The sequence below is a fragment of the Polyangium sorediatum genome (genome assembly GCF_029946465.1).
In the GTDB taxonomy this organism is placed as follows: domain Bacteria; phylum Myxococcota_A; class Polyangia; order Polyangiales; family Polyangiaceae; genus Polyangium; species Polyangium fumosum.
On record NZ_JARZHI010000062.1, the window covers coordinates 1 to 57,671 of the forward strand.

Consider the following 57,671-nt stretch of genomic DNA (forward strand, 5'->3'; position numbering starts at 1 on the left):
GTTCTTCGTCGGCCTGTTTGAAAAACTGCGCACCGCGCAGTTTTTCAACCCTGGGTCCAGCGCCTCGCTGGTCCGGGGTCGAGGGGGCGGACAGCCCCCCGCGGGGTCCGGGGCAGCGCCCCGGCGCCTCACAGCCCGACGACCGAGAGGATCCCGATCCGCCCGAACATCGTGAAGTGGTCGTGGAACTCGCCCGGGTTGCTGGCATCGACGAGCAACCTGTATTCGTCCCGCATCACGCCCACGGTCGCCGTGAGCGCGAGGTCCGGCCTCGGCCAGAGTCGAACCCCTGGCGCGAATTTCCAGCGGAATGCCGAGTTCACCGAAGGGAGGGAGGACCCGATGAAGCCGGATCCGAAGAACTCCACGCGCCGATCGGCCGAGCGGAACGCGGTCCCCTGGAGCTCGATGCCAGGGACCACGGTTCCAAAGTTGACCAGCAACGGGACCTCGGCGGCGATCACGAGCAGGAAACGATACAGGTTGACCCCGAGGCCGAGGCTCGCGTCGAACGGCGCGCGTGGCGACGTCGAGATTCCGGATTGAATGGCAAAGCCGATGTCCGGCGATCCTTGGCGCCGCGGCTCCTTCGGCGCCGCGTCCGCTCCTGCCACGCCGAGGAAACCGGCCTGGAAGAATCCGGTCGCGGGCAATTCGTCGAAGGTGCCGGAGCCCTTCAGGCGGTAATCACCGAGGGCCCCTGCGGCGACGTGAAATCCGAACCGTGGAAGAAGCCAGAAACGTACGCCGAGCCCGGCGTGCCACCGGACACGCACGCCCTGGCCCGATTCCTCCGTCGTCACCGGCGTGGCCGTTCCACCGAGCGGCGAGCCACCGACCCAGTCCGTCTTCGTGCTCCACCGATCCCAGGTCCCCGCGGCGCCCCCCAGCATGCCGATCAGCTCGGTCCGCCCATTCGCGGATCGAACGAGGGCAACCTGGGCTTCGGGGCCGACCAGGAATGTCTTTTCCTTCGTGTGCGCGTGGCCGAACTCCCGCGGCATTTCGAGGTCTTGGTCGAGATAGTACCCGCTCACGCCGAGCACGAGGCGCCCGAACTTGAACCCGACCATTACCTCTTCGCGGAGCACGTCGTCGTCGAGGAGGACGGCCGACAGGTTCGTGCCGAGGACGAAGCCCCACGCGTCCCCCGGCGGTGCCGGGGGCGTCGGCTCGGCCGCACAAAGAGAGGTCGTCACGAAAAAGGCCGCGAGCGCCGCTCCCACCGAGGGGAGCTTCGCGCGGTGAACAAATTGGATAAGCATCGCTGGGTGAGCGTACCAAGCCTTCGCCCGAGGGCGAGGTTTCGTTCCGCCGACAGAAAGCTGCGACCGGGGACGGGGTGATCCGGCGCATCACTCCGTCCCCGGGGCATCGCTCACTCCGCGAATTCGAAGCTCGCCGTCACCTGCGTGGTCACCCGGATCTCCCCGGGCTCGACCGGGAAGTCGAGCACGCCTGCCGCCTGGCCGGCGTACATGGCTTGCTGGCCAAATTCGAAGGATTGCCCGACCTCCGTGGTGATGCTCCGGAGCCCGCGCAGCTCGACGCTCGCGGCGCCGGCCACGACCTTGGCGTTCGCCTCTGCGTCGCGCACCGCGGCCGCGAGCGCCAGGCGGTGCGCCTCCCGCGGCTGACTCAGGAAGAAATCGAGCCCGCCGACGACATTGGCGCCCGCGCCGAGCGCGGCATCGAGGATACGCGGGCCCTGGACACGCAGCGCCTCGATCCCGACGGCGCGCAGGGCGACCGAGAGGCTGCTCTCCGCCTGGTAGCCGATGATCCGCGGCTCCGTGGTCTCCCCGAGCTCCTCCGGTTGGCGCTCCGGAATGGGCGTCACCGTGATTTCCACGGTCCGCACCTGCAAATCCTGAATCCGGAGACCCTCCAGCGCTTGAATGACCGACCGTGTATTCCTCGCGGCCTCCGCGCGCGCTTCGGCCAGCGTGGTGGCCCGGGCCCGGATCGAGATGCTCGTGCGCAGCGAATCGGGCGCCACCATGACCTCCCCGAGCCCGGCGACGGTCACGGTAGGAACCTTGTCCTCCGTATCGGCTGCATCCGAGGGCTCCGCCGAAAACGCGGGCGCGGAGACCACGGACATCATGCAGGTCGCGAGCAACGCGAAGAGTTTCGTCGTATTCGTCATCGATCCCTCCCCTCTCCTGGGGGGAACCTAAGGCGAACGGACGACATCCGCTCGAAGATCACGTCAATCGGTCGATGCGAGGGGCTCCATCCCCCGCGCCCCGAGCGCCACGAAGTAACTGGAGGGGACACCCGAGCAACGGTCGCGCGCGGCGCACGTCCCGCAGCCCGCGCCGAACCTCGCTCCTTCCCGCCCTTTCATTTGATGCGCCGGGGCGATCTTCCGACGGAGAAGTGCGGGCGCCGCGCACGGGGGGACCCCGACGACCGAATGGATGGCGAGAAGGGCCTCGCGCGGGGCCCGTTCGAGGGCGCGGCGGAGCTCGTCGAGCGGCGCGAGCACGTCGAACGCCGGGCCCATGGACTCGTCCGGGATGAACGCCTGGAGCGATATGGAAAGCCTTCGCGCAGCCAGGAACGACAAGGTCTCCGGGAGCGTGCGGAGCGCGCGCCGGCTGAGCACCACCGTGAGCACGAGGGGGACCCGCGCGGCCTTCAGGTTGTCGAGCGCCGCGAGCAGCTCCGCGTGGGCGCCCGGGGCGCCGACCATGGCGTCGTGCTCCGCCGCATCACTCGATTGCAGGGTGGTCGCGATCCATTCGAGCCCAGGCAAGGCCGCGACGCGGCGCGTGAGCTCGGGCGAGGAGAAGCCGAGCGAGGGCCCCTGGAGCCGGAGGCGCGCGTCCGGGCGGCGCTCGAGCGCGGCGAGGATCTCCGGGCGGCGCGGGTGGCGCGTCCAGTCATGCCCCGTGATCGTGAGCGGGACCTTTGGTTCGAGGTCCATGAGCGTGTCGACGAGCGCCGCGAGTGCGCCGGAGCCGACGAGGTCGAGGCCAAGCTCCTGCGCGCGGAGGAGCAACGACGCGAGGTGCCGGCTGGGGAACTGGACCCTACGCCGAGGCTCCTCGCAGAACTCGCACGCCTGGGCGCAAGGGTTCTCGAAGTAAAGCTGCACCTCGTCGAGGGAGCCCGCGCGCTGGATTTCCTCGGCGAGCACGGCCCGAACGGAGCCGGCCACGGTCTTGTGGAAGGGCCATGCCGCGGCAATCCGGAGCGCGAGCTGCTTTTCGCGGAAGAACACGAAACCGCTCACGGCACCACCCTGGGCCGCCGGGGATCGAGCCGAAAGGTGAGGACCTCGAAGGAGGACCCCTGCGTGATCTCCTCGGGGGGAGGCGCGCCGAGGGGCTCCTCGACATGGAACGAGCGCGCCCGATCGTCGCTCCCGCGGCGCACGGCCCCGCGGAAAAACAGGAATCGACCGTCGGGCCAGAGCACGACGTGCGCGGTGTCGCCCTCGCGCAGGCGCGCCGCGAGCGAGGGCGCCGCCGCGCGGAAGGCCGCGGCGAACGCGCGGGCCATAGCAGCGTCGGCCCAGCGGGGCGCGAGCAGCTTGGGCAGCGACGAGCGCAGGATCGAGGGGAGGACCTCCGCGCTCGTCTCCGGGGCGCGCGCCTCTTCTTCGAGGCGGGGCGCGCCGCCGCGGCAGCGGCCGAGGAATGCGTAGATCTCGGCCTTCGTCGCGAAATGGCTGCGGAGCCCGAGCATGGCCGACGGGGAGAAACCCCCGAGCCCGTCGAGTGAAGCGCGCCCTTCGAGCCAGGCGCTCCGCAACATGCCCTCGCTCGCTTCGAGCATCGGCGCGCGCTCCTCCCAGGTGAGGCCGCCCATTTCATCGTACATGAGCGAGTCGGGCGATTTGCGGAAGCGCGTCTCCCCTTCGAGCGAGCGCGGACCCCGGACGCGGATGCCGTACCGCTCCGGCTTCCTGCCAATCGGGGAATCGGCCGTGAGGTAGAAGGAAGAGGGCGCGAGATCGTCGATGGCGAAGGCGTTTTGCCGGACCCAGTCGCGCGTCTCCGCGAGCTCCTCGCGCGTCTCGCCGGGGAAGCAGGAGAGCAGGTTCACGCGGACCATGATTTCGTGGCGGTGCGCTTCGAGGATCATCTGCGTGGCCTGCTCGGGCCGGTGCCCTTTGACCATGGCCTTCAGCACCCGCGCCGAGGCGGACTCCACGCCGATCGTCAGGCCCGCGCAGCCCGCGCGCGCCATGAGCTCGAGATCCCCCGGCTCCGAGGGGCGCACGCGGTACGAATCGGACCAGCGCAGATCGAGGCGCGCCGCGAGCAGGGCGCGCGAGAGATCCGCCGCGAGCAGGTTCACCTGCGTGTCGAAGAAGAGAAACGCCCGCGTCTGCCAGCGCTCCGAAAGCTCCGCGAGCTCCCGCACCACGAGGTCGATCGGCTTGTGCTCCTGCGTGCCGCCCGTCTGGCAGAAGGCGCAGGAGAACTGGCATTCGAATGAGAAGAAATACGGCAGGACGAGCGACGCGCCGAGCTCGCCGCGATACGCCGGGTAGGCAGCCCCATCGACACCGACGACGTCGCGGCGGTACGGGTCGAGATCGTAAATCGAGAAATCGGGCGTGGGCCAGTCCGCGGCGGAGGGGGCCTTGCGCATGCCGCCCCGCACGAGCTCTACGATCTCCGTATTCGGTTCGAGGGGACCTCCGCGCCGGTGCTCCGGGAGGTCCAGCAGCGCGGCGAAGGCGCGGCGGATCTGCGCGGGCGTGCTGGCCTTCGTGACGATGTCGGCGCCGATCGCGCCGCTCTTTTCGAGGAGGGCGTGGAGGTGCTCGACGGCGACGCCGCCCACGATGATCCGCTTTCCCCAGCGGCGCTTCATCTCGCACGTGAGGACCGCGACGAAGGGCACCTGGCTGCCGCGGTCGATGGAGACCGCGACGAGGTCCGCGCCCCGGCCGGGCTCGTCGAGGCGCTCGAAGATCCGGTCCATCACGGCGTCGATGCGCGCGTCGTGTTCACCCGCGAGGTGCCGCTCGACGAGCGTCGGCGCCACGAGCGGCGCGACCTCGAGGTCGAGCGGCGCCTTGAAGAGATCGAGGGCGAGATCCACCGCGCGCCCCACGAGCCCGAGCGAGCGGATGCTCGCCGCGACCACCGCGGGACCGAGCGGCGGAAAACGAAAGACGAGGTGCGCCTCCGGGGCCGAGAAGTCGGGCGGAAGCACGAAGAGCACGTCGCGCGGGCGAGGTACGCTGGCGGTCAAGCTGGTGTCCCGGAGCGAGGTTACCACTTACGTCGCGCCCCGTCTCTCCTCGACGTCGCGCCGCAAGGGCGAGGGCGTCGGAAGCGCGAACGAGCGAATCGGCATGGAGGCCGGGAACGGCTTCTACGGTTTTTTCTTTTTCTTCTCCGGCGGCGGCCTGACGAGTCGGGGATCTTCCGGCATCCAAGGCACGCGCCGGTCGATGGGTTTTGGGGCGCCGGGCGGCAAGGGTTTTTCCCCGGGCCGTTTCACCTCGAACGAGGTGCTCACGACGTTCACCTCGTGCGCGCCGATGTCCGACAGATCCCCGATCGCGCGAATGCCGATCGGGATGCAGAAGGACCGGAGGAAGTCCTCGTCGGGCGCGTCGTCGTCGGGAACGAAGCGCCCCTGGTCGTCCCGGTGGCCGCGCGCCTCGCCCGTCTTCATGGCCTCCCTCGCCCTGGCGGTGGCCTTCAACATCCCCTCGTTCGCGCACATGGGCTTGAGGGTGACCGGCGCCTTGGCGCCCGACGGAAGCTGGATTCTCGACTCGACTTTCACGACGACCGTGACGCCCTGTTTGTCGGTGCCCATTTGCAGCGCCTTGCCGTCGAGGGAAGCGCGCACGGCCTCGACGACGCCCGCCCAGTGGTTCGCGTTGTTGTCGGTGGAGCCGACGAACCGGACGCCTTCGACACGCCCGTCTGCGCTGAGCTTCACCTCGAACGTGGCGCGCGCGTCCTTGACCGCAGAGCCACGCACGGCCGAGGCGACGGTTTGCGCGACGAGGCCGGCGGCAGGGATGTCGATTCCCTTTTCTTTGTCCTGGGTGTGCAATGTGCCGGCGAGGACGCGGGTCGCGGCCTCACGATCGACGGGAGCCGCTTCAATCGTGGTCGCCGCGGGTTGGCTCGCGGACGGCTCCGGGACGGCGCCGGGAACGGACCAGACGGGCGTCCCGAGGCCGGGGAGGCCGGCGCCGGGATTCGCGGGCGGAGGGCCGCCGTATTCGTCGCCGGTGGCATGGGGAGCGGGCGCGGGCGTCGGCGTGGATTCGGGAGCGGGAGCGGGAGCGGGAGCGGGAGCGGGAGCGGGAGCGGGAGCGGGAGCGGGAGCGGGCGCGGGCGCGGGCGCGGGCGCGGGAGCGGGCGCGGGAGCGGGCGCGGGAGCGGCCTCGATATCGATCGTCGTATCCGTCTCGAAGGACGGTGGAGGCGTCGCGGGGGGCGCGATCGGCGATTCGCGGAGCGACAGCCTCAAAAGCAGGACGTGCGCGAGGAGCGCGAGGGCGATCGCCGAAGTCTCACGACGTCGATCGTTCCTCATGGACAGCGCCTAGCATCGGCCTTCGGGCGGGGCGGAATCGAGGCGCAGGCATCCTCGCCGAGATATCGGCGTTCGGTGGGCGCGCGCCGAGCGCCGGGAGGACGGCCGGGTCGGTTGCTTGGTCTCGCTCCCATCACGGTCTCCATGGGCTCCGAACGTCCCAGCATCCGCGTGTCATCGTTGCTTGTCGCTCCTCGAACATTCAAACACCCTCTCAGGGATGTTTCGAGGCCGCCTGCGTCGCCGGCGCGGCGTAGGTTCGCTGGAGCGCGTCGAGCAGGTCGGGGCAGTCGGTCATGCGATCGACGGTCTCGTAGAAGGATTTGCCGACATTCAAGACCACCTCCGCGGGGAACCCGGGCCCCGTCAATTCGACGTTGTGGGCCTTGCGGAGGCAACCGTCGAGCGCTGCCGGATCCCAAGGCTTCGTGACCTCGTCGAGCTCTCCGCGATTCCGTGCCCAGGCGTCGAAGGCATCGAGGTGCTTGCCACAGCCGCGGGCGCAAATCTTTTTGGCGACATCCGTGTGCTGGTAGGTCCATGCCTCAATGCAGTAAAATGGCTCGATGGCGATGAGGCCGCTCATGATACGCGTGAGCTCGTCGCCTTCGACGCCGCGCGCTTGGATTTGCTGGGCGATCTTGCACCGGAACTCGGCGAAGTGTCGTCGCGCGTCGCTGCCCTCGCGGTTCGAGAAAGCTTCGTCGCCGTCGTAATGGAAAAACACGAAGCCGCTCGGGCGACCCTCGTCGTCGCGGATGAGGAGGTGGGTGACGATGGCCCGCATCAGCGCGCGGATCACCTTCTCGTCCTTCTCCTTGGTGCTGCGCCACAGGTTGGCGCACATGGCGCGGCGTCCGTCGCCGCGCTCCTCGTCGAACTGGAGTTTTTCCTTTTGCGTCTGCACCGCCGGGTCGACGATCTTGAGCATCGACTTCGAGAGCGCGACGACCACGGCGTGGGCGTGGTCCGACCCGTCTTCGCTCAAGGCGAGGATGCGGAGGACCGGCATCTCACCAGAGCCCTTTTTGCCGGAGGACCTCGCTGACGGCCTGGATGCCCGTCCGATACGCGACGAAGAAGTCGTCGGCCTCTTCGTCGGTGAAGTTCTGCCAGATCATCTCATCGCCTTCGAGCGAGCAGCGGATGAACCGCGATTTGACGGCTTCGCGGGTCTTGAAGCCCATGTGGTCGACGAGGAGAGGATTTTGACTCGCGAAGAACTTCTGCCGTCCCTCGGTCGCCTCGACGCAGGCGGAGATCCAGTCGTAGTGCAGGCCGTCGACGAGCTCGTCGGCGACGACCGGATTTGAAATGGTGAGATAGTAGAGGAACGAGAGCAGCCGCTTCTGACCGAAGCTCAGGTGTTGCTCGCGGAGTTCCTCACCGTTGTGGCGGCGGAAGAGGAAGGAGGGGCGGCCGAATATGGCAAGGGGGACCTTCTCCGAGGCGTCTCGCTGGAGGAGTTCCAGGTGGAGCGATGCGCTGGAAAGCCCGCACAATTCCACGAACCGACGCAGGAAGGGGAGATCCTGGTGCTCGATCGAAACACGCTCGTCCGAGTACCGTAGCGATTTCACAAACGCGTTGGCGAGTTCGTCGCTCGCGAGCGTCGACTGAATTATCGGAGGGTTCGAGAGGGTCAGGTCCCCATTGGGACTGATGCGCTGAAAGAACGTCAAGATCTCGTCGAAACGTTGGGCGTCACCTGACATCGAAGCGGCTTGCAGGCCAGGCGTGTCCTGTTGCTTCTTTCTGACGACGCTGGCAATCAAGAGCATGAACGCGAAGGGGGCAGAGCCGCCGGCACGACTTAGGTGGGAGCGTCGATGGTACCCATCAATTCCGCGCTCATCGCCCGTCAGTACGTGACTCGCCACTCCGGGCAACGCAATCTCCGCGCGGAATCGACGCTCCACCGAATGGATGACCGTCGACAGGAAGTCGTTGGGGTTGTCCTTGTTCAACGAGTCCTTGCACGTCCACTTCACCTCGACGTCACCGAACGAAAGATCCGCCTCCAGATCGTATTCGACATTGTCGAACGCCTCCAGATCCCCCCGAATCGTCGCCGCGATCAACTCCAGCAGCGTCGTCTTCCCCGTCCCATTCTTCCCGAGCAGGACGTTCCACTCGTCGTCGAACACGAGCTCCGTCGGTCGCACGTTCCGGAACTTGTTGATCTTGAGCCGTCGGAGACGTGGTCCGGGGATTCCGTTCCCGTCGTCGGGGGCCTGTGCCGTCGTCTCCGGGGTCGCGTCGCTCATCGCGCGCAGCATCGCATAGGGCAGGGTGGGGGGCCCATCTCTCGATCGCGCCTCCCTTCCATCGTGGTCTCCATCGCTCCGAACGTTCCAACCCCCTCGCGTGACGGTGGCGCGAGCGTCTCCAGCCGTTCGAACACCCACGCGTGACGGTGACGCGAGCGTCTCCAAACGTCCCAACCCCCCCGCGTCATCGTGACGCGCGCGTCTCCCAACGTCCCGACCCCCTCGCGTGACGGTGACGCGAGCATCTCCAAACGTTCGAACACCCGCGCGTCACGGTGACGCGCGCGTCTCCAAACGTTCCAACACCCTCGCGTCACGGTCGCTCGTCCCCCCTCGAACGTTCAAACACCCTCGCGCGCCCAAAACCTGCGCATGGACGACGGCTCCGAGGCAGAGCGGCATGGCTCCGCGGACGTCCCCCCAATAAAATCCGCGGAAACGTCATGATATAGCGCACAACGTGTTCCGCCCGGACGACCGCGCCGCTGCGCCCCCTCTGCCCCTGCGCCATCGCCTGCCGAACGCGCCGCCCCTCTTCATCGGCCGTGCCGTCGAGAGAAGATACCTCGGCGCCCTGATCCGCCGCGCCCCCGTCACCGTCGTATGGGGGCTCGGCGGGCTCGGCAAAACCTCCCTCGTCCTGCACACCCTGCACGCCGACTTCGCAGACCAGGCGCCGCGGGTCCTCTTCGTCTCCCTGCGGCCCACCGAGCCCCCCGCCGCCGTCGAAGTCGAGCTGCTCCGCGCCGTCGCCGACGCCCACCGCCTCGCCAAGGTCGAGTGGTCCGGCCTGCTCGCCGACCCCGACGGCCTGCTCGCCACCCTGATCGATCTCGCCGACGCCCTCGGCTACTGGGTCGTGCTCGACGACCTCCACCACGCCGACCCGCGCTCCGCCCGCGACGTCCTCGGCGCCCTCGCACGGTATGCGCGGCAGAGCCGCTGGATCGTCACGAGCCGCAGAAACCCGCTCCTGCCGGAGCTCGTCGACCAGACCCTCGCGCTCGCCGGCATGCCGCCCACAGACCTCTACGAGCTGGCCTCCCGCTGCGCCCCCCATCGCGCGGTGCGTGATCTCCACCAGGTCGCCGACGCCTCGGCCGGCTCGCCCTGGCGGCTGCGTCAGCTCCTCACCGGCAGCGACGCCGCGCGCGTGTCCGAGGATCTCTTGCGCGGCGTCCCCCCGGAGGCCACGCCCCTGCTCGAAGCGCTCGCCGCGCTCGAGCTGCCCCTCGCGCCCGCCACCCTCGCGGGCCTCGTGCCCTTGCCCTCGCCCGACACGATCGAGGCCCTCGCGCAGCGCGGCATCCTCGAATGCTCGTCGGAAGGCCTGCGCCTGCACGACGTCGCCCGGCCGCTGATCGAGACCGGCGGTGATCTCCGCGCGCGGAAGGCCGAGGTCGCCCGCGCCCTCGCCGCCGCGGACGACGATCCGCTCTCGGCCCTCGAAGCCCTGCGCCTGCTCCTCTCCCTCGGCCACCTCGACGAGGCCGTCGCCTTGCTCGAATCCCGCTGCGAGCTCGTGCTCGGCGCCGGCCTCGCGCCCCGGCTCGCCCAGCTCCTCGCGCCCGTGGATCTGCCCCGCCTCGCGAGCTTCCGCCTCCGGTGCGCCGTGGAGATCGGAGACCCCGCCGCGCTCGACGCCGCCGCGCTGCCCAGGTCCCCGACGCTCGGCGACCATTTTTTATGGGCCGCGTCCCACGTGCTGCGCGGCCGGCTCGCCGAGGCCGCGGCCATCGCCGCGCGTGTCCGCAGCGCCGCCATGGCCGCCCCGGAGGGCGCAAGCCTCGCGCTTACGGCCGCGATCCTCGAGACCGGTTGTCTCGGCGAGCTCGGGCGCGCCGGCGAGGCGCTCGGGGTCCTCGGCGTGATCCAGGCCGCCGGTCGGGACGGCGCCGCCCTGCTCGGCGTCCACCGCGCCCGCTGGCTCATGCAGGAGGGACGCGCCGCCGAAGCGCTGGAGTGCATCGAGACGATCGTCGCGGCGGGCATCGACGGGGCCGCCCCCACCACGTCCGAGCTGCGCGACGAGCTCATCGTTCTCTTTTGCTACCTGGGCCGTGTCCGCAGGCTGGAGCAGGTGCTCGACACGCTCGCGCTCGGGGCGCAGCGGGGCCCGGCGCTGCTCTTCGGCGCGCGCCGCAGCCTGCTCACCGAGGGGCTGCTCTGCGTGCACGCAGGGCGCCTCGACCCGGCGAGGGAGGTTTTTCGCGAGGTCGAGCGCCTCGCGCGGCGGACGACGTACCTGCGGCCCTTCCTGCTCGCCCTCGACGCCGAGCGCCGGCTGATCACCGGGGAGCTCGAAGGCATGGAGGCGCTGCTCTGCACGCTCCACGACGAGGCCACGCGCGCTGGGCACGCGCTGAACCAGTGCTTCGCGGTGGTGACCGCCTACCGGGTGGCCATCGCGCGCGGAAAACCGCGCGTGGAGCTCGACGCCTCGGCGCTGCGCGCGACGCCCTACTGGGCCACCCTGCTCGCAGCGGCCGCGCGCCTGCACGCCGTCCTGCACGGGCTGCCGCCGCCGGCCGTGCCCGCGATCGCCGAGGACATCGTGCACGGCCGCGTGCTCTCGGCGCTCGGCGCAGCCGCGGAGCGCGCCATCGCCGGGGATCCCGAGGCGGCGCGCGCGCACGCCTCCGCGGCCTACGCCGTCGCGCGGGAGCACGGCCACGTCCCCGGGGAGCTGGAGGCGCTCCGGATGTCGTGTGACGCCCTGCTGCTGGCCGGCGACGCGGCGGAGCTGTCGCACGCAGCAGGCCTCTTGCGCGAGCGGGCCGATGCTGCCGGTTCGCCGCGCTTCTCGGCCGAGGCCCGATGGTTCACGGCGACGCTCGACGGCGCCCCGCACCCGTCCGCGCTCGAGTCGTTCCTCGAACTCGTGGACGTGGCCCCCGTGGCCGCGCGCCGCTCCCGCGCCCTGCTCGACGCGCCCGCAGCGCTCGACCTGCTCGACCGCGTGGTGCTCGACGCCCTCGGCCGGAGGCGGGCCGGTCCGGCGAGCCGTCGCGACGCAGCCTCGCGGGCAGGCTGGGGGCTCGACACGGCCGCGCGGAAGGTGTGGCTGCCCGGCGGCCGGACGGTGGAGCTCGCGGCCCGAGCGATCCTGTATCGAATCCTGCTCGGCATCGCAGAGCGCGGCGGGCGCGCGACGAAGGAGCAAATCGTGCTCTTCGCCTGGGAGCAGCGCGATTACCACCCGCTGCGCGACGACAAGCGGCTGCACGTCGCCATCCGGAAGCTACGCCTGCTCCTCGAAGACGACCCCTCCCGCGCCCTCCGGCTCGTGACGACAGCCGACGGGTACGCCTTCGGCGAGAGCGAGCCCTTCCGGCGCGTCGCCGCGGAGGGGAGCCCCGAGCCCCGTTAACCGGAGCTTACCCGAGGTAAGCGCATCCCCCGACCCATCTGCCCGAGACTGGCCGCCACAAAACGACCGCGCCGCTCGCGCGTGGAGGGAGTGAAGACATGAAGCCAGTTCGCATGATGGTTTGCAGCGCCTCGCTCGTCGCCCTGGTCGCCGCCTGCGTGGCGGAGCCAGTGGACGACATGGGCGAGGAGCAAGCCGCCGAGAGCAGCGACGCGATCAAGTTCCAGGCCGGCGACCCCGACATCACATGGTCCGGCCCAGCCACCTACAGCGCACCGTGGGCGAATTCGTCGTTTGATCCGTACCCCGGAATGTACATCTTCCAATCAGGCTCGCTGGTGCGCGGCACCGTGTACCTCTCCGCGTCCACGGTCTGCCATTTCTCCAGTTATAACGAGACCTCGACACACATCACGTTCCAGACGGCCTTCTGCAGCGGACCCCGCGCAGGTCTCCGCGTGAACCTGACCTGCCTGAAGCAGGCGAACCTGAACCTCCAATGCACGGGCGTCCTCGCCAGCTCCGGAGGCAACTCGAATGTCTCGGCCGTCTTCGCACGAGAGATCGTCTGCGCGCCGGACGGCTGTTACGACGGTCCCTACCCGCCGGTCCCCGCGCCGGATCCCGACTGCGGGGGAGGCAACCCCTGCGGCGGAACCCAATGCTGTCTCCCCGGCGAGCGCTGCGGCGACGGGAAATGCTGGGTCCCCACAGACGAAGTGTCCTCGCGCTGAGGGGCGTCGCGCCGGGGCGCTGCCCCGGTCCCCGCGGGGGGCTGTCCGCCCCCTCGACCCCGGACCAGGCACGGCCTGGACCGAAGGGGAAGAACTGCGCGATGCGCAGTTCTTCCCACGAGCCGGTGGCAAGACCATCGAGGTGGGTTTCAAGTCGGCGACGCGCGCGCTGCCGGTTGAACCCGCAGCGCCACGGCGTTGGTGGGCAGGGTCGCCTGTGGTCTTGACCCTGGCTGTTCGATGAACTGCGCATCGCGCAGTTCATCGACCCCGGGTCCAGCGCCTCGCTGGTCCAGGTCCAGGGGTGGACAACCCCTGGTCGGGGTCCGGGGTGAAACCCCGGCGCGGCGCCCCCGCCTCGTCCCCCTTCTCGGTTTGTCGCGATCGGAGTAGGCTCCGCCGAAGCAATGTTCGACGAAGACAAGCTCCGCGCCTTCGGCCGCCTCGTGGTCAAGCTCCAGCAGCGCGAGGACCTCACCCGGGAGGAGGTGCGCGAAGCCTACCGCCAGATCTGGCGCAACGAGCAGCCCGAGCTCCACCAGGGCGCCTTCATCGCTGCTCTCCGCGCCAAGGGGGAGTCGCAGGCCGAGCTGACCGGCGTCGTCGAGGCCTTCCAGGACGAGTGGCGCCTCTGGTTCCCCCACACCGTCCGCTCGCCAGAGCCTCCCCTCAGCATCGCTGGCGTCGGCATGGACGCCCTCAAGACCGTCAACGTCTCCAGCGGCGCCGCCGTCCTCGCCGCTGCTTGCGGCCTCTACGTCCACAAACCCGGCGCCCCCGCCCTGACCGGCGTCAGCGGCGCTGCGGACATGTTCGCGCACTGGGGGGTCGACCTCGATGCCCCGGGGGAAGCTCAGGTCAAGAGCACCGAGACGTGCCGCCTCGGCTTCACCTCCGTCGTGGGCCGCGCCTTCATGACGAGCGGATTTGCCCGCGTGATCAGCCAGATCCGCATCGGCTCCTCCTTCCACATCGGCGGCCCCCTCGTCCGCCACGTCGGCGAGCGCCACAAGATCGCCGGCGTCCCCGAGCCCCGCCTCGTCCGCATCGTCTGCGAGGTCATGCGGGATCTCGGCTACGAGCGCGCCCTCGTCCCCTGCGCTGAGTCGACGGCCCATCCCGGCCGCTACCTCGACGAGATCGGCAACGTCGGCCCCACGCACGTCGCCGAGCTGCTCCCCGGCGGCGAGATCCGCGAGTACAAGATCCGCCCCGAAGACGCCGGCCTGCGCGAAGCCCCCTTCGAAGCCATCGCCTCCCGCGGCACGGCCGAGGAGAACGCCCGTGTCCTCGCCCGCGCCCTCGCCGGCAAGCTCGAAGGCCCCATCGTCGACGTGCTCCTCCTGAACGCCGCCGCCAGCCTGAAGCTGATGGGCAAGGCAGACTCGCTCACCGCAGGCGTCGATCAAGCACGCCGCGCGATCCAAGAAGGCCGCGCGATCGCGCAGCTCCGCGCGCTGATCGAGGCCCAAAACCCCGAGCCCGCCCGAGGTCGCGCCAAGCTCGAAACTTTCCTCGTGGACTAAAAGTCGTCGGAACCACGTGACGAGGCCCCCGCCGGTGGGTATCCTCGGCGCATTGCGTCGTCCGCCGTGAACGGGGAAGATTTCCGATGACGAACAAGACCACCTATACGAAACACATCGAGATGTCGGCCGACGAGATGGCAAACCTCGCCGTCTGGGATCGCGTCGTCCTCCGCGCCTGGCAGGACCCCGAGTTCCGCCAAAAGCTCATCGACGACCCGAACAAGGTCCTCTCCGATCTCGGCTTCAAAGTCCCCCCCGGCGTCGCCTTCGTGGTCGTAGAAAACACCGCCGAACGCCGCCACATCGTCCTGCCCTCCGCCCCCTCCGGCGATGTCAGCGTCCTGCCGCTCGATACGTCGCCGCTGCACGACTACGACCCCGGGTTCTGAGGCGGTAGCGCCGGGGTTTCACCCCGGACCCCGACCAGGGGTTGTCCACCCCTGGACCCGGACCAGCCAGGGGCTGGACCCAGGCTCGATGAACTGCGCGGTGCGCAGCTCATCGAACGGGCCCGGCCAAGACTGGCAACGACCCTGCCAAACAAGACAGCCGCGCTGTGGGTTCTGCTGGCACCCCGGTTTCTTCGTCGGCCTGTTTGAAAAACTGCGCGTAGCGCAGTTTTTCAACCCTGGGTCCAGCCCCTGGCTGGTCCGGGGTCGAGGGGGCGGACAGCCCCCCGCGGGGTCCGGGGCAGCGCCCCGGCGCGGGGTTATCGCCGCCGCGTGACGAGCTCGATGAGACGCGTCACGTCGGGCACCCCGAGCCCCGTTGCCGGGTCCCAGCCAGGGCCGGCCGAGTAGCCTGACAGTCGGTGGATCACCGCCTTGCCGTGCGCGTTGAGCACGTTCATGGCCACGTCCGTGCTGCCCTCGGAGATTTCGCGGAAGGGTGCTGGGGTTTCCTTCCGGAGCGCGTAGAGCATCGGATTGATGAACCCCACGCGGCCGAGGCCTGCCGCGCGCCGCGCCTGGTTCATGAGCGCCACGATCGCCGCCCAGATCGGCGCCGCCACGCTCGTGCCGCCCGCATAGTCGACCCACTGCCCACACGCGACCGCCTGGTAGCCCTGCATCGTGAGCGGCTGGTTCGGCGCGCGTTGCACCGCCGAACCCGAGGCCATGAGCGCGACGTCGGGGAAGCCGCGGCCATATGGCACGACCGCAGGCTCGCCCTCGCCACGCGCATACCAGCCCTTCAACGTGTCGTTTTGCCATTTCGGCATGGGCACCTCGCGGCTGAACCCCCCGCTCGACGCGAGCCGCACGAAATGAAGCACCCGCCCGAGCCCAGGCGGCGGCGGCCCGCTCCAAGCGATCTCCGTGAGCGGCGCCCGACCCGTGATCATCGTGCCCCCGACCGAGAGCACGCGTTCCTCCACGGCTGGAAACACCCCGTGGGGCCAGGGGGCGTCCCCGACGTACCTCCCGTCCTTGATCGTGCGCGGCACGCCGTCGAACGCGCCCCAATCGCCCGCCGCGCTGATCACCGTGACGCCGATGGCCGCTGCCTGGTCGAGCAGGCCGCTCACGACGCGGCGCCCGTGGACGCGGTAGTAGCTGCGCTCGGGCGTGATCCAGCTCGTCGAGACGATCGTCGGCATGTTCTCGCGGTCGCCGATGACCTTGAGCAGGAACGTCACCCACGGGTCGGCGATCACCAGCGGATCGACGAAGTACACGAGGATCCGCGCGCCCGGCGCCATCGCGCCCACCCACTCGACGGTCATCGCGACCTCGAGCGTGTAGAGCTTGTTCGCGCTCGTCACCTTCGAGGGCCGGGATCCCACGTGGTACGTCTTGATCTCCGGCGGATGCGGGATGCCGTGGGCGTCCCAGAACGCGTGCAGATCGCTCTCGTCGAGCGCGCCGCCGAGCATGAGGAGGGCGATCGTCTCGCCCGATCCGTCGAGCTCGGTCGCCTTGGGGAAGCGGTAGATCGCGCGGACGTCCGCGGGGGTCAGGCCAAAGCCGGGCTCGGGGCGGCTCTCGCGCGCGCCTTCGAGCGTGGGGAACTGCATCGGGTGCTCGGCGCCCGCGTCGGCGACCATGGTGCTGCGCGCGCGGTTGCCGCTCTGCCGGACCTTCACGGACTGCACGTACTGCGCGATCTGCCGCGGGATCGGCCACTCCATCGGCGTGAGCGCGCGCTCGTCCTTCTCCTTGTCGTCGAGCCAGCGCCGGCACTCGGCGCCGAACGTGCGGCCCACGGCCTCCTTCGTGGTCTTCACGAAGATCGTTTGTCCCGACACGCTGCGCACGTCCATGTGCGGCATGCCGTGCTCTTCGAGCCACGCGAGCACGGCGCGGCGCTCGTCCAAGGGGAGCGCCACGAACTTGCGCAGCTCCTCGCGCTCGAGGTGCTGCGCGCGCTTGGTGTCGTCCGGGTGGCTCGCCGCCTCCGCCGCGCGCCGGATCGACTCGCGATCGTGCTCGTGCAGGACGAAGACGAGCGTCAGCTCGTCGCTTGCGTAGGCGCTCAAGCTGACGCCCCCGGCGCGAGCCTGACAAAACCCTTCTTGGCGGCGGCGCGGACGACGGAGAGCGTCGCGGCGCGGATCGCCTCGGGCGAGGCGTAGCCCGTGGGCAAGAGGCGCGGGGCCTCGGCGAGCAGCGACGCGACGTCGTGGTGGCGCCCCATCGCCTCGACGACGGGCCCGAGCGCAGGCGCGATCTTGCTCGGCGCCGCGTGCGTGCGATGCGTGAAGTCGGCGTCGTCGCTCACGAGATCGTAGAAGACGTCGAGCTCTCCCGTCGGTTTGCCCTCGGTCGCCATGGGCTCGGTGCGCAGCGCCAGCCGGAAGCGCGCGAGGTGCTCGATCGCCTGCTTCGGCAGCGCCTCGGGTGGCGGCAAGCCGTCTTCGTAGAAGACGTTGTACACGTCGCCCTGGAGGCCCGTGATGCCCGCGACGAGCGGGATCACCGTGTCGTCCGTGACCGCGCGGAGCGTCGGGAAGAACCCGGCGCTCGCCATGGTGAAGGCCTGCCGATCGTCGACCGCGAGCTTGCCCGAGGCGTTGACGAGCGTCTGCGCCTCCCACCACCACGAGGGCGCTGCGCGGTTGTTGCCGTAGAAGTAACGCGCGAGCCGGAGGAACGAGCCCGCCTCGCCGCGGATGTAGTCGGCGTAGGCGCGCCAAAGCGCGTCCTCGGGCAGGTCTCGCCGCGCGCGGGCCGTGCGGTACGTGTACGCCGCGCGATGGCCGCTCTGCATCGCGAGCGTCACGCCCGACGAGAGGATCGGATCGACGAAGATCGCCGCATCACCGGCCGTGGCCCAGCCCGGGCCCGTGGGGCTCTTCGCCCACGACGACCAGTCGCGGGTCACCGAGATGCGCTTGCCGCCGCCGATGAAGTCGTCGCGGTGCGTCGCGCGCGAGAGCAAGCCGCGGACCTCGGGGCAGCCCTGGATCGTCTCGTGGTAAAACGACTCGGGATCCTGGCTCTGGAGCGCGTCTTTGAAGTGCGCCGTGTTCGTCACGACGCCGACGCTGATGAGGTCCTGCGCGACGGGGATGTACCAGATCCAGCCTTTGTCGACCGAGCAGATGAACACGTTCGTCCGGTCGCGCGTGCCCCGGTAGAGGATCTTCCACTCGGCCCCGGACCAGTAGCCGTAGACCGCGTAGTTGTTCATGTGCGGATCAAAGACGCGGCCCCCGGGCGTGAAGCGCGTGCCTTGCCCGCTCGCGTCGAGCACGAAGGAGGTCTCGATCGTGCCTTCGCGGCCCTGATCATCTTCCCAGTCGACGCCCGTGACGCGGCCGTGTTCGTCCTTGTGGATCGTCTTGCCGCGCGTCCCCTCGCGCACGTCGGCGCCGAAGTCCCGCGCGCGGTTCATGATCATGTGGTCGAACTCGGCGCGCCGGACGTTGAACGCGTTGAAGGTCTCGTCGCGCTCTTCGGGGCGGCGCAGGAGCTTCGAAAAATCCTGGCCGAGCACGTTCAGCACCTCGGCGCCCTCGTGGACGCGGACGTCGCCGAGCTTGAGGTAGTCGGCGTCCCAGGGCGTCCGATCGCGGCCCCACACGAACGTGATGCCCATCTTGCGGATGAACCCCGCGCGTCCGAGATCGTCGTAGATCCCGAGATCGCGGAGCACCGGGTTCAACGCGGGGATGAGGGACTCGCCGATGTGGTAGCGCGGGAAGCGCGCCTTCTCGAGGACCGTGACCGAGAGGTTCGGCTCGTACTTCTTGAGGATGGCGGCGAAGGTGCTGCCCGCAGGACCCCCGCCGAGGACGACCACGTCGCGACGCTCGATGCCCATGATGCGAGGTCGATTATCACGCGGCGCGCACGCCTGGAAGCCTCGCGCCCGATGGGGTATCCGTGGGGCCAAAGGCCGAGGAGGCGTCGTCGATCGTGCAGGGTTCCGACATCACGTGGGCGCGCATCGCGGAAGGAAAGATCGTGGTCGCGACGAGCGCGCGAGCTTTCCTGCACGAGGAAGCGCTGGCCTTCGGAGGGCCGTTCTCGGTGGCGCCGGAGGGGCCGGTGAGCCTTGCAGCGACGCGAAACCTGCTCGACGGCGTGCTCGGCGTCGCGCAACGGGAAGGGCCCGCGCCGCCGCGGCGAGAGCTTACGATCGCAGGCTGGATCCACCGGCTCGCCGGGTACTTTCATACGACCCACGCGACGCCCAGGCTCATGATCGAGGCCCGCGAGCGCTTCGAAGCGGAGGGGCGCACGACGCTCGCGGCGTGGGCGCATGAAAAGTCGCGCGACGAGCAAGGGCACGATGCGCTCGCGCTGCGCGATCTCGCGTCGCTCGGCTACGACGCCCCCGCGCTCGTCGCCGCGCACGTGCCGGAGACCGCGGCGGCGCTCGTCGATTTCTTCACGTCGCTCGTGCGTGGCCCAGGAGATCCCGCGCGGTGCGTAGGCTACGCGTTCGCGCTCGAGCGCCTCGCCGCGACGCGGAGCGTGGCCGAGGTGCGCGCCGTGCAAGCCGTGCTGCCGAGCGGCGTCGACGCCACGCGTTGCCTGCGCGTGCACAGCGCGGCCGGCACCGACGCGGATCACGTCGACGACATCGTCACGCTCGTCGCCGGCCTCTCGCACGGCGAACGTGAGGCGATCGCGAGGGCCGCTTACGAGACCACCCGGATCGGGAGATTTGCGCGCGGGAGTTCGGCTCGCAGCGACGACGATCTCTCCGTGATGTTCGAGCCGTTTCGCGTCAAGCTCGGCGCTTGACACGGGTGGCCCGCGTCGGCTGCGATGCACGGCCGCTCGACAGGAGAGAGAGCGGATGTACCAGAGGCGTCACGTCCCGAGCCCGCGCGCGCTTCCGAAGACCTATCGTTTCCTGCGGCTTCCGCTCGTGATCGACGTCGCGCCGATCGTCGCCGAGATCGAAGCGGCGGACATCACGTGGCTGCCGAGCCAGTGGAAGTGGCACCTCGGCACGTCGTTTTGCATCCTGCGCGGGGGGCAAGAGCGCGGCTGGCCCGGCAGTCGGCTCACGAGCGGCGGCGGCATCGACGCCCCTGCGCTCGCGCCTCTCCCGCGCCTCTGCGAGCTGCTCGACACGGCGTTTCCTGCGCGCCCCGTCTCGGCGTGGCTCGGCTTGAGCCCGCCGGATTCGCGCATCCATCTGCACGTCGACAACACGCCTCACTGGGACGAACACCACCGCTTCCACGTCCCGCTGATCACGACGCCGGCCGCGCGCCTCTGCGTCGCGGGCCGCTTCCTGCATCTGCCCGCGGGCACCGCGTGGGCCTTCAACAACAGCGTGCCGCACGGCGCGGAAAACCTTGGATCGCCGCGCATTCACCTCATGGTGGATCTGCCGCCCGTGCCGTCCGTCGAGGCCCTCGTCGCCGCGGGCACGCCGGAAGAAGGCGCGAAAGATCCCGAGGCGATGGCACGTTTGTCGCGGGATCCGATGGAGTCGTTGCCCGAGACGATGAAGTCGGACGCGTATCTGCTCTGGCGGCTCGCGCAGCAGTAGTCCGCGCGGGGCAGGGGAGGGGGGCGCGTGGTTCGCGTCCGGACCAAACCCGGCGTGACGAACCCCAAACGTTTCCTTACGGAACGTTCTTCTGTGACCGAAAATGCCCCTACATGTGGCCCGACGAACCGTTGGTCGGACCGTAAGGGTGGGGGCGCGGCAAGTTGCCGCAGGTGTGCGGCGCTTTGCCATCTTGCCCTCGTCGGCTGGGGACGGCAAAACCCGCCCGCGTCGTCGGGAATTCCCGATGATCGAGCGTCCACATGGCGAGATACCTATTCCCAAAGTGGTCCAACCGGGTGCTGCCGATGGTGGCCGCCTTCGTACTTGCTCCGCTTGGCACCGCGGCTGCGGGCGGCCTTTGGTACTACGGTACCAACAAGCACGTCGAAGTTGGCTACACCCCCACGCAACCCGTGGACTACAGCCACAAGCTGCATGCCGGCGATCTCGGCATCGACTGCCGTTACTGTCACACGGCCGTCGACAAGAGCGCCCAAGCGTCCGTCCCCTCCACCGAGACGTGCATGAACTGCCACTCGAAGGTGAAGACGGATAGTCAAAAGCTTCTTCCTGTACGGGAGAGCTTCGCCACGGGGAACCCCATCCCCTGGGTGCGCGTCCACAACCTGGCCGACTACGCGTACTTCAACCACCAGGCCCACGCGACCGCAGGAGTGGCTTGTCAGAGCTGCCACGGCCGCGTCGACCAGATGATCAAGGTGAGTCAAGCACAGCCCCTTTCCATGGGCTGGTGCCTCGATTGCCATCGGAACCCCGAGCCGAACCTCCGGGATCCGAAGGACATCACCAAGATGGTCGACGAGACCGTGCCGGCGAGCGTCGCGAACCTCGCGGCGCCGCCTTCCCAGCGCAAGGTCTCGCCTCCCGTTCATTGCTCGGGGTGCCACCGATGAAGCGAGCTCCGTATCCCATCGAGCCGGATACGTCCGGAAAGAACTACTGGCGGAGCGTCGACGAGTTCGAGAAGTCGCCGTCGTTCGCAGAGGACCTCACGCGCGAGTTCCCGGAGGGCGCCGCCGAGGCTCCGCAAGGGACGAGCCGTCGAGGCTTCCTCGCCATCATGGGCGCCTCGATGGCCCTTGGCGGCCTCGCGGCGTGCCGCAGGCCCGAAGAGGTCATCGTCCCCTACACGCGCGCGCCGGAGGAGATCGTCCCCGGCCGTCCCCTCTTCTTCTCGACCGCGATGCCGATCCTCGGCACCGCGATCGGCCTCGTCGTCGAGACGCACGAAGGCCGGCCGACGAAGATCGAGGGCAACCCCCGCCACCCCGAGAGCCTCGGGGCGACGAACTCGTTCGTGCAGGCGTCGGTGCTCGATCTCTACGATCCGGACCGGAGCCAGAGCCCGCAAGAGAAGGGCGAGGCGCGGACGTGGGACGACGCGAGCGCGTTCTTGCGCAAGCTCGGCGACGACGCGAAGAAGAAGAACGGCAAGGGGCTCGCGGTCCTCGTCGAGGATCACCGCTCGCCCACGGTCGCCGCGCAGCTCGACGCGCTCCTCAAGCTGATGCCCGACGCGCGCCTCGTGCGGTACGAGGCGTTCGGCCGTGACGTGACGGAGGAAGCCGCGCGGATCGCCTTCGGCAAGGCGCTCGTGCCCGTCTACGACCTCGGCGAAGCCGACGTCGTGGTCTCGCTCGACGCGGACTTCCTGCTGAACGAGGGCAGCGTCGTGAAGAACGTGCGCGCCTTTGCGGACCGGCGGAACCCGGACCGCAAGGACAAGCCGATGAACCGGTTCTACGCGATCGAGAGCTCCTTCTCGGTCTCGGGGACGAGCGCGGATCATCGGATGCGCCTTCAGAGCCACAAGATCCCGGCGCTCGCGTACGCGCTCGCGCAGGAGATCGCCGCGGCCGCGAAGGTGGAGCTGCCGGCGGACATCACGTCCGCGCTCGGCGGCGCCGGCGCGCTCGATCCGGACGCCACGAAGCTGGTCAAGGCCATCGCGGCAGACATCGCGAAGCGCAACGGCGCGGCCTTGATCGTCGTGGGTCGCAAGCAGCCCGCGGCCGTGCACGCGCTCTTCCACGCGGTGCACCGCGCGATCGGCGCGGTCGGCAAGACCGTGAAGCTCGTGCGCCCGTTCGACGAGGTGAAGGGCGGCCCGGCAGAGATCGCGGCCCTCGGCAAGGACCTCCAGGCAGGCACGATCGACACGCTGATCGTGCTCGGCGGCAACCCTGCGTTCAACGCGCCCGCGGACGTCCGCGACGCGATCACGAAGGCGAAGACGCTGGTCCACGTGGGCACGCACGTCGACGAGACGGGCAAGGCCGCGGCGTGGCACCTGAACCGCGCGCACGCGCTCGAGAGCTGGGGCGACGTCCGGTCCGAAGACGGCACGGGCGCGATCGTCCAGCCGCTCATCGCGCCGCTGTACGGCGGCAAGACCGACGCGGAGATCCTCGAGATCTTCCTCGGCGGTACGCGCAAGGGCTACGACCTCGTCCGCGCGAGCTGGCACGGCGCGCAGTCGCTCGCCGCCGACTTCGAGCGTGACTTCCGTCGCGCCCTGCACGACGGCCTCTGGAAGGACAGCGCCTTCCCGGCCGAGACGGCGGATCTCGACGCGGCGAAGGTCGGCGCAGCGATCAAGGCGCAGAAGGCCGTGGCGCCCAAGGGCGACCTCGAGGTCATCTTCGACCCGGATCCGCACACGTGGGACGGCCGGTACGCGAACAACGGCTGGCTCCAGGAGATGCCGGACCCGATGGCGAAGCTCACCTGGGGCAACGTCGCGTCGCTCTCGCCCAAGACGGCGAGGGGGCTCGGCGTGGTCGACGGGGACCTCGTCAACGTGAGCGCGAACGGCGCGACGGTGACGCTCCCCGCGCTCGTGGCGCCGGGGCTCGCCGACGGGACGATCCTCGTGACGGTCGGTCAGGGCCGGAGCGTGGTCGGCCGGGTCGGCAAGAACATCGGCGTCGACACGGGCTCGTTGCGCACGAGCGCGGCGTTCCACGTCGCGGACGGCGTGTCGATCACGAAGGCGGGCGGCTCGACGAAGCTCTCGCGGACGCAGGAGCACTTCCTCACGGAGGGCCGGCCGCTCGTGCTCGAGGCGTCGTTCGCCAAGTACCAGGCGAACCCGCAGGTCGTCCCGCAGCCGAAGAAGTACCTGAGCCTCTTCGAGGAGCGGAACTACGACAAGGGCCATGCCTGGGGCATGACGATCGATCTCGCCGCGTGCGTCGGCTGCAACGCTTGCAGCATCGCGTGCCAGGCGGAGAACAACATCCCGATCGTCGGCGCCGAGGGCGTGCAGAAGTCGCGCGAGATGCACTGGATGCGGATGGATCGGTACTTCGAGGGCGACCTCGACAACCCGACGAGCGTCTCGCAGCCGATGATGTGCGTGCACTGCGAGAACGCGCCGTGCGAAGAGGTCTGCCCGGTCGCGGCGACGACGCACAGCCCCGAGGGGCTGAACGAGATGACGTACAACCGGTGCATCGGCACCAAGTACTGCGCGAACAACTGCCCCTTCAAGGTCCGAAGGTTCAACTACTTCGACTACACGAAGGACACGATCGAGCAGCACAAGATGCAGATGAACCCGGACGTCACGGTGCGGAGCCGAGGCGTCATGGAGAAGTGCACGTACTGCGTGCAGCGCATCAACCGCGCGAAGATCTCCGCGAAGGCGGAGGGGCGCGAGCGTCTCCGCGACGGCGAGGTGGTGACGGCATGCCAGGCGGCTTGCCCGGCGCAGGCCATCCACTTCGGCGACCTCAACGACAAGCAGAGCGAGGTGGCCAAGCGCGCCGCCGGGCCGCGCGGATACAAGCTCCTGGAAGAGCTCAACGTCCGCCCGCGCACGTCGTACCTCGCCAAGATCAAGAACCCCAACCCTGAGCTGGAGGGGGCATGACCACCGCCGCCCTGCAAGAAGACACGCCCGGCAAGCGTGCTCCACTCGTCCTCGGCCACCGCGATTTCAACGCGGTGACCGAGACGGTCGCGGGGATCGTCGAGAAAAAGACGACCCCCTCGTGGCTGGTGCTTTTGGGCCTCGCGGTGAGCGTCCTGCTCATCCTGCTTGGCTCGCTCGGTAAGCTCGCGGCGGAAGGCCTCGGTATCTGGGGTCTGAACAACACGGTCTTCTGGGCCTGGGACATCACCGGCTTCGTTTTCTGGATCGGTATCGGCCACGCCGGCACGCTGATCAGCGCCATCCTCTTCCTGTTCCGGCAGAAGTGGCGCACCAGCATCAACCGCGCGGCGGAGGCGATGACGATCTTCGCCGTCATGTCGGCGGCGATTTACCCGGTGTTCCACGTCGGCCGCGTGTGGTTCGCGTATTGGCTCTTCCCGATACCGAACCAGATGAGCATGTGGCCGAACTTCAAGAGCCCGCTGCTCTGGGACGTGTTCGCGATCTCGACGTACGCGACGGTCTCGATCCTGTTCTGGTACGTCGGCCTGGTGCCGGACCTCGCGACGCTGCGTGATCGCGCGACGACGAAGGTCCGCTCGATCGTGCTCGGCATCTTTTCGCTCGGCTGGCGCGGCTCGCACAGGAACTGGCTGAACTACGAGAAGACCTACCTCATCCTGGCCGGTCTCTCGACGCCGCTGGTTCTCTCCGTGCACACGATCGTGTCGTTCGACTTCGCCGTGTCGATCATGCCGGGCTGGCACACGACGATCTTCCCGCCGTACTTCGTCGCCGGCGCCATCTTCAGCGGCTTCGCGATGGTCGTGTCGCTGATGGTGCTCGCGCGCAAGGCGTACGGTCTCGAGGGCCTGATCACCATCAAGCACCTCGAGAACATGAACAAGATCATCCTCCTGACGGGGACGATGGTCGGGTACGCCTACGCGATCGAGTACTTCATCGCCTGGTACGGCGGCAACGAGTACGAGCGCTTCGCGTTCATCAACCGCGCGTTCGGTCCGTACAAGTGGGCGTACTGGACCATGTGGAGCTGCAACGTCTTCTCGCCGCAGCTCTTCTGGTTCAAGCGCATCCGGACCAGCATCCCGGCGATGTTCGTGATCTCGATCTTCGTGAACATCGGCATGTGGTTCGAGCGCTTCGTCATCATCGTGACGAGCCTCCACCGCGACTACATCCCCTCGAGCTGGACCTACTTCCGGCCGAGCCTCTTCGACATCTCGACGTTCCTCGGGTCGTTCGGTCTGTTCTTCACGCTGTTCCTCCTCTTCCTCCGGTTCCTGCCGGCGGTGGCCATCAGCGAGGTCAAGGGCGTGATGCCGCAGGCGGATCCGCACGCGGGCCATGGCGACGACCACGGCCACGACGCGCACGACGACCACCACGAGGAGGCGAGCGCGAAGTCCGACGAGAGCGAGGACGAGGGCGACGAGGGCGAGGAGGCGTCGGAGGGCGACGCGGAGAAGGACGAGGAGGAGTCCCGTGGATAAGGCTCATCGTCATGAAGAGCTCGAGGAAGAGGCGGCGAAGCCGTTCGGCCTCATGGGCTACTTCCTCACGCCCGGCGAGCTGATGCACGCCTGTGAGAAGCTGAAGAACGCCGGGTACAAGGACTTCGACGCGCAGACGCCGTTCCCCGTGCACGGCCTGGAGAAGGCGATGGGGCTGCCCCCGTCGAAGATGCCGTGGATCGTGCTGACCTGCGGGACGGTTGGCCTGCTCAGCGCGATCGCGCTGACGGCGTTCGTCTCGTTCGACTACCCGCTCGTCATCAGCGGCAAGCCGTCGTTCTCGTACCAGGCCTACGTGCCGATCATGTTCGAGCTGACGGTGCTCTTCTCGGCGTTTGGTGCGTTCTTCGGCTTGTGGGGCGTGAACCGCCTGCCGATGTTCTACCACCCGTCGATGAAGCACCCGTCCTTCCCGCGTGCGACGGACGACGCGTTCTTCGTCACGGTCGAGGCGAAGGACCCCAAATACGACGCGTCGAAGACGAGGAAGCTCCTCGAGGATCTCGGCGCACGCGAGATCGTGGAGGTCACGGAATGAGGCCCGCCGCATTCCTCTTGTTCGCGCTGGCCCTCGCGGGCTGCCGCGGCAGCAAAAGCGAGGAGCCGCCGGTCCACGTCTTCGGAGACATGGACTGGCAGCCCAAGTACCAGTGGGGTGAGGCGAGCCCGCTCTTCGAGGACGGCCGCGCGATGCGGCCGATCGTCGACGGGACGGTGCCTGTCGGCCACCTGGACGAGGACGACGCGTACTACCGCGGCAAGGACGCGAAGGGCGAGTTCATCGGCCGCGCGCCGGTCGAGGTGGACGAGAAGCTCGTTCGTCGTGGCCAGGAGCGCTTCAACATCTACTGCGCGCCCTGCCACGACATGTCGGGCAGCGGCCGCGGGATGGTGGTGCAGCGCGGGTTCCCCCCGCCGGTCGAGCTCTCGTCGGATCGCGTCCGGACCATGCCGGACGGGCAGGTCTTCGACACCATCTCGCACGGCGTCCGGAACATGCCGGCGTATCGCAAGCAGATCCCGGTGGCCGATCGGTGGGCCATCGTCACGTGGGTGAGGGTGCTCGGCAAGAGCCAGCATGCCTCGATCGACGACGTGCCCGCCGACAAGCGCAACGCGATCGATCCAGAAGGAGACGCGCAATGAGCCAGGCGGCGGCAATGACCGCAGGTCGGGCCACGGGCGAAAAGTCGAAGAGCGACGACGCCCGGAAGCTCCCGAAAGACGTGGGCGACACGCTCACGAAGGCGGGCATGGGGCTCGCGGTCGTGGGCGTGGTGGCGGCGGGCGCCGGCTATGCGATGGACCCGAAGCGATTCGCGGCCTCGTATCTGGTCGGCTTCTTGTACGTCGCGACGGTCGCGCTCGGCGGCTTGTTCTTCGTGCTGGTCCAGCACCTCGCGCGCGCGGGCTGGTCGGTGGCGGCGCGGCGGCAGATGGAGTGGCTCGCGGGCCTCCTGCCTGCGGTCGCGGTCCTCTCGATTCCGATCTTCGTCTGGGCGCACGACCTTTACCATCACTGGATGGGGCCGCAGGCGGCGACGGATCCGCTCCTCCAGAAGAAGGCGGGGTACCTGAACCCCACGTTCTTCTATGGCCGGTCGGCGTTCTACGTCCTCGTGTGGGTGGCCCTCGGCCTCTACTTCACGCGCACGAGCCGCGCGCAGGACGAGAGCGGGGACACCAAGCTCACCGAGAAGATGCAGGCGGCGAGCGCGCCGGCGATGATCCTCTTCGCCCTGACGACGACGTTCGCGGCGTTCGACTGGGTGATGAGCCTCGACCCGCACTGGTACTCGACCATCTTCGGCGTGTACGTGTTCGCGGGGTGCGCGACGAGCTCGCTCTCGGTGCTCGCGCTCATCACGGTGCAGCTCCAGCAGCGCGGCTACTTCCGCAAGATCAGCACGATCGAGCACCGGCACGACATCGGCAAGCTGCTCTTCGGGTTCATCGTCTTCTTCGCGTACATCGGCTTCTCGCAGTTCCTGCTGATCTGGTACGCCGACATCCCCGAGGAGACGATCTGGTACCACCACCGCTGGGACGACGCGGGCTGGGCGAAGGTGAGCCTCGCGATCCTCTTCGGTCACTTCGTGATCCCCTTCCTCCTTCTGCTCTCGCGGCACGTGAAGCGGAATGCGCTGGGGCTCTCGGTCGGCGCCGTGATCATGCTGGTCATGCACTACGTCGACCTCTACTGGCTCGTCATGCCGACGTTCGACCACCACTTCCACTTCAGCGTGGTGGACATCTGCGGCCTGCTCGGACCGCTCGGCATCGTGGCGTTCCTCCTCGCACGGCAGGCTGCAAAGGGCCCGCTCTACCCGCTCCGTGATCCTCGGCTCGCCGAGACCGTGAAGGTGGACAATCCATGAGCAAGAAGAAGAAGAAGAACCAGGGCCGCGCGGAGTCCGCCGCCGAGGAGACCTCGAAGGTGTCCTCGGGCGACGACGAGTCGACCTCCGAGGAGCGCGAGGACGGCGCGGAGGCCAGCGCGCACGCCGAGGAGCACGACGATCACGGCGGCGACGCGCACGAGGGCGGTCACGGGCACGGCGGGCACGACCCGGTCGAGGACGACAGGCCGCGCAACGGCCTCATCGTGCTCGTCACGGTCATCACCTGCGTGGTCGTGGTGGCTCTCTGCGTCGCGGTGCGCGAGATCTTCAACTACTACGTGGATCGCGAGCTCCACGACAAGGTCCTCTCGCTCCAATCGAGCGACCTTCGGGCCCTGCGCGCCGCCGAGCAGCAGAAGCTCACGCACTACCAGTGGGTGAGCAAGAAGGACGGCGTCGTGCGGATCCCGACGGATCGCGCGGTCGAGCTGACGATCGCGGGCTACCGGCAGCCGCCCATGGCCCCGCCTCTGAAGGAGGAGCCGGCCCCCACGCCCACGCAGGACAAGCCCGAGGAGAACAAGGGCGAGGAGAAGAAGGACGGCGCCAAGGTCGAGGAGAAGGGCGACAAGAAGGGCGAATCCACGGACAAGAAGCCCGAGGACAAGCCCAAGGAGCCCAAGAAGTGATGGTTCGTCCGGGCCGCTTCCTTATGTTCATCGCTGCCGCGCTCACGGCGGCCGTGGTCACGCTTGCGCCGGTTTCGCCGGCGTTCGCGGGGGACCCGGCGCTGCCGAAGGAGCTCGAAGGCGTGGACATCGAGGAGCGACCCGGCGCCCTCCTTCCGGCGGACGCGAAGCTCCGGGATCACGAGGGGCGCGACGTCACGCTGGGCAGCTATCTCGACGGCGAGCACCCGGTGATCCTGGTGCTCGCATATTACGAGTGTCCCATGCTCTGCTCGCTGGTCGTGAACGGCCTGCTCCAGGGCATGAAGGGCCTCGCCTGGACGGCGGGCAAGGAGTACCGCGTCGTCGTCGTCAGCATCGATCCTCGCGATACCCCCGAGACGGCCCGCAAGAAGCGCGACTCGTACGTCGGCGTCTATGGTCGGCCCGTGGCGGAGCGGGGATGGGATTTCCTGGTGGGGGAGGAGGCCCAGGCGCGTCGCGTGGCCGACGCGGTGGGCTTCCGGTACCGCTGGGAAGAGGCGACGCAGCAGTATGCACACGCGGCGGGCGTTTTCGTGTTCACGCCCGACGGCAAGCTCTCGCGGACGCTGTACGGGCTCAACTACAGCGCGAAGGACCTCGAGCTCTCGTTGCTCGAGGCGTCGCAGGGCAAGCTCGCGTCCGCGTGGGGTCGCGTGCTCCTGTTCTGCTTTCATTACGATCCCGCAGAAAACAAGTATGTCCTCGCGACGAGGCGTCTGATGAAGGCGGGCGGTGTGTTCACGGTGCTGGGGATCGGAGGCATGCTCCTCGGGTTCTGGCGGCGTGAGCGTCGTCGCGCGTCCAAGTCGACGGATGGAGCTCTGGCATGAGGTTGGATCCGATCGAACTCGGCTCGTTCTGGATGCCGAAGCAGTCTTCGACGATCGCGCAGGAAATCGATACTGCGTGGTACATCGTCTATTGGCTGGACATCGCGATGTTCGTGGGCCTGATGGTGCCGCTCGCGTACTTCATGTACCGCTACAAGAGGCGGACCGCGAAGGACAAGGTCAGCGACGTCACGCACAGCACGACGCTCGAGATCACGTGGACCATCATCCCGTCGATCATGGTGATCGGCCTCTTCTTCGTGGGCCTCAGCGGCTGGATGAAGGCGATGGTCGCGCCGGGCAACGCGCTCGAGATCCGCACGACGGCGGAGATGTACATGTGGACGTTCACGTACCCGAACGGGAACGTGAGCGTGAACGAGCTCGTGGTGCCCAAGGGCCAGCCCGTGAAGCTCATCATGAGCTCGAAGGACGTCCTCCACAGCTTCTTCGTGCCCGAGTTCCGGGTGAAGCAGGACGTCGTGCCGGGCACGTACACGACGGTCTGGTTCGAGGCGACGGAGAACCGCGATACCATCCTCTTCTGCACGGAGTATTGCGGCGTCGGCCATTCGGACATGATGGCCAGGGTGCGTGTGATGGAGAAGGCCGACTACGACAACTGGCAGGAGACCGGCCTCATGCCCGGCGAGAAGCCGCTTCCCCCGGCGGAGCTCGGCAAGAAGCTCTACGCGACGCGTAGCTGCAACACCTGCCACTCGCTCGACGGGTCCCGCATCCAGGGCCCGACGTTCAAGGGGGTCTTCGGTCGAACGGAGCAGATCGCGGATGGTTCGTCGGTCAAGGTCGACGAGAACTACATCCGTGAGAGCTTGCTCGAGCCGAACAAGAAGGTGGTCAGTGGGTACCCGGCGGTCATGCCGACCTACAAGGGCCTACTCAAGGAAACGGACATCGACGCGCTCATCGCGTACCTGAAGACGGTCCAGTAGGGAATCGGAGGCTCGATCATGGCAAACACGGCTACGGTCGACGAACTCGGGCACTCGCCCGAGGTTCGAGGCAAAAACTACCTGAACCAAACTGCTGGCGTCTGGTCCTGGCTGACGACGGTCGACCACAAACGCATCGGCATCATGTACCTGGTGTCGGTGCTCGTCGGCTTCGGCCTCGGCGGCATCTTCGCCCTTCTCGTCCGTCTCGAGCTTTTGACGGCGAAGAAGACCATCATGGACGCCTCGCAGTACAACCAGGCGTTCACGCTGCACGGCGCGGCGATGGTGTTCCTCTTCATCATCCCGTCGATCCCGGCGTCGCTCGGCAACTTCTTCCTGCCGCTGATGATCGGCGCGAAGGACGTGGCCTTCCCCAGGCTCAACTTGCTGAGCCTGTACCTGTACTGGATCGGCGCGATCTTCATGCTCGCGGCGATCGTGACGGGCGGCGTGGACACGGGCTGGACCTTCTACGTGCCCTACGCCTCCGGCGTGTCGACGACGTCGGTCATCTCGGCGACGTTCGGCGTGTTCGTGATGGGGTTCTCGAGCATCCTGACGGGGCTCAACTTCATCGTGACGCTGCACAAGCTCCGGGCCCCGGGGATGAGCTGGTACCGCATGCCGCTCTTCCTCTGGTCGCTCTACGCGACCAGCATCATCCAGGTGCTCGCGACGCCGGTCCTCGGCATCACGCTGCTCCTCCTCATCTTCGAGCGCGCGTTCCACATCGGCATCTTCGATCCGACGCTCGGCGGTGACCCCGTCCTGTTCCAGCACTTCTTCTGGTTCTACAGCCACCCGGCCGTCTACATCATGATCCTGCCGGGCATGGGCGTGGCGACGGAGATCCTCGCGACGAACTCGCAGCGCCGGGTCTTCGGGTACAAGGCGATCGCGTTCTCCAGCGTGGCCATCGCCCTCGTGTCGTTCCTCGTGTGGGGCCACCACATGTTCGTCTCGGGGCAGAGCGAGCTCTCCTCGGCGATCTTCTCCTTCCTGACGTTCTTCGTGGCCATCCCGAGCGGGGTGAAGATGTTCAACTGGCTCGGCACGCTCTGGGGCGGGTCGATCCGGTTCACGGTGCCGATGCTCTACGGCATCGCGTTCCTCTTCCTCTTCGGGATCGGCGGTCTGACGGGCCTCTTCCTCGGGATGCTGAGCGTCGACCTGCACCTGCACGACACGTACTTCGTCGTCGCCCACTTCCACTACGTGATGATGGGCAGCACGGCGATCGCGTTCTTCGGCGGCCTCCACCACTGGTGGCCCAAGATGACGGGCAAGATGTACGACGAGAAGCTGGCGCGCGTGGGCTTCGCCCTCACGTTCATCGGCTTCAACTGGACGTTCTTCACCCAGTTCATCCTTGGCACGCGTGGCATGCCGCGCCGCTACTACAACTACCTCGACCAGTACCAGCCGCTGCACGCGTTCTCGACGTACGGCTCGTGGGTCCTGGGCTTGGGCTTCCTCATCACGTTCATCTGCCTCGCCCGGTCGCTGAAGACCGGCGCGCCCGCGCCGGCGAACCCGTGGGACAGCGCGACGCTCGAGTGGCAGACGCAGTCGCCGCCGATCACGGAGAACTTCGAGAAGGCCCCCATCGTGACGCTGGACGCGTACGAGCGTCCTGCTGAGGAGACTGCTTGATGAGCGCGAAAGCCGAGGCTTTGGGCGGCGCTGAGGAGACGAAGCTCTCCCCCCAGTTCCACGTCGCCCACCACTTCGACAAGGCAGACACCCAGTTCGACGCAGGTCGAATGGGCGTGTGGCTCTTCTTGGTGACGGAGATCCTGCTGTTCGGCGGCTTGTTCTGCGCCTTCGCCATCTTCCGTAGCAAGTACTTCCCGTCGTTCGTCGAGGCGCACCACCACCTCGACCGCGTGATGGGCGGCATCAACACCATCGTGCTGATCTCGTCGAGCTTCACGATGGCGCTCGCGGTGCGGTCCGCGCAGAAGAACGAGAAGAAGAAGACCACCCTCCTGCTCGCGATCACCCTCGCGTGCGCGGCGATGTTCCTTGTGGTCAAGTACTTCGAGTACAGCCACAAGATCCACGACGGGCTCCTGCCCGGCGGGAACTTCACGGCGGCGGATTTCGCCTCGGGTCACCCGGGCATCTTCTTCGCCATCTACTTCATGATGACCGGGATCCACGGCGTGCACGTGGTCATCGGCATGGGCCTCATCCTCTGGATCCTCCTCCGGAACCAGAAGAACGAGTTCTCCAGCCGCTACTACGCGCCCGTCGAGAACGTGGGCCTCTACTGGCACCTCGTCGACCTCGTGTGGATCTACCTCTTCCCGCTCCTTTACCTGGTCGGCTGAGCCCGGAGCAGAGCGCACCATGAGCACCTCGCACGCAGAGCACGACCACGGTCACGGAAGCGGAAACGGCGATCACGTTCCGCACGTCCTGCCGTTCAAGGTCTACATCGGCACGTTCAGCACGTTGCTCTTCCTCACGGTCGTCACCGTGGGCGCGAGCTACGTGGACCTCGGCCATATGGGCAACCTGATCGTCGCCCTCTTGATCGCCACGATCAAGGCGTCGGTCGTCGCGCTCATCTTCATGCACCTCAAGTGGGACCATAAGTTCCACGCCATCATCTTCGTCTCGGCCCTGATCTTCCTCGCGGTCTTCATCGGCATCACGATGAGCGACACGCAGTTCCGCGGCGAAGCGGAGGCGATCGAGGCGAAGAACCCGGTCGATCTGAAGGACCCGTTCAAGGCCGAGCGCACCGGCGACGTCGCCGTCCCCAAGGCGGCCGCCGCGCCCGCCGCCGCCGGCTCGGCCGCTCCGGCCGCCGGTTCGGCCGCCCCGGCCGCGACCCCCGCCAAGCACTGAGTTTTTCGCGTCCGCGCTGGGGGCACGCTCGGGCAAGCCGAGCGGCGCCCCCAAGCTCCAAGCGAACGCAGTCCTCCGCCTCCTCCACGTTTCCGAGAGCCGCGAACCGCTCGACACCGGGTTCGGACTCGCCATAGTCTGGCGACCCGATGTCGGCCCGTGTCTCCGTTCCCCCCATCGCCGCCGCCGAGCCGGGGACGGCGCGTGCGGCGGGTGGTGCACCTTCCGGGGGACAATCGTCCGTCAGGGCCGTCCTTTCGAGCGCGGATCCGATCCCCGAGGGGACCGCGGCGCGGTGGCTGATCCAGCTCCGCTGGCTCGCGATCCTCGGCATGGGCCTCACGACGGCGACCGGAAAATGGTTCGTCCCGGAACTCGCGGTCACGCCGGTCTTCCTGATCCTCGGCTTGCTCGTGATCCTGAACGGCTCGTTCGCGCTCGTGCTCGGCCGCATGCTCCGTCACGAGCAACGCCTCGTCGCCGGGCAGATCACGTTCGACGTGATCGCCCTCGGCGCCGTGTTGTGGGTCACGGGCGGCACGGGAAACCCGTTTGCCGCGTTTCTCGTCTTCCAGATCGCCCTCGCGGGGTTCCTCAGCAGCGGGCGCGCCGTCCTCGCGATCGCGGGCCTGACCGTGGCCGTCGGCGCGCTCGTCTCGTTCGCGGATCCGCTGCCACTCGCGTCGGCGCCGCTCGGCAAGGAGCGCGTCCACCACCTCGGCGCGTTCGTCTCGCTCGCGTCCGTGGCTGGGTTCCTCGGCGTGTTCCTGTTCGTGTATGCGCGCAGGCTCGACGAGCTCCGGCAACGCTCGCTCCGGAACGACAAACTCGCGATGCTCGGCCGCGTGGTCGGCGGCATGTCGCATGAGCTCTCGACGCCGCTCGCCACGATCCTGCTCGCCGGGCGCGAGCTCTCGGAGCTCACGAAGGACGTCTCGCCGGACGCCGCCGAGCTCGCGCGTACGATCGCGGGCGAGGCGCAACGGGCGAGCGACATCATCGGCCTCGTGCGCGGGTACATCCGGCCGGATCAGCGGTGCGAGGAGGTCGAGCTCGGCAAGCTGGTCACGGAGATGGCGGGGCGTGAGCTCCGGCGGCTCGCGTACCGGGGCGAGATCACGATCGACGCGCCTGCGCCGGTGCACGTGACGGTCATGCCAGCGGGCCTCTTGCAGGTGCTGGTGAACGTCTTGACGAACGCGACCGAGGCGATGGTGCGGACCGCGAAGCCGCGGATCGAGATTGTGGTGCGGGACGGCGGTGATCACGTCGAGATCGTGGTCGACGACAATGGGCCCGGGTTCGCGCCGGAGATCCTCGCGCGGCTCGGCGAGCCGTTTCAGACGACGAAGGAGCGCGAGGGCGGGATGGGGCTCGGGCTGTACGTGAGCTCGGTGCTGCTCGATCGGATGAACGGCATGCTCAGCGTGGACAATGGGATCGAGGGCGGGGCAAGGGTGACGATCCGGCTCGCGCGCCGTGTGGCGTCGCGTGACTGGGAGGTATGAGGATGCCTCGCAAGATCGAGACGGCGCTGCTCATCGACGACGACGACGCGTTTCGCACGACGCTCCAGGGCGCGATGCGGCGGCGTGGGGTGCAGGCGCGGACGGCGGCGACGGTGGAGGAGGGGCTCGTCTCGCTGGAGGACGCGCCCGTGGATCTCGTGGTCGTCGATTACCGCATGCCGCGCGTCGATGGTCTCACGGCATTGCCGCGGCTGCGCCGGCTCTGCCCGGAGGCGGCGATCGTGATGCTCACGGGATTCGGGGACATCCCGCTCGCGGTCGCGGCGGTGCGCGAGGGCGCGGACACGCTCTTGACGAAGCCGATCGACGCAGATCGATTGCTGCGGGAGGCGACGATTCTGTTCGAGCGGCCGCGCGCGCCGTTTACGGGGGCGCCGCCGTCGAGCCGGACGACGTACAAGCTCGACGAGCTCGAGCGCGACGCGATCAACGCCGCGCTCAAGGATTCGGGTGGGGTGATTGCGGTGGCGGCGAAGCTGCTCGGGATCGACCGCCGGACGCTCCAGCGGAAATTGAAAAAGTCGTCCTGACGAATCAGGCGTGAACGCGGGTGGATTTGCCGTTCTTGGCCTTCGCCTTGACCTGCTCGCGCCCGAGGATGTCTGCCAAAAACCGCCCCGTATGGGACTCCGGCACCCGCGCCACCGCCTCCGGCGCGCCTTCCGCGATCACGCGCCCGCCGCGCGCGCCGCCTTCGGGGCCGAGATCGAGCACCCAGTCGGCGAATTTGATGACGTCGAGGTTGTGCTCGATCACCACGACCGTGTTCCCCGCGTCCACGAGCCGTGCAAGCACCACGAGCAGGCGCCGGATGTCCTCGAAATGCAGGCCCGTCGTGGGCTCGTCGAGCACGTAGAGCGTACGCCCTGTTTGGGTTTTTCCGAGTTCGCGGCTCAGCTTCACCCGTTGCGCTTCGCCGCCGGAGAGCGTCGTCGCGCGCTGGCCGATCTTCATGTAGCCGAGGCCCACGTCCACGAGTGTCGTCAGGATTCGCTTCAGGGCCACGTGGTGCTCGAACATCCCGAGGCATTCCTCCACGCTCGATTCGAGCACCTCGGTGATGTTTTTCCCTTTGAAGCGCACCGAGAGCGTCTGCGCGTTGTACCGTTTGCCGCCGCAGACCTCGCAGGGCACGTACACGTCGGCGAGGAAATGCATCTCCACCTTCACGACGCCGTCGCCGTGGCAGCTCTCGCAGCGCCCGCCTTTCACGTTGAAGCTGAATCGACCCGAGTCCCAGCCGCGCGCCCGCGCCTCGGGCAGGAGCGCGAAGACCTCGCGGATGTGGTCGAACGCTTTCGTGTACGTGCCCGGGTTCGAGCGCGGCGTGCGTCCGATCGGCTGCTGATCGATGGCGATCACCTTGTCGAGCACGTCGAGCCCCTCGATCGTGTCGTGCGCGCCCACGGGGCCCGTCGCGTCGTGCAGCGCGCGGCTCAGCGCCGGGAGCAGAATGCCATTGACGAGCGAGCTCTTCCCTGCGCCGGAGACGCCCGTCACGGCCGAGAGGACGCCGATCGGGATGCGCGCATCGACGTTTTTCAAATTGTGCTCCCGCGCGCCCTTGATCTTGATCCAGCCGCTCGGCTTTCGGCGCTCGGCGGGGATCTCGATGCGGCGGCGGCCGGAGAGGTAATCGCCGGTCACGTTGCCTTTGGCCTCTTCGAGCTCCTCGGGCGTGCCGGCGAAGAGCACACGGCCGCCCTCGTGGCCGGCGCCGGGGCCGAAATCCACGACGTGGTCGGCTGCGCGGATCGTCTCCTCGTCGTGCTCGACCACGACCACCGTATTGCCGAGATCCCGCAGGCGCCGTAGCGTCGCGATCAGCCTCTCGTTGTCGCGCTGGTGCAGGCCGATGCTCGGCTCGTCGAGCACGTACATCACGCCCGAGAGCTCGCTGCCGAGCTGGCTCGCGAGCCTTATGCGTTGCGCCTCGCCGCCGGAGAGCGTGGTCGCCGAGCGATCGAGCGTCAGGTAATCGAGCCCCACGTTCATCAAGAAGCCGAGCCGCGCCTCGATTTCGCGCGACGCGCCCTCCGTGATCCGAGCCTTGCCGCCGGTCAGGGCGAGGTTTTGCACGAAATGGATCGCGGCGCCCACCGTCATTGACGTCACCGCGGCGATGTTCTTCTCGGCGAGGAGGACGGCGAGCGTCTCCGGGCGGAGGCGCCTTCCTTCGCAGGCGTCGCAGGGCATTTCCCGGAAAAACTTCCGGTAGACATCCCGCGCCATGTCGCTCGTCGTGTCGCGGAAGCGCCGCTCCAGGTTCGGGATCACGCCCTCGAACTTCATCCCGAAGGTCCCGTGGCTCTCCGAGCCCTCCTTGCCCCATTGCACGGCGATTTTCTTGCCTTCGAGCCCGTACAGAATGAGCTCGCGTTTCTTCGCCGAGAGCTTTCCGAACGGCGTATCGAGGTCCACGCCCGTCGCCTTGGCCACTGCGTCCGCGATGCGGAACGTCCAGCCCTCGCCGCGCGACATCGCCGAGGCCCAGGGCGCGATGGCGCCCTCCCGGAGCGAGAGCGCCGGGTTTGGCACGATGAGATCCGGATCCGCTTCGAGGCGCGTGCCGAGGCCGCTGCATTTCGGGCACATGCCGAGCGGGCTGTTGAACGAAAAGCTCTGCGGGCTGAGCTCGGGATAACTCTTGCCGCAGCACATGCGCGCCTGGCTGAAGGGGCGGGGGGTTTCCCCCTCGACGTCGACGATCATCTCGCCTTTGCCTTCGCGCAGCGCGAGCTCGATGCTCTCGGCGATGCGCGGGCGATCCTCGGCGCGCACCGTGATGCGATCGGCGACGAGCGAAATGTCGTGCCAGAGCTTCTTGTCGAGGCGGGGCAGGGGATCGAGCTTCTCCATTTGGCCGTCGACGATGACGCGCGAAAACCCGCGCGTCGCGAGATCCTCGAAGATCTCCTTGTGCTCGCCTTTCCGGTGCACGACGAGCGGCGCGAGAAGGGTGGCGCGGCTGCCCTCGGGCAGCTCCAGCAGCGCCTCGACGATCTCGTCGACGCTCTGCGAGGCCACGGCCTTGCCGCAGGTGGTGCAACGCTGCTCGCCGGCGCGGGCGTAAAGCACGCGCAGGTAATCGTAGATCTCGGTGATGGTTCCGACGGTGGAGCGCGGATTCGAGGACGCGCTCTTTTGCTCGATGGCGATCGTGGGCGAGAGGCCGGAGACGTGCTCGACCGACGGGCGATCGAGCTGGCCGAGGAATTGCCGGGCATACGCCGAGAGCGTCTCGACGTAGCGGCGCTGGCCCTCGGCATACAGCGTATCGAACGCGAGGCTCGACTTGCCCGAGCCGCTCGGGCCGGTGAACACCACGAGCTTGCGCTTGGGGACCTCGAGGTGCTCGATGCGGAGGTTGTGCTCGCGGGCGCCTTTCACGACGATGAAATCGGGCTCGCGGGCGGCGGGGATCTCGTTCTTCGTCCTGGTCTTGCGCATGGGCGGTGGTTTGTCCTCGGTAAATCGCGCGCGCCTGGGCCGTAGCACGTTCGTCCGTCCGTGTCTTCCCGAAACGCCATGTCCGTTCCCATTCGAATACACGTTCGTGTATACCGCGTTACGAGAAACACGGTAGAATGGTGTTTTCGTGACCACCCCGGAGACTTTGGGTACCAGGAAGCGCCGGTGCATCCTGACCTCGGAGCTCCGGAGGGACGTGGGGGGTGGCATTGGGCGCGCTCATCTGGCTCCTGCGTATCCTCGATCTCGTGATCGTCGGGTACGTGACCCTGTTTTTTCTGATCAACCTACGGTTCGTCCTGGTCAGTTATCGTCGCATTCGACACGAGCTCACAGCCGAGCTCGTTCGTCCCGCGTCGCTCTCCGAGCGCGACGCATTCTTGCCCGTCGTTTCGCTGCTCGTACCGGCCTACAACGAGGAGGTCACGATCGTCGAGAGCCTGAAATCGCAGCTCCGCCTGCGCTATCCGGCCTACGAGATCGTGATCTGCAACGATGGATCGAAGGACCGGACCGTCGAGGTCCTGCTCTCGGCGTACCCGTTCGTCCCGGCCGTGCTCGAGCGCGCGAGCGGGCTCGATACGGCCGAGGTGCGCGGGATGTGGGAGTGCCGGACGGGCCTGCCCGAGAACGTCAAGCGGATGGTCTTGATCGACAAGGAGAACGGCGGGAAGGCGGATGCGCTGAATGCAGCGACGAGCGTCGCCGCCGGCGAATTCGTGACCAGCATGGACGCCGATAGCCTGCTCGTCCCGGACGCGCTCCTGCTCGCCGTGCGCAAGGTGATGGAGTCGCCTGACGATACGGTGGCCGTGGGCGTGCAGGTCGGGCTCTCGAATGGATCGATCATCCGCGAGGGCGAGGTGAAGGAGCTCGCGCTGCCGACGAGCCTCATCGGGAAGCTGCAGATCGTGGAATACATGCGATCCTTCGCGAAGGGGCGGACGGCCTTGTCCGAGGACAACGCCGTGCTCATTCTCTCCGGTGTTTTCGCGCTGATCCGGCGTGACGTACTTTTCGAGGTCGGCGGCTTTCTCACGCGCCACGTTCGCTCCAGGATCTGCATCGAATACTGCACGGAAGGGGCGCACACGGTCTGCGAAGACATGGAGATCGTGGTGCGGCTTCATCGGTATCTGCTCGACAAGGGCAGGCCGGGGAGAATCGTCTGTTTGCCCTTCGCGGTCACGTGGACGGAGGCGCCCGAGAATTATCGGGACCTCGGGAAGCAACGAGCAAGGTGGTACCGGGGGCTCTGGGAGGTCATGAGTTATCACCGCGCGATGCTGTTTCGGCCGCAGTTCCGGCAGATCGGCCTCTTCGCGATGCCGTATCAGCTCGTGTTCGAGGCGCTCGCGCCGCCGACCGAGTGCGTCGGATACCTCCTGCTCGTCCTGACCTCGATCTTCGGCGCGCTCTCCGGCAAGGCATTGCTCGCGTTCATGGGGCTCGCGATGGCCATGAATTTCTGCCTGTCGACGCTGTCGATCGTGCTCTGCACGTTCTCGGCGCGGCCCGGGCGGGGGCACGCTGGCACAGCGTCGCTCGTGCCCTACCCGCGGGCGCGTGACGCGATTGTGCTCTTGTTCGTGGGGGTCTTGTCGAATCTAGGATATCGGCAATACCTGGTGTTCTGGCAGCTCCGAGGCCTCTACGATTTTTTGAAGGGGAAGAAGGGCTGGGATAAGTTTGGGCGCAAAGGGTTTGCGCCCGCTGCCCCCGCCGCACAGCGGGCTTGACGTCGGCATTCAAAGAGGATCGGGGGAGACGGTGAGTGCCCTTGTCTTGGTCCTGTACGTGGGTCTCGGGATCGCGGTCGTCGCGCTCGTGCCAGGTATCTCGGTCATCGGGCGTGAGGCGCTGCGGCGGCGGCACGAGCGGCGCGCGGTCGAGCGGCTCGCGGCCGCGCGGAAGGTGCTCTCCAGGCTGCGCGTCGAGCCGGCCGCGCGCGTGGCGCGATCGCTCGCGCAAGGCTTCGATCGCAGCACGATCCTGGCCGTCCTGGAGCAGGCGCTCGACGAGGAGGCGCGCTGCGCGGTGGTCTGCGAGGAGCTCGGCTTGCGCGCAGCCTGGGAGCGCGCGCTGCGCGAATCGAAATCGTGGAACGAGCGGGCCCACGCGGCGCGGATGCTCGGAAAGCTCGGCGCCGCGTCGGCGAGCCCCGCCCTCGCGTCGGCGCTCGCGAATCCGCACGAGGACACGACGGTGCGGCTCGCCGCGGCCGAGGCCATTGGATCCATTCCCGACATTGCGGTGCTGCCGCACCTCTGCGAGGCGCTCGCGTCGCAGGGCGAGGGGGGCGCGAAGGTCGTGGCCGAGGCGCTCATTTCCTTCGGATCGGACGCGGTGCGGCCGCTCGTGGAGATGCTCGACGACGAGCGTGTACAGGCGCGGACCTGGGCCGCGCGGGTGCTCGGGAAGATCGGCGATCCGGGGGCGACGTTGTCGCTCGTGGCGCAGCTCGGCGACGGCAATGCCGCGGCGAGGACGGCCGCGGCGGAGGCGCTCGGGCATATCGGGGATCCGCGGTCGACGCGGCCGCTCGTGAGCGTCGTCCTGGGCGATCCGTCGAGCGGCGTGCGCGCGCGGGCCGCGGCGGCGCTCGCGCGGGTGGGCGACGAGGAGGTCGTGGGGACGCTCGTGGCCACGCTCGGTGATCCCGATCCGGAGGTGCGATCCCGCGCGGTGGACGCGCTCGCGGCCCTCTCGCCGAAGGATCGATCGGCGATCGAGCGGGCGCTCTTCGATCCGTGCGACGACGTGCGGCGGAGCGCGGCGCTCGCGATGGATCGGCTCGGAATGGTCTCGGCCTGGGCCGCGGCGCTCGGGGAGGCGACGGGCGAGGGGCGCGCGGCGGCGCGAGCCGCGCTCGTGGCCGTGGGGCGCGCGGGTTTGTCCGAGGCGATCGTCGCCGCGGCGCGGCACGAGGCGGGCGCGGTGCGCGCGGGGGTATTCCGGATCCTCGGGGAGCTTGGTTCGTCCCGGCACGCGGCGGCGCTCGGGCGGGCGCTCGACGACGCGGCCGCGGAGGCGCGGGAGAGCGCGGCGCTCGCGCTCGGGCGCATCGGCGGCGAGCAGGCGGTGGCAATGCTGGGGAGGGACAAACCCGAGGGCGTCGCGCAGGCGGTGTGGATCGTGGCGCGCGCGCTCGCGGGCGTGGAGACGTGGGTCGCCGAGGCGCGGGCGCTCCTTTCGGACCCGGTCGCCGCGGCGGCGGCGCGGGCCGTCTGCGAGGCGGAGGGCGAGGCCGTGGCGCGGGCGTTCGAGGCGCGTGTGGGGACGGTGCGTCCTGCTGAGAGCGGCCGCAGGATGGTGACGCTCTCGCGTTTCGCCATTGCGGCGCGGCGCGCGGCGCGGCTCGAGGATCGGGTGCGGGCCATTCTGGAGCTCGCCGATCGGCGAGGGCCCGAGGCGACGGCGGCGCTCGCGGAGGTCGCCGTGAGTGATCCCTCCGCGGAGGCGCGCGCGCTCGCGGCGCGGAGCCTCGCGCAGGTGGAGGAGCGGTGGCTCGCGGTGCCCGCGCTCGTGCGGGCGCTCTCGGATCCTTCGCCGGAGGTGGTCTTCGAGGCGTCCCAGGCGCTCGGGCTCGGGGCTGGGGGCGAGGACAAGAAGGGGCGGCGCTCCTCGGAGGGGGCACCCTCGGAGCGGAATGGGGCGTCCCGACGAACGACGGGAAGCTTGTTCCTGGAGAAGGCGGGCGAGACCGCCGCTTGACGGCGCCCTGGCGGGGCCGTCCGTGCGGGCCCTCCCCGTCGTTTTTTTCTGCCGAACCAGACCTCGACGCGGACGCCGGCCCGCAATGCGTCCACGGGTTTTTATGTCGAACACGCACGCCTGCGCCGAGTGCACATCGTACGGTCGCGACGGGCGCGGGCGAACCCCGGACGAACTCCGCGTGGGCGTCGTCCATACCATCCAAGAGATCCCTGCTGCGGTGCTTCCCGTCGTAATCGGGATCCTCCTCCCTTTACAGAACACAGTCTGCGGGCAATCCTCCCGTTGGGCCTTTTCTTCCTGACCATGGCGGCGTGTTCCCGGCCGTCGCCACTGCCCTGGGAGGTGTCATGCGATCCATGCTTCACGCGGCCACGCCGCTCACGCGATTGAAGTGCTTGGCCTTCTTTGGCGCCACGCTCGGCGCGACGCTCTCGCAGTCCTCGGAGGTGTCCGCCGCCGACGCGTCTTATACCTTGTTCGAGAGCGGTCAGGTCCGTCCGATCGCGATGTCGCCGAGCGGGCATCTGCTCTTCGTGGTCAATACACCCGACAATCGCCTCGAGATTTTTCGGCTCACGTACAGCGGCATCCTGGAGCATACCGGCTCCGTGCCCGTCGGACTCGAGCCCGTCGCGGTCGCCGCGCGCAGCAACAGCGAGGTGTGGGTCGTCAACCACATGTCCGACAGCGTGAGCATCGTCAACGTGCACGGGACCGGATGGGGCTCCGTCGTGCGCACCCTGCACGTCGGCGACGAGCCGCGCGATATCGTCTTCGCTGGTCCGAGCAAGAACCGCGCATTCATCACCGCGGCCCACCGCGGCCAGAACGCGCCCTTCGACCCCCAGCTCACGACGCCCGGCGTGGGCCGCGCGGACGTATGGGTCTTCGACGCCGGAAGCCTCGGCGCGACGATGGGCGGCGCCCCGCTCAAGATCCTGAACCTCTTCGGCGACACGCCCCGCGCGCTCGCGGCCACGCCCGACGGATCGCGTGTTTATGCGGCCGTGTTCCATTCAGGCAATCGTACGACCATCGTCGACGAATCCCTGGTCCCCAACGGCGGCGAGGCGTTTGGCGGCGTGCCCGGGCCGAACACGAATTTCCAAGGGTTCCCCGCGCCCGAGGTCGGCGTCCTCGTGAAGTACAACGGTTCGTCGTGGCGGGACGTCCTCGGCCGCCCCTGGGATGACGCCGTGAATTTCTCGCTGCCCGACAAGGACGTGTTCGTCATCGACGCCAACGCGAACCCGCCCAAGCAGGTCGCGGGCTCCGCGGGGGCCTTCTCGGGCGTGGGGACGGTCCTCTTCAACATGGCCGTCAATCCCGTCAATGGGAAGGTCTACGTCAGCAACACCGAGGCCCGCAATGACCTGCGCTTCGAGGGGGACGGGATCTTCGCCGGCGAGACGCTCCAGGGCCACCTGCACGAGAGCCGGATCACGGTGCTCGGCCCCGACGGCGTCGCCCCGCGGCACCTCAACAAGCACATCGATTATTTCGATCTGCCGGCGCCTCCGTCCGTGAACCAGAGGAGCCTCGCGCAGCCGCTCGGCATGGCCATTTCGAGCTCCGGCACCACCCTGTACGTGGCCGCGTTCGGGTCCTCGAAGATCGGCGTGTTCAATACGGCCGCGCTGGAGAACAACTCCTTCGTGCCCAGCACGTCGAGCCACATCCCGCTGAGCGGCGGCGGACCGACGGGCATGGTGCTCGACGAGGGTCGAGCGCGCATGTACGTCCTCACGCGCTTCGACAATGCGATTTCCGTCGTGAGCCTGTCGACACGCCAAGAGCTCGCCCACGTGAAGATGTACAACCCCGAGCCGGCGAGCGTCGTCGCAGGGCGGCCTCTCCTCTACGACGCGCGGCTGTCGTCCAGCAATGGCGAGGCGGCCTGCGGGAGCTGCCACATCTTCGGTGACATGGACGATCTCTCCTGGGATCTCGGCAACCCCGACGGCACGATCCTGAACAACCCCGGGCCTTTCAAGGGGCCCTTGTTCATCAATCCCGATTTCCACCCGATGAAGGGCCCGATGGCGACCCAGAGCCTGCGCGGCATGGCGAACCAGGGCCCGATGCACTGGCGCGCCGACCGCACGGGCGGCAATGACGAGCCGAGCGTGCAGTCGGGGACGGGGGCGTTCGACGAGGAGGCCGCATTCCGGAAGTTCAATCCCGCGTTCGTGGGTTTGCTCGGCCGAACGGCGGAGCTCAGCGACGAGCAAATGCAGGCCTTCGCGGAGTTCATCCTCCAGGTCGCCTATCCGCCGAACCCGATCCGGAACCTTGACAATTCGCTGACACCCTCCCAGCAGGCGGGCCGCGCGTTTTTCCTCCAGACGGCGATCCTCCCCGGGGGGATCACCTGCGGGACGTGTCATCCAATCGATCCCAATGCCAACCCGCACGATCGTTTCCCAGGCTTCTTCGGGGCCGATGGATTCTCGGGTTTTGGCGGGCCGCCGCAGATCTTCAAGAACGTGCACCTGCGCAACCAGTACCAGAAGGTCGGCATGTTCGGCTCCGCCGCCGCCTTCGGCTCCGAGAACCCCGATCCCTTCCTGGGCGATCAGATTCGTGGCTTCGGTTTCACCCACGACGGGGCGACCCCGACGTTGTTCCAGCGCAGCTCCATTTTCGACGCGGGCACCCAGGTCCTGCCCGGGACCCTTCCGGACGGGGTCCTGGTCGCGCCGGGGATCCCTCTCACATCCGCGGGGGACCAGGCGAAGCGCGACATGGAAGCCTATCAGCTCGTGTTCGACACGAACCTCGCGCCCATCGTCGGGCAACAGGTGACGCTCACGGTGATGAACCAGGCGTCGGCGGCGGCGCGAATCGATCTCCTCTTGCAGCGCGCGAACGCCCTCGAATGTGATCTCGTGGCGAAGGGCATCTCGGGCTCGTCTCCGGCGGTGGAGGTCGGCTACCTCTACATCCCGGAGATCCAGCGCTTCGTCGTCAACCAGCAGGCGATTCCGCCGATCCCCGACGCGATTCTGCGTTCGATCTTCCTCGCGACGAGCAGCTCGCTCACGTATACGTGCGTGCCGCCAGGCTCCGGGGTGCGCATCGGCATCGATCGGGATCTCGACGGATATCTCGACGGCGACGAACTTGCCGCGGGGAGCAGCCCTGCGAATCCCCTGAGTACGCCCTGAGGAAACGACGCGGCGCGCGCGGGGTCATGCGCGCGTACGGGCGCGTGGTTTGTCGCCGAGGCTCCGGATCGCGAACGAGAGGCCATCGCGCAACGTCGCGAGCGTGATCACGCGGGAGAGGTCGAGGCCGAGCGAGACCATCGTCTGCGCCACGTTCGGCCGGATTCCGGTGATGATCCCCTCGGCGCCGAGCAGGCGTACGGCGCCGAGGATGTTCAGCATGTGGCTCGCCGTGCCGGTGTCGACGACGTCGACGCCGGTCAAATCGAGAATGGCAAAGCGCGCTTGCAGGCGCGAGACCGCGGCGAGGAGATCCTCGGTCACCCGGGCGGCGCGGTGGCTGTCGACGACGCCGACCATCGGGAGCGTGATCACGTGATCCCATACCTGGATGATCGGCGTCTCGAGGTTCTGGATGACCTCCTGTTGTCGCTCGATCAGCGCGAGCTTGGTGTCGAGCTCCTCGCGGGTCCGCGTGGTTTCGGTGACGTTGAGCGATAACCCCACGACGTGCTTGACGGCCCCATGTTCGCCCCGCACGGGGATGTACCAGTTCTCCCAATACATTCCGTGTCCCGACTGGATGTCGTGGGCGGGCGTCCCCGCGAGGGCGATCCGGACCCCCGACGTGCCTTCGGCGCCGTACATGACGTGGAGGTTCTGGCCGAGGAACGCGCCCCGCTCGATTCCGAGTGCGTCGATCCCCTTGCCGTCGTGGAAGGTGAAGGTGCCGCTTGCGTCGACGGCCCACACGATCAAGTCGAGGTGATCGAGCAGGAGCCGGAGGAGCTGTCCCAATTCGAGCGCCGAGGCGCGCGCGGGCGCGGACGGGGGCGCGAGGGCGGCAAGGCGCTCTTCCAGCTCAGCGACCCGCGCGCGCAGCGCTCTGTTTTCTTGCTCCAGATCCTGATCGGACACGTCGTCGGCCTCCCGATGGGGGCACCCCAAAGGCACGTGGCGCCCGATCCAACGACGATACCCAAGGGGGTTTTGGCGTGTCAATGGGAGGTAGATCGAAAAATGCCTAGAAAACGGGCACTTCCGTCAGGGGGATTGGTCTCGGGGATCGCTCGTGCGCCGGCTCAAGGCAGGCGCGTCAAGCAAGCCCCGGAGACGCAGGCGACCTGAATCGTCGACGTGTCCTCCGTGGTGTTCCCGTCCTCGGTGGTCGTGGGTTGGGCGATGCAATCGCAAAGCGCCTGCGCGCCGCATTCTTGCTCGGCCATCGAGACGGCCGGAACGTCCTTCGCGGCGAGGCCGATGGCCGCGAGGCTGCCGCAGCAATCGCGGACGTGCAGGATCTGGCTGCAATCCTGATCCGCGACGCAGCCTTTGCTCGCCGTCGGGAACTGCACGCTGTCGTCGAAACACGTGAGCATGAGCGGGACGCCGGAGCCGCCCGCGCCGCCCGAACCTCCCGCGCCGCCGGAGCCGCTCGGACTGCCGGAGCTGCCCGGCTCGACGGTGCTGCCACAGGCGAGAAAAAGGGGGAGCGCGGAGAAGGCCAGGATCGAACCAAGATAACGTCGAAGTTTCATGGCGTGATCATGCCGCCACGCGCCTCGGACGTAAAGCGCCGCGCCGCCGGGGCTTTCTTCACCAGCGCACGAGCGCGCCGAGCTCGAAGGTGTGCAGCGTGATGCGCTCGGCGCCGGGAGGGCCGCGGAACGTGAGGTTGTAGAGCGGCATCACGCGCAAAAAGTCGTACGGCCAGAGATCCGCGCCGACGTAGACGGCGTCCGTGACGAGGTCGAGGATCTGAAACGCCGCCGGGAATCGTTCGGCCTCGGCGCCGTGCGCATACCCCGCCCGGAGCGCGAGCCAGGGCAGGAGCGTGCGGCCCGCCGAAAACGAGAACGCATGGACGAGGCGGCTCTCGCTCGCGCCCCGAGGATCCTCGACGCGGACGTGCGTGAGCCAATACGTCGCGTCGAGCCGCAGCTCATCGCCAATCACGAGGCCGAGCGTCGGGCTGACCCCGTGCGTCTCGACGCTGCCCGTGTACCTTCGGTACGTGTACGCGAGGCCGCTCGTCAGCCAGGGCCGGATCGGCGCCGTGCCGTAGGCGCGGAGGCGGAGGAGGGGGATGCTCTCGGCCGGCGCGCCGAACGCAGCCTCGCCGCCGAGGGAAAAACCATGCCCGAAGAGCCACGTGGCCCGGCCGCCCCAGAGCGCGCCGTAGGCCCACCCGCCCGCCGCCGTCGACGGGCGCCCGCCGTGCTCGGTCTCCACGCCGAGGAGGAGCCTGCGCCACGCCTGCGAGACCTCTACGTCGACCTGCCCGAGCGCCGGCATGGGCGCGGGAAAAACGAGCACCCGCGTGGTGACCCGCGCATACCCCGTGGAGAGCCTTCGCGCGAGCGCGCGGAGCTCGGTGTTGCCGCCGGACGCGACGGAGGCCCGCTCCGCGAGCGCGTGCCCCGTCGTGAGATCGCCCCGCGCGTATTCGAGCCGCGCCCGGCAGGCGAGCAGGGCAGGGGTGTCCTTGCGTCGCGCCGCGTCGAGCGCCGCCTCGGCCTCGTCCCACAGGCCTTGCCAGGTGAGCACGTCGAAGAGGGCGGACCGGACGTCGTCGTCGTCGGGGTGGCGCGAGAGGACGTCACGATACGCGGCCGCCGCCCGCGCGTGGTGCCCCTCCCAGGCGTCGAGCCGCGCGAGCCCGGTCCGCGCCTCGTCGTCCCGCGGATCCCGCGCGAGGAGCGCCTCGTAACGCCGCCGCGCCGCGGGCTTGTCCCCGCCGTACGCGGCGCGTCGGGCCTCGTCGAGCAGCGCGTCGCGATCCGCGTGGAACACCTCGCCGCCGTGGCGCGGAGGCGCCGCCGTGCAGGACACAAGCAGGAGCAGGAGGGTCGCCCAGAGAGGGCCCGCGAGCGCGCGGCGGCCCAGGCTCCACGCCTGTGCACGGTGACTGCGCACGGGCCGAGCCTCCCACATCCACGCGCGCCGCGCACGCCACGGGCGCGGGTTTGTCGCGCAGGATCACGCGCGAACGTGTCCAGGACGCGGCGAGGGGCGAGGGGTGTAGATCAGTGGAAGCGGTACCCGACGCCGACGGGCAAGGCGATGGCAAACCCGTCCCACGTCTTGAGGAACGTGGGCCACGCGCTCGCGACCAGCGAGCCCGTCGTGAGGCTCTTGCCCTTGCCGAACTCGGCGAGCGTGTAGGAGACCTCGGCCGCGGCGCCGAACGAGAAGCCAAAACCGGTCTCGTTTTCCTCGGGGATCGTGCGGCTGAGCAGGAGCTCGACCTCGTCGCCGCCGTTGAGCGCGGCCCACTCGCTCGGGACCGCGCCGCGCGCGCCGTTGATGGTCGCGTTTTGTCCGCCGAACCCGACGACGACGGTGCCGCCGACCCAGAGGCGATCGTTCACGCGCACGCTGAGCGCGGGGCCGACGAGGAGCGAGTAGCCGCCCGTGACGAGGTAGCTGCCGAAGAAGCGGCCGCCGAGGTGCATCTTCTCGCTGAGCGCGTACCCCACGAACACCTGGCCGCCGACAGGGACGCCGATCGCAGGATCGACCGTGGCGTAACAGGCGCTCGCATCACAAGCCTTGTACTCGGCCGCCTCACCGCCGAGCGGGTAGGTGATGCGATACTCGTACGTGAGGGACGAGAGCGCGTCCACGCTGCCGCCGCCGAGGAAGAGCTGCGCGCCGCCGAACGCGCCGACGTCCACGACGAGGCGCTTCGCGCGGTGGATCGGGCCCTTGCCGTCGTCGGGCTCCTCGGGTTTGTCCTTCGGCTTCGTATCACCGGGGGCCGCAGCGCCGCCGTCGGTCTTCGTCTCGCTCGTCGGGGTCGTCCCGGCCGGTTGGCCCGTCGCGCCGGTGTCCCCGCCGGCGGGTTTGTCCGACGGCGTCGACGCGGCGCTTCCGTCTTCGGCGAGCGCCGGAACCATGACGCTCTTGCGCTCGGATGGCTTGAGGCTGAGCGTGGTCTCCCAGGGCTTTCGGCCGGGCGCGGTCGCCACGATCTTGTGCTCGCCGGGATCCACGGGCCGGCCCTTGCCGAGCGCGCCGAGATCGATCTTCTGACCATCGATCGCGATCTCGATGCCGGGCGTGTTCGCCGCGACAGACACGGTCACGCGCGGTAGCTTCGGCTCGATCGCCTTGCTGTTCGCGCGCGCGCGCGCCTCGACGTCCGCGCGCCCGGCCTTGCGGGCGTCGGCCTCGGCGTCGAGCATCTCGCCCCACGCGGTCGCGAGTTTGCCCTGTTTCTCGTGACAGAGCGCGAGATCGAGCAGCGTCGCGGGGCTCGGGGAGAGCTTGTACGCCTCGGCGATCTTGGGGCACGCCTCGTCGTACTTCTTCTCCGTGACGAGCTTCTTGCCCTCCTTGAGCAGCGCCTCGGCGTCGGCGGCGTCCGCGATCGCGAGGGGCGCGAGGCTCGCCGCGAAGAGGGCCGAAAGGAAGAAGCAGACGCGCGCGTGTCGTCGAGCAACGCGGCCGTCGTGGGGGACATGCACGTGGTTCGGCTTGTCTGTCTGGGTCATCGCATGGTCCGAAGGCGGGAGCCCGGAATAAGGAAAGCTACGAGCGTAGCGGGCTGGAAATCAATTTTTTCCTTCGTCCACGACGCTTGCGTCGACCGCATCGCGGTCGATGCAACCTGAGGTCCAGGGCGGTGCCCTGGTTCGGGTCCAGGGGCGAAGAGCCCCTGGTCGGGCCTGGGGTGAAGCCCCGGCGAGGCGCTCGCTTTCAGCGCGAGATGAGGCCCCGCCACCAGGCGGTGGGCGCGCGGCCCTTGTCCTGGGGGGCGTCGTCCGGATCGGGGCCCTCGAGCTCGTCGCTGAGGCCGGAGAAGGTCTCGTCGGTGTCCCCCGCGTCGAGGGAGGAGGGGGAGACGGTGGGATTCGCGCCCGTGAGCTTGAAAAGATCGGGCTGCAGGCTGTTCGGCCCGCCGGCGTTGTCCTGCTGCGTGAGGGATTTGAACTCGAGCAACATGAGGTCGAGCATCTCGCCGATCATCGCGAGCCCGTCCTTCCGGACAGCCGGCGCGCCCGCGGCGCCGAGGACGAGCTCGGCGACCTCGTACTCGCTGACGGGCCTGCCGAAGCGATAGAGGAACCGCGTGAGATCGCGGCCAAAATCGCGCGCGGTCTGGTAGCGGCCGTCGCGATCACGCGCGAGCGCGGTGCGGAGGATCTCTTCGAGCTCCGGGGGGACGTCCGAGTTGATGGGCTTGAGCGACGGGATGTTCGACTCGCGCACGAGCTTGACGGTGCCGAGGTCGGTCTCGCCGAGGAAGAGGCGGCGACCGGCGAGCATCTCCCAAAGAATGATGCCGGCGGCGAAGACGTCGACGCGTTTGTCCACGCCGAGCTCCATGACCGTCTCGGGCGCGAGATATCCGAATTTGCCCTTGATCATGCCGGCGTCGCTGTTGGCGAGCTGGCTCGACGCCTTGGCGAGGCCGAAGTCCACGATCTTGCACTCGCCGTGGCGCGTGATGAGCACGTTCGCCGGCGTGACGTCGCGGTGGACGATGTTGAGGTGTTCGCCGTCGGGCGTGTGGAGATCATGGGCGTAGGCGAGGCCCTGGCAGATCTTCGCGGCGATGAAGCACGCACTCTCGACCGGCATCGGCCTGCCGACCTTCTTCTGGTACTCGATGACCTGCTTCAAGTCGGCGCCGTCGACGTACTCCATGACGATGAAGTACGTGCTGTCGCCGACGCCGATGTCGAAGACGCTCACGACGTTGGAGTGCGCGAGGCGGCCGGAGAGGCGGGCCTCGTCGAGGAACATGTCGATGAACTGCTCGTTCTTGCTGAGGTGCGGGAGAACGCGCTTGATCGCGACCTGCTTGCGGAAGCCCTCGATTCCTGCGCTCTCCGCGACGAACACCTCGGCCATACCGCCCGAGGCGAGCCGCTTGATGACCCGGTAACGCTGGTTCTCCGACATCGCTGGTTCCTCGTGCCCCCCGCGCTTTGGAGAGTGTACCCCCTCGTCGCAAGGATGTGAGGTTTTTGTCCCACATCGTTCAGGGGACGATGTCGACCGCGAGGACGTAGGCCTCGATCCCACCAGGCTGCGTTCGCGGCGCCTCGGCCGTCCAAGGATCCCGCGCGAGCCGGACGCGCACGCAGCGCGGCGTGCCCTCTTCATAGGCGATCGCGGGGCCTGTCCAGGGAGAGCGCGAATCTTCCTGCGAGAGCGTACCCTCACCCGCCGTGTGCACGCGGACCCTGCTGCCGAGCTCCCGGCCTCGCATCGTCGTGACCTCCAGCACCGAGCCCGCGTCGCGCACGGCGTCGCGCGCCGTCCAGTGGATCGCGTGTCCCTGCGCGCCCGCGCCGACGCAGTACGTGTCCTGATCGTCGATCCACCCGAGCGCGCCCGTCCGCGTCTCGCCGGGCTCAATCGACGTGGCCGAGGGCAACTCGTCGTTCGGCTCGATCTCGTGCGTGGAGCTCTCCTCGGCGAGCGCGACCGTGATGGCATAGGTGTCGGACACGTTCTCGTGCACGAAAGGAATTTTTCGATCGCCGCGCGGATCCAGGTCCTGCAGCACGGAGGCGTAGTAGCGGCCCGGCTCGATGCTGAGGCGCGGGATCGAGAGAGAATGGCCGGGTCGACCCACGCAGTACTGCGCGATCGGGGCCTGGAAGCCCTGCCGGTAGAGCAGCGTGCAGGTCTCCATGTTCGGGAGCGCCGTGACCACGAGGCGCGCGATCCGCGGCGTATCGCTCGTGCCTTTCGGGATCTCGAACGTGTAGAAGTCGCGATCGCTGCGCTGCGCGTCGATGCGCTTCCCGAGCAGCCCCGACGCCGACTCGCCGAGCGGCAGCGGCGTCGCGTTGGCCGCCGTGTCATTGGGCTCGATCTCCACGCCCACGAAGCGCGGCGTCCAGCGTCGCCACATCACGAAGAGCCCTGCACCCGCGCCGAGGACGAGCACGAGGCTCGACGCGAACCAGGCGAGGTGCCGGCGGCTCCTGAGCTTGCGCTCGTACGCCTCGACCTCGTCGCGGCTTGCGATCTCGCCGGGGCTGCGTTCCGCCCCCGCCAGCGCTGCGCGCGTGAGCTTCCGGAGCGCGCTCGCGTCGAGCAGCGCCTCGACGTCCGTCCCGAGCTTGCGTAGCTCCGCCGCGATCGCCGCCTGCAGCTCCTCGGCGTTTTGCCATCGCGCCGCGGGCTCCTTTTCGAGCGCGCGCAAGACGATGGCGTCGACCCCGGGCGGCACGCCGCGCGAAGGCACGCGGATCGACGGCGCGACGGGTTTTTCCGTGACGTGTTTGACCAGGATGCTCGCCGAGGTCTTCGCGTGAAACGGATAATGGCCGGTGAGCGCGTGGTAGAGGAGCACGCCGACGGCGTAGAGATCGGCGCGATGATCGACGGAATCGCCGCGGATGAGCTCGGGCGGAAGGAAGTACGGCGTGCCGATGAGCTGATCACGGCGCGTCACCTCGCCGCCCGCGTTCGCGTCGGCCTCCTCGCGCAACTTCGCGATGCCGAAGTCGAGCACCTTGGCGATGTCGGTGCCGCCTTCCGTCGTCGTGATCATCACGTTCTGCGGCTTGACGTCGCGGTGCACGATGCCCTTGCCGTGCGCCTCGCCGAGCGAGCTCAGGATCTGCAGGACGATCTTGCCGAGCCGCGCGAACGGCATCGGGCCGCCGTCGGAGAGCACCGCGGCGAGATCTCGGCCCGTCACGAGCTCCATCACGATGTACGTGAGGCCCGCGTCCACGCCGTAGTCGAAGACGTGCACGGTGCTCGGGCTCGACAGGCGCGAGACGGTGAGCGCCTCGCGCTTGAAGCGGCGCACGACCTCGGGGCTCATGCTGAGCTCGCCCGCAAGCAGCTTCATCGCGAGCAACTTGCCGAGGTGGACGTGTTCAACCTTGTAGACGACGCCCATGCCGCCACGCCCGATCGGCGTGAGGATGCGGTAGCGGCCCGCGACGACGAGGCCGATGAGCGGATCGGCGCGGTGCGCGATCGCCTCGTCATCAAGGGGGAGCGAGAGCGCGAGGGCCGCGATGCGCGACGTCGGTTGGGGCGTCTCCGCGGACGCAGTCGTGTCGACCTCCGGGGAGGGCTCCATGAGCAGCGCCGTGGTGTCGGCGTCGTTCGGAGCCGTTTCTCCAAGATCGTCCTCGCCGATCGACATGAACTGCCGGATTGTGCCCGAGCGGCACCCGCACGGGAAGCAAACACCCGCTCAGACCCACGCGCCTCGCAGCCGCTCGGCGGCCGTGCGCACATGCACGGCGGTGATCGGCTGCCGGAGCGGCGGGCGTAGCTTCTCCACGATCTCGCGCGCGAGGACGTTCACGACCCACGGGTGCCCGCCCGAGATCGCGGCGATTTGCGCCACAGCCTCGTCCCGGAACGGCTGCCCCGTCTCCTCCGTGTGCTCCGCGCAGAGCGTGGCCACCTGCGCAGCCGTGAAATCGGGCAGGCGGAGCGACGTCGACCCGGGCCCGAGCAGCTCCACGGCCGAGGCCTGCACCTCCTCGGAGCCGCAAAACACGACCGACCACGGCGCCGCGCGGGGCCGCGCCTCGTACGTCGCCCGCATCTGCGTGAGCAGGCTCGCGCGGGTCTCGCGCGGCAGGAGATCCACGTCGTCGAGCAGCAGGACGAGCGGCCGCGGGCACGCCCGCGCCCACGCCGAGAGCACGACGCCCGCGAACCGCACGTCGTACGAAGGGGGCCACGGCGGAGGCCGCAGCGGCGCCGGGAGCTGCTCCCCGGCCGCCCGCGCGATCGCCTCGAGCAGCGCCCGCTCGCCCGACGCCCCCTCCGCGGCGCCGCCCCTCAGCCGGCAGGAGGCCCGCACCACGGCCCACGCGCCGCCCTCCGCGAGCCCAGCCGCGAGCCCCCGCAGCCACGTCGTTCGCCCATGCAGCCGCGGCGCGTGCACCACCACGTACGCCCCGCGCGCCACCAGGTCCGGCACCTCCACGAGCCGCGTGCTCGCGTTCAGCATGTAATGCAGCTCATCGTGGCAGGGCCCCACGACGTTGAACCTGCGGCGGTGCCGATGCGTGCTCAGGAACCGTGCCCCTGCGGCCCTGTCGTGCCCCAGGCGTTCGCTGGAATCTCGGTCATGTTCGATGGCTGGTTCACCGAACCAGCCTTGCCCGTGTTGCCTCGTCGTCGTGCTCACGACGAGGGATGTCTCCAGGGACCGCGGATTCGAAGTTTTTCGCGACCGGTCAGCGCGAACCGGGGAGCCGCCCGAGGTGCATCCCGACGAACCCGGCGCAGAGGCAACCGACGAGCGTCGCGGTGCCATACAGCGCGGCGAGGCGGGGCTGCTCGTTCTGTACGTACTGGACGACCTCCAGGTTGAACGTGGAGTACGTCGTGAATCCGCCCAAAAAACCCGCCCCGAGCGCGACCTGCAGCGTGGGGCCGAGCCACGTGGCGCTCCGGGAGAGCTGGAAGAGGAGCGCGAGCAGGAACGAGCCGAGGACGTTGACGGCGAGGGTCCCGTAGGGAAACGCGGAGCCGTACCGCGCGAGGGACCAGGTCGTCACGAGGAACCGCGCCCCCGAGCCGATGGCCCCGCCGACGCACACCCACACGAGCTTCATCCCCATCGGTGCGCGCGCCTCCGAGCCGGCATCGCTCTACAGAAGTCCACGCCGTCCTCGTGGTCAAGCCTCCCGGCGCGGCCGGCCACGCCTCGCCTCTCTCCCGGGATGGGGTACCATCCGCGCGCCATGACGGAAGACCAAGCGGGGACGCTCCCCTCCACCGAGGCACCCGCCGCGGACGGGGGCAGCCCGGTCCCAGACGCAAGCGCGCCCGGAAACGCGCCACCAGCCAGCACGCGGACGATGGCCGCCGCGACCGCGACCCACGGCGCCGGAGCGCACGGCGCAACGACCCCGGGCGCGCGCTGGGCCTTGCTCCTCGGCGCCCTCGGCGTCGTCTTCGGGGACATCGGCACGAGCCCGCTCTACGCCATCAAGGAGTGCTTCAGCCCGGAGAGCCCGCATCACATCGCGCCCACGCCAGCGAACATCCTCGGCATCCTCTCCCTGGTCTTCTGGTCGCTCCTGATGGTCGTGACGGTGAAATACCTCACGTTCGTCCTCCGCGCGGACAACCAGGGCTCGGGCGGGATCATGGCCCTGCTCGCGCTCGTGCCGACGCGCAAGGGCCCGGGGACGGGGCCGCTCGTCTTGCTCGTCCTCCTCGGGGCGTCGCTCCTTTATGGCGAGGGCGTCATCACGCCCGCGATCTCGGTGCTCTCGGCCATGGAGGGCCTCGAAGTCGCGTACGAACCCTTGAAGCACGTCGTCGTGCCGCTCACGGTGATCATCCTGCTCGCGCTTTTCCTCGTGCAGAAGCGCGGCACCGGGGGCATCGGCAATGTCTTCGGCAGCGTCACGCTCGTCTGGTTCGTCACCATTGCCGCCCTGGGCGCCCGGTGGGTCCTGACCCATCCGAGCGTGCTCGCCGCCGTGGATCCGCGGCACGCCGTGACGTTTTTCCTGGAACACCGGAGCCACGGCTTCTTGCTCCTCGGCGCCGTCGTCCTTTGCATCACGGGCTGCGAGGCGCTTTATGCGGACATGGGCCATTTCGGGCGCGGGCCGATTCGCCGGGTCTGGTTCGTGATCGTCTGGCCCGCGCTCCTGCTCAATTACTTCGGCCAGGGCGCATATCTGCTCCAGCACCCCGAGGGCGCGACGAACCCTTTTTATGGCCTCGTCCCGTCCTGGGCCCTCTATCCGACGGTTGCCATTGCCACAGGCGCCACGATCGTCGCCTCGCAGGCGCTCATCTCGGGGGCCTTCTCGCTCACCCAGCAGGCCGTGCAGCTCGGCTATTTTCCGCGCGTGACGATCGTCCACACCTCGAAGGACACCGAGGGGCAAATCTACATCCCCGAGATCAACCGCGCGCTCCTCGTGGCCTGCATTCTCCTCGTCTTCACGTTCCGCACCTCGACCTCGCTCGCGGCGGCCTACGGCATCGCGGTCACGGCCACGATGACCATCACCACGACGGTGTATTTCGTGGTCGTCACGAAGCGCTGGGGCTGGCCGCTCTGGAAGGCGCTGCCGCCCGTCGCCGTCTTCCTGGCCATCGATCTCTCGTTTTTCTCGGCAAATGCGGCCAAGTTCTTCCAGGGCGGCTGGTTCCCCGTGGCCATGGCGCTCGTGATCTTCACGATCATGACGACCTGGAAATCGGGCCGCCGGATCCTGGCCGAGTCCTTCAAGGAGGGCATCCTGCCGCTCGAATTGTTCCTCGAGGACGTCGAGCGCACGAAGCCCCACCGCGTGCGGGGTACGGCCGTTTTCATGGCCTCGAACCCGAATGGCACGCCGCCCGTCCTGCTCCACCATTTCAAGCACAATCAGGTCTTGCACCAGCAGGTCGTCCTGCTCTCCATCGCGAACGAGCGCGTCCCCGAGATCCCGCCCGAGCAGCGCGTGACCGTCGAGCACAAGGGCCACGGATTTTACCGGGTCGGCGCCCGCTACGGCTTCATGCAGACCCCGCACGTGCCGAGCCTGCTCGCCGCTTGCAAGGAGCAAGGGCTCTCGATCGAGCTCCAGCGCACGAGTTATTACCTCGGCCGCGAGACGCTCCTGCCGACGGGCCGCTCGAAGATGTGGAAATGGCGCAAGGACCTCTTTGCCTTCATTTCCCGCAACGCGCGCCCCGCCACGGCGTATTTCGGCCTGCCGCCGGGCCGGGTCGTCGAGCTCGGCATGCAGATCGACCTCTGACGGACCGCTACCGCCGGCGGGGTCTCTGCCCGATGCCCGAGGGAGCACGGGGAGGGCGCGGATCATGGTGAACGAGCGAGCGGAGACGTCGCCGGTCTGCATGCCGGCAGACGGCGTGATGCTAAACGGGGATCTCGGGATGCCGGCGGCGCCGAAGGGCGTGGTGCTGTTCGCCCATGGGAGCGGGTCGAGCCGGTTCAGTCAGCGCAATCGCCACGTCGCAGCGAGCTTGCGGGCGCGCGGGTTCGCGACGTTGCTCGTGGACCTGCTGACGGTCGAGGAGGAGGCCGTGGACCTCCGGACGGCCGAGGTGCGGTTCGACATCGGCCTGCTCGCGCGGCGGGTCGCGAGCGTCGTCGATTGGCTCGGCCGGGCGTCGTCGACGGCGGGCCTCGGCATCGGGCTCTTCGGGGCAAGCACGGGGGCGGCGGCGGCGCTCGTGGCCGCGGCGGAGCGGCCGGCGGAGGTGCAGGCGGTGGTGTCGCGCGGCGGGCGGCCCGATCTCGCGGGCGGAGCGCTGCCGCGGGTCCAGGCGCCGACGCTGCTCATCGTGGGCGGGG

43 protein-coding genes (1 of these 43 running past the window's edge) are annotated in these 57,671 nt (G+C 68.5%); 25 read left to right on the forward strand and 18 right to left on the reverse strand.

Translation table 11 applies throughout. From position 1 onward, the window contains the following. Positions 1-128: 128 nt before the first annotated feature. From QHF89_RS39120 to QHF89_RS39150, 7 genes are all read right to left on the reverse strand, one after another. A complete protein-coding gene (locus QHF89_RS39120) occupies positions 129-1,265 on the reverse strand; it encodes a hypothetical protein (protein ID WP_136972413.1) in 1,137 nt (378 codons plus the stop codon). Positions 1,266-1,378: 113 nt separating this feature from the next. Further along, positions 1,379-2,149 carry an SIMPL domain-containing protein gene (locus tag QHF89_RS39125; protein WP_136972412.1) on the reverse strand — a complete coding sequence of 257 codons (771 nt, stop codon included), beginning with the start codon at positions 2,147-2,149 and terminating at the stop codon, positions 1,379-1,381. A gap of 63 nt (positions 2,150-2,212) precedes the next feature. Continuing rightward, positions 2,213-3,241: a radical SAM protein gene (locus tag QHF89_RS39130; RefSeq protein WP_136972411.1), complete on the reverse strand. Its 1,029-nt coding sequence runs from the start codon at positions 3,239-3,241 to the stop codon at positions 2,213-2,215. Continuing rightward, the gene (locus tag QHF89_RS39135) at positions 3,238-5,217 is read right to left on the reverse strand and encodes a B12-binding domain-containing radical SAM protein (protein WP_284721507.1); all 1,980 of its coding nucleotides are present in this window, start codon (positions 5,215-5,217) and stop codon (positions 3,238-3,240) included. The genes QHF89_RS39130 and QHF89_RS39135 overlap by 4 nt, the downstream gene beginning before the upstream one ends. 123 nt (positions 5,218-5,340) lie before the next feature. Next, a complete protein-coding gene (locus QHF89_RS39140; RefSeq protein ID WP_136972409.1) occupies positions 5,341-6,525 on the reverse strand; it encodes a hypothetical protein in 1,185 nt (394 codons plus the stop codon). Between the two features lie 214 nt (positions 6,526-6,739). Beyond that, complete coding sequence (locus QHF89_RS39145; protein WP_136972408.1) at positions 6,740-7,537, reverse strand: hypothetical protein; 798 nt, start codon at positions 7,535-7,537, stop codon at positions 6,740-6,742. A gap of 1 nt (position 7,538) precedes the next feature. Beyond that, positions 7,539-8,792, reverse strand: coding sequence for an AAA family ATPase (locus QHF89_RS39150; RefSeq protein ID WP_284721508.1), 1,254 nt, complete (start codon positions 8,790-8,792; stop codon positions 7,539-7,541). Between the two features lie 463 nt (positions 8,793-9,255). Between QHF89_RS39150 and QHF89_RS39155 the strand changes: the two genes are divergently transcribed. From QHF89_RS39155 to QHF89_RS39170, 4 genes are all read left to right on the forward strand, one after another. Next, positions 9,256-12,165, forward strand: coding sequence for a hypothetical protein (locus QHF89_RS39155; protein ID WP_136972406.1), 2,910 nt, complete (start codon positions 9,256-9,258; stop codon positions 12,163-12,165). Between the two features lie 98 nt (positions 12,166-12,263). After that, a complete protein-coding gene (locus tag QHF89_RS39160) occupies positions 12,264-12,899 on the forward strand; it encodes a hypothetical protein (protein WP_136972405.1) in 636 nt (211 codons plus the stop codon). Positions 12,900-13,306: 407 nt separating this feature from the next. Continuing rightward, positions 13,307-14,425, forward strand: coding sequence for an anthranilate phosphoribosyltransferase (locus tag QHF89_RS39165; protein ID WP_136972404.1), 1,119 nt, complete (start codon positions 13,307-13,309; stop codon positions 14,423-14,425). Positions 14,426-14,511: 86 nt separating this feature from the next. Further along, the gene (locus QHF89_RS39170) at positions 14,512-14,817 is read left to right on the forward strand and encodes an NHLP leader peptide family RiPP precursor (RefSeq protein ID WP_136932722.1); all 306 of its coding nucleotides are present in this window, start codon (positions 14,512-14,514) and stop codon (positions 14,815-14,817) included. A 320-nt stretch (positions 14,818-15,137) separates the two neighbouring features. Here the strand turns inward: QHF89_RS39170 and QHF89_RS39175 are convergent, their stop codons facing one another. Both QHF89_RS39175 and QHF89_RS39180 read right to left on the reverse strand, forming a co-directional pair. Continuing rightward, positions 15,138-16,907 carry a S53 family peptidase gene (locus QHF89_RS39175; RefSeq protein WP_136972403.1) on the reverse strand — a complete coding sequence of 590 codons (1,770 nt, stop codon included), beginning with the start codon at positions 16,905-16,907 and terminating at the stop codon, positions 15,138-15,140. Then, positions 16,904-18,694 carry an NAD(P)/FAD-dependent oxidoreductase gene (locus QHF89_RS39180; RefSeq protein ID WP_136972402.1) on the reverse strand — a complete coding sequence of 597 codons (1,791 nt, stop codon included), beginning with the start codon at positions 18,692-18,694 and terminating at the stop codon, positions 16,904-16,906. The genes QHF89_RS39175 and QHF89_RS39180 overlap by 4 nt, the downstream gene beginning before the upstream one ends. Positions 18,695-18,789: 95 nt before the next feature. Between QHF89_RS39180 and QHF89_RS39185 the strand changes: the two genes are divergently transcribed. The 16 genes from QHF89_RS39185 to QHF89_RS39260 all read left to right on the forward strand — a co-directional run bounded on the left by QHF89_RS39185 (position 18,790) and on the right by QHF89_RS39260 (position 35,575). Continuing rightward, positions 18,790-19,623, forward strand: coding sequence for an iron-containing redox enzyme family protein (locus QHF89_RS39185; protein ID WP_136972401.1), 834 nt, complete (start codon positions 18,790-18,792; stop codon positions 19,621-19,623). A 55-nt stretch (positions 19,624-19,678) separates the two neighbouring features. Further along, entirely contained in the window at positions 19,679-20,383 is a 705-nt protein-coding gene (locus QHF89_RS39190; protein WP_136972400.1) for an aspartyl/asparaginyl beta-hydroxylase domain-containing protein, read from the forward strand. Between the two features lie 263 nt (positions 20,384-20,646). After that, positions 20,647-21,300 carry a cytochrome c3 family protein gene (locus QHF89_RS39195; protein ID WP_136972399.1) on the forward strand — a complete coding sequence of 218 codons (654 nt, stop codon included), beginning with the start codon at positions 20,647-20,649 and terminating at the stop codon, positions 21,298-21,300. Further along, positions 21,297-24,281 (forward strand): TAT-variant-translocated molybdopterin oxidoreductase, encoded by a 2,985-nt coding sequence (locus QHF89_RS39200; RefSeq protein ID WP_136972398.1) that lies wholly within the window; start codon positions 21,297-21,299, stop codon positions 24,279-24,281. Before QHF89_RS39195 ends, QHF89_RS39200 begins: the two co-directional genes overlap by 4 nt. Then, positions 24,278-25,798: an NrfD/PsrC family molybdoenzyme membrane anchor subunit gene (nrfD, locus tag QHF89_RS39205; RefSeq protein WP_136972397.1), complete on the forward strand. Its 1,521-nt coding sequence runs from the start codon at positions 24,278-24,280 to the stop codon at positions 25,796-25,798. The genes QHF89_RS39200 and nrfD overlap by 4 nt, the downstream gene beginning before the upstream one ends. After that, positions 25,791-26,357 carry a DUF3341 domain-containing protein gene (locus tag QHF89_RS39210; RefSeq protein ID WP_211365485.1) on the forward strand — a complete coding sequence of 189 codons (567 nt, stop codon included), beginning with the start codon at positions 25,791-25,793 and terminating at the stop codon, positions 26,355-26,357. The genes nrfD and QHF89_RS39210 overlap by 8 nt, the downstream gene beginning before the upstream one ends. Next, a complete protein-coding gene (locus QHF89_RS39215) occupies positions 26,354-26,965 on the forward strand; it encodes a c-type cytochrome (RefSeq protein WP_136972395.1) in 612 nt (203 codons plus the stop codon). The genes QHF89_RS39210 and QHF89_RS39215 overlap by 4 nt, the downstream gene beginning before the upstream one ends. Beyond that, positions 26,962-28,197 (forward strand): hypothetical protein, encoded by a 1,236-nt coding sequence (locus QHF89_RS39220; protein WP_136972394.1) that lies wholly within the window; start codon positions 26,962-26,964, stop codon positions 28,195-28,197. Before QHF89_RS39215 ends, QHF89_RS39220 begins: the two co-directional genes overlap by 4 nt. Then, the gene (locus QHF89_RS39225) at positions 28,194-28,850 is read left to right on the forward strand and encodes a hypothetical protein (protein ID WP_136972393.1); all 657 of its coding nucleotides are present in this window, start codon (positions 28,194-28,196) and stop codon (positions 28,848-28,850) included. The genes QHF89_RS39220 and QHF89_RS39225 overlap by 4 nt, the downstream gene beginning before the upstream one ends. Further along, the gene (locus QHF89_RS39230; RefSeq protein WP_284721514.1) at positions 28,850-29,704 is read left to right on the forward strand and encodes an SCO family protein; all 855 of its coding nucleotides are present in this window, start codon (positions 28,850-28,852) and stop codon (positions 29,702-29,704) included. The genes QHF89_RS39225 and QHF89_RS39230 overlap by 1 nt, the downstream gene beginning before the upstream one ends. After that, a complete protein-coding gene (gene coxB, locus QHF89_RS39235) occupies positions 29,701-30,657 on the forward strand; it encodes a cytochrome c oxidase subunit II (protein ID WP_136972391.1) in 957 nt (318 codons plus the stop codon). Before QHF89_RS39230 ends, coxB begins: the two co-directional genes overlap by 4 nt. Before the next feature lie 18 nt (positions 30,658-30,675). Next, on the forward strand, positions 30,676-32,313 hold the full coding sequence (ctaD, locus tag QHF89_RS39240; protein WP_136932709.1) for a cytochrome c oxidase subunit I: 1,638 nt from the start codon (positions 30,676-30,678) through the stop codon (positions 32,311-32,313). Then, positions 32,313-32,993: a cytochrome c oxidase subunit 3 family protein gene (locus QHF89_RS39245; protein ID WP_136932708.1), complete on the forward strand. Its 681-nt coding sequence runs from the start codon at positions 32,313-32,315 to the stop codon at positions 32,991-32,993. The genes ctaD and QHF89_RS39245 overlap by 1 nt, the downstream gene beginning before the upstream one ends. Positions 32,994-33,012: 19 nt before the next feature. Beyond that, positions 33,013-33,516 carry a cytochrome C oxidase subunit IV family protein gene (locus QHF89_RS39250; RefSeq protein ID WP_136972390.1) on the forward strand — a complete coding sequence of 168 codons (504 nt, stop codon included), beginning with the start codon at positions 33,013-33,015 and terminating at the stop codon, positions 33,514-33,516. Positions 33,517-33,665: 149 nt separating this feature from the next. After that, the gene (locus tag QHF89_RS39255; protein WP_136972389.1) at positions 33,666-35,024 is read left to right on the forward strand and encodes an ATP-binding protein; all 1,359 of its coding nucleotides are present in this window, start codon (positions 33,666-33,668) and stop codon (positions 35,022-35,024) included. A gap of 2 nt (positions 35,025-35,026) precedes the next feature. Next, positions 35,027-35,575: a response regulator transcription factor gene (locus tag QHF89_RS39260; protein ID WP_136972388.1), complete on the forward strand. Its 549-nt coding sequence runs from the start codon at positions 35,027-35,029 to the stop codon at positions 35,573-35,575. 4 nt (positions 35,576-35,579) lie between these two features. Here QHF89_RS39260 and uvrA read toward each other — a convergent pair whose 3' ends face one another. Continuing rightward, positions 35,580-38,495 (reverse strand): excinuclease ABC subunit UvrA, encoded by a 2,916-nt coding sequence (gene uvrA, locus QHF89_RS39265; RefSeq protein ID WP_136972387.1) that lies wholly within the window; start codon positions 38,493-38,495, stop codon positions 35,580-35,582. Between the two features lie 224 nt (positions 38,496-38,719). Here uvrA and QHF89_RS39270 point away from each other — a divergent pair, with 224 nt between their 5' ends. The 3 genes from QHF89_RS39270 (at position 38,720) to QHF89_RS39280 (ending at position 45,400) form a co-directional block, all read left to right on the forward strand. Beyond that, entirely contained in the window at positions 38,720-40,255 is a 1,536-nt protein-coding gene (locus tag QHF89_RS39270; RefSeq protein WP_136972386.1) for a glycosyltransferase, read from the forward strand. 31 nt (positions 40,256-40,286) lie between these two features. Then, complete coding sequence (locus QHF89_RS39275; RefSeq protein WP_136972385.1) at positions 40,287-42,230, forward strand: HEAT repeat domain-containing protein; 1,944 nt, start codon at positions 40,287-40,289, stop codon at positions 42,228-42,230. Positions 42,231-42,589: 359 nt separating this feature from the next. After that, positions 42,590-45,400 (forward strand): YncE family protein, encoded by a 2,811-nt coding sequence (locus QHF89_RS39280; RefSeq protein WP_284721515.1) that lies wholly within the window; start codon positions 42,590-42,592, stop codon positions 45,398-45,400. Positions 45,401-45,424: 24 nt separating this feature from the next. Here the strand turns inward: QHF89_RS39280 and QHF89_RS39285 are convergent, their stop codons facing one another. From QHF89_RS39285 to crcB, 8 genes are all read right to left on the reverse strand, one after another. Continuing rightward, positions 45,425-46,318: an STAS domain-containing protein gene (locus tag QHF89_RS39285; RefSeq protein WP_136972384.1), complete on the reverse strand. Its 894-nt coding sequence runs from the start codon at positions 46,316-46,318 to the stop codon at positions 45,425-45,427. 164 nt (positions 46,319-46,482) lie between these two features. Further along, on the reverse strand, positions 46,483-46,938 hold the full coding sequence (locus QHF89_RS39290) for a hypothetical protein (protein WP_136972383.1): 456 nt from the start codon (positions 46,936-46,938) through the stop codon (positions 46,483-46,485). Between the two features lie 58 nt (positions 46,939-46,996). After that, positions 46,997-48,316 (reverse strand): tetratricopeptide repeat protein, encoded by a 1,320-nt coding sequence (locus tag QHF89_RS39295; RefSeq protein WP_284721509.1) that lies wholly within the window; start codon positions 48,314-48,316, stop codon positions 46,997-46,999. A 110-nt stretch (positions 48,317-48,426) separates the two neighbouring features. Further along, positions 48,427-49,896: a hypothetical protein gene (locus QHF89_RS39300; RefSeq protein WP_136972381.1), complete on the reverse strand. Its 1,470-nt coding sequence runs from the start codon at positions 49,894-49,896 to the stop codon at positions 48,427-48,429. Positions 49,897-50,101: 205 nt separating this feature from the next. After that, positions 50,102-51,310: a serine/threonine protein kinase gene (locus QHF89_RS39305; protein ID WP_284721510.1), complete on the reverse strand. Its 1,209-nt coding sequence runs from the start codon at positions 51,308-51,310 to the stop codon at positions 50,102-50,104. Positions 51,311-51,389: 79 nt separating this feature from the next. Further along, positions 51,390-53,525 carry a serine/threonine-protein kinase gene (locus QHF89_RS39310; protein WP_136972380.1) on the reverse strand — a complete coding sequence of 712 codons (2,136 nt, stop codon included), beginning with the start codon at positions 53,523-53,525 and terminating at the stop codon, positions 51,390-51,392. Positions 53,526-53,576: 51 nt separating this feature from the next. Beyond that, a complete protein-coding gene (locus tag QHF89_RS39315) occupies positions 53,577-54,347 on the reverse strand; it encodes an AAA-like domain-containing protein (protein ID WP_136972379.1) in 771 nt (256 codons plus the stop codon). Between the two features lie 229 nt (positions 54,348-54,576). Continuing rightward, positions 54,577-54,963, reverse strand: coding sequence for a fluoride efflux transporter CrcB (crcB, locus tag QHF89_RS39320; RefSeq protein ID WP_284721511.1), 387 nt, complete (start codon positions 54,961-54,963; stop codon positions 54,577-54,579). A 102-nt stretch (positions 54,964-55,065) separates the two neighbouring features. On the opposite strand from crcB, the gene QHF89_RS39325 reads away from it, so the two are divergent. Together QHF89_RS39325 and QHF89_RS39330 are read left to right on the forward strand one after the other, a co-directional pair. Further along, positions 55,066-57,111: a potassium transporter Kup gene (locus tag QHF89_RS39325; RefSeq protein ID WP_425440853.1), complete on the forward strand. Its 2,046-nt coding sequence runs from the start codon at positions 55,066-55,068 to the stop codon at positions 57,109-57,111. Between the two features lie 64 nt (positions 57,112-57,175). Further along, on the forward strand, positions 57,176-57,671 hold the 5' portion of the coding sequence (locus QHF89_RS39330) for a dienelactone hydrolase family protein (protein ID WP_136932694.1). It continues 194 nt past the right edge of the window; only the first 496 of its 690 coding nucleotides appear in the window; its start codon is at positions 57,176-57,178; its stop codon lies off the right edge, out of view.

What these genes read in the sequence shown, in the direction of transcription:
- QHF89_RS39120 (WP_136972413.1), bottom strand. Translation starts at nt 1,265, where the DNA reads ATGCTTATCCAATTTGTTCACCGCGCGAAGCTCCCCTCGGTGGGAGCG.
- QHF89_RS39125 (WP_136972412.1), bottom strand. Translation starts at nt 2,149, where the DNA reads ATGACGAATACGACGAAACTCTTCGCGTTGCTCGCGACCTGCATGATG.
- QHF89_RS39140 (WP_136972409.1), bottom strand. Translation starts at nt 6,525, where the DNA reads ATGAGGAACGATCGACGTCGTGAGACTTCGGCGATCGCCCTCGCGCTC.
- QHF89_RS39145 (WP_136972408.1), bottom strand. Translation starts at nt 7,537, where the DNA reads ATGCCGGTCCTCCGCATCCTCGCCTTGAGCGAAGACGGGTCGGACCAC.
- QHF89_RS39150 (WP_284721508.1), bottom strand. Translation starts at nt 8,792, where the DNA reads ATGAGCGACGCGACCCCGGAGACGACGGCACAGGCCCCCGACGACGGG.
- QHF89_RS39160 (WP_136972405.1), top strand. Translation starts at nt 12,264, where the DNA reads ATGAAGCCAGTTCGCATGATGGTTTGCAGCGCCTCGCTCGTCGCCCTG.
- QHF89_RS39165 (WP_136972404.1), top strand. Translation starts at nt 13,307, where the DNA reads ATGTTCGACGAAGACAAGCTCCGCGCCTTCGGCCGCCTCGTGGTCAAG.
- QHF89_RS39170 (WP_136932722.1), top strand. Translation starts at nt 14,512, where the DNA reads ATGACGAACAAGACCACCTATACGAAACACATCGAGATGTCGGCCGAC.
- QHF89_RS39180 (WP_136972402.1), bottom strand. Translation starts at nt 18,694, where the DNA reads ATGGGCATCGAGCGTCGCGACGTGGTCGTCCTCGGCGGGGGTCCTGCG.
- QHF89_RS39190 (WP_136972400.1), top strand. Translation starts at nt 19,679, where the DNA reads ATGTACCAGAGGCGTCACGTCCCGAGCCCGCGCGCGCTTCCGAAGACC.
- QHF89_RS39195 (WP_136972399.1), top strand. Translation starts at nt 20,647, where the DNA reads ATGGCGAGATACCTATTCCCAAAGTGGTCCAACCGGGTGCTGCCGATG.
- QHF89_RS39200 (WP_136972398.1), top strand. Translation starts at nt 21,297, where the DNA reads ATGAAGCGAGCTCCGTATCCCATCGAGCCGGATACGTCCGGAAAGAAC.
- nrfD (WP_136972397.1), top strand. Translation starts at nt 24,278, where the DNA reads ATGACCACCGCCGCCCTGCAAGAAGACACGCCCGGCAAGCGTGCTCCA.
- QHF89_RS39215 (WP_136972395.1), top strand. Translation starts at nt 26,354, where the DNA reads ATGAGGCCCGCCGCATTCCTCTTGTTCGCGCTGGCCCTCGCGGGCTGC.
- QHF89_RS39220 (WP_136972394.1), top strand. Translation starts at nt 26,962, where the DNA reads ATGAGCCAGGCGGCGGCAATGACCGCAGGTCGGGCCACGGGCGAAAAG.
- QHF89_RS39225 (WP_136972393.1), top strand. Translation starts at nt 28,194, where the DNA reads ATGAGCAAGAAGAAGAAGAAGAACCAGGGCCGCGCGGAGTCCGCCGCC.
- QHF89_RS39230 (WP_284721514.1), top strand. Translation starts at nt 28,850, where the DNA reads ATGGTTCGTCCGGGCCGCTTCCTTATGTTCATCGCTGCCGCGCTCACG.
- coxB (WP_136972391.1), top strand. Translation starts at nt 29,701, where the DNA reads ATGAGGTTGGATCCGATCGAACTCGGCTCGTTCTGGATGCCGAAGCAG.
- ctaD (WP_136932709.1), top strand. Translation starts at nt 30,676, where the DNA reads ATGGCAAACACGGCTACGGTCGACGAACTCGGGCACTCGCCCGAGGTT.
- QHF89_RS39245 (WP_136932708.1), top strand. Translation starts at nt 32,313, where the DNA reads ATGAGCGCGAAAGCCGAGGCTTTGGGCGGCGCTGAGGAGACGAAGCTC.
- QHF89_RS39250 (WP_136972390.1), top strand. Translation starts at nt 33,013, where the DNA reads ATGAGCACCTCGCACGCAGAGCACGACCACGGTCACGGAAGCGGAAAC.
- QHF89_RS39255 (WP_136972389.1), top strand. Translation starts at nt 33,666, where the DNA reads ATGTCGGCCCGTGTCTCCGTTCCCCCCATCGCCGCCGCCGAGCCGGGG.
- QHF89_RS39260 (WP_136972388.1), top strand. Translation starts at nt 35,027, where the DNA reads ATGCCTCGCAAGATCGAGACGGCGCTGCTCATCGACGACGACGACGCG.
- uvrA (WP_136972387.1), bottom strand. Translation starts at nt 38,495, where the DNA reads ATGCGCAAGACCAGGACGAAGAACGAGATCCCCGCCGCCCGCGAGCCC.
- QHF89_RS39280 (WP_284721515.1), top strand. Translation starts at nt 42,590, where the DNA reads ATGCTTCACGCGGCCACGCCGCTCACGCGATTGAAGTGCTTGGCCTTC.
- QHF89_RS39290 (WP_136972383.1), bottom strand. Translation starts at nt 46,938, where the DNA reads ATGAAACTTCGACGTTATCTTGGTTCGATCCTGGCCTTCTCCGCGCTC.
- QHF89_RS39300 (WP_136972381.1), bottom strand. Translation starts at nt 49,896, where the DNA reads ATGACCCAGACAGACAAGCCGAACCACGTGCATGTCCCCCACGACGGC.
- QHF89_RS39305 (WP_284721510.1), bottom strand. Translation starts at nt 51,310, where the DNA reads ATGTCGGAGAACCAGCGTTACCGGGTCATCAAGCGGCTCGCCTCGGGC.
- QHF89_RS39310 (WP_136972380.1), bottom strand. Translation starts at nt 53,525, where the DNA reads ATGTCGATCGGCGAGGACGATCTTGGAGAAACGGCTCCGAACGACGCC.
- QHF89_RS39315 (WP_136972379.1), bottom strand. Translation starts at nt 54,347, where the DNA reads ATGCTGAACGCGAGCACGCGGCTCGTGGAGGTGCCGGACCTGGTGGCG.
- crcB (WP_284721511.1), bottom strand. Translation starts at nt 54,963, where the DNA reads ATGGGGATGAAGCTCGTGTGGGTGTGCGTCGGCGGGGCCATCGGCTCG.
- QHF89_RS39325 (WP_425440853.1), top strand. Translation starts at nt 55,066, where the DNA reads ATGGGGTACCATCCGCGCGCCATGACGGAAGACCAAGCGGGGACGCTC.